Raw genomic sequence first — 57,671 nt, forward strand, 5'->3', positions numbered from 1 at the left:
TTGCTTTTTTAGCTTTCCCTTATCCAAAGTTCACTCGTCTTTGGACACTACTTTGCTTTTTTAGCTTTCCCCTGTTCAAAGTTCACTCGTCTTTGGACACTACTTTGCTTTTTTAGCTTTCCCCTGTTCAAAGTTAACTCGTCTTCGGACACCACCTGCCTTTATTAGCATGCCCTTGTCCGAAGTTCATCCGACTTTGGACACCACTTCAACTTGTACAATATTTATTGTCCATCATAATAATGATATTAATTGCTATGCCAAAGTTAATAGAATTTTATAAAGACCTAGATAAATAAAGAAAAAGACGCATGCAAATACATACGTCAATTCTTGAGTCTTTTAATGAGAAAGCACCCTAAAACGGATCACTTTATTATGTTTAGTGCAAACCTTTTTAGGATGGATGTTGTCGATGAAACAGCCCCATTACTTCAATGGTTTCGGTGATATTGACGAAAGCACATGGATCCACTTCAACAATTAAATTCTTCACTTCATTTAATTCATAACGAGTAATAACAGTTATTAATATGTTTCTTTTGTCATTCGAGTATGCACCAATTCCATCCATAATGGTAAGACCTCGATAAAGGTTGGTTAGTAAATGTTCCCTCAACTCTTGGCCCTTATCTGTAATAATCATCAAAGTTAGTTTGGCATGGTCTGTATAAATAGTATCGACTACTTTTCCGGTTAAATAAATTGATACTAATGTATTAAGTGCTGCGTCCCAATTAAATAGAAACCCACTTATCACAATGACAACAGCATTCATACCCGAAAGTAAGCCTCCTATTGGAAAATCTTTTTTTCGCGACACGATCATCCCAATTATGTCAAACCCGCCAGTGGAGCCCGAAGAACGAAAGACAATTCCTACTCCAAGCCCTGTTAAGATCCCTCCAAAAATGGATGAAAGAATGGAATCCTTCGCAATTGGAAGAACAGGAACTAGGTAAAGGCCTACAGAAATGATCACCACGGAAACGATCGTATTCATGATGAATTTTTTCCCAAGCATCTTATAACCAATAATGATGAGTGGTAAATTCAATAAAAAGTTTGCCAAACCGGTATTTAATGGGGTAATCATCCCTAATATCATGGATATTCCGCTTAATCCACTGCTTAAAACAGCGTGAGGAATTAAAAAAAGGTTAAATGCCACCACTACAATGAGGGAACCGGCAATTACTCCAATAATCTGCATGGCAAATCCTCCTGCTTCCCAATTTTTTCTTTTTTTTAAATGATACTGATTCTCTAAATCAAAGTAAACTTAATAGTTTTTTTCCAATAGAAAAAATAATCTGTTTATTTCGATATTATTGATTTTCAATTAACTTATTGACAGTTTAAAGATAATAATGATACTTTAGTAGTATATTAATTGAATAGTTTAAATCCTCATCAAAACCGGTGAGGTAGAGGTCGCGGTTTTTATTAGTAAAACGAATGAGATGTAGAGACATCCATGACTCCGTTTGAAAGGAAAAGCTGCCGAAGTGTGCTTTGTTCTCTAAAAAAGCATGCTGGGTCTGTTTTCGAATAGGAACAGAACTGTCACGTTTGAACCTACCAAGCAAACGTGTTGAGCTATCTTTCGGAAGGTATGATGCGGGGTATACACAATGCCATCGATTCTACTTCGATGGCATTTTTTATTCCAAAACTCCTTCTCGAACTAGTGATTGCAGGCTGACCTTTCAGGTACCTGCGTAACGTTAGCAGATCTATATAAAAAATGAAAAGGAGTTTTATTATGCAAGGACAAACAGCAAGACCATTAGAAGAAAATAATACTGGAAGACATACATCTAAAAATGATTCAAACGAATTAAAACGAAGTCTAAAATCTCGCCATTTGACGATGATTTCTCTTGGAGGAACAATTGGAACCGGCTTATTCCTTGCGAGCGGCGGTGCGATACACTCTGCCGGACCGGGCGGGGCTATTCTTTCCTATCTTGTCATCGGAGTTATGGTTTACTTCCTAATGCAAAGCTTAGCGGAAATGGGCGCCTACATGCCCGTTGCCGGTAGTTTTAGCACATACGCTACAAAATTTGTAGACCCATCACTAGGCTTTGCCCTTGGTTGGAATTATTGGTATAACTGGGCAATCACCATTGCAGCAGAATTAGCCGCTGTCACCATGATTATGAAATTTTGGTTTCCCCATACACCTTCATTTGTCTGGAGTGCCATTTTCTTAGTCATTATGTTCCTATTAAACTATCTTTCTGTAAAAGGATTTGGCGAAGCAGAGTATTGGTTCTCTCTTGTTAAAGTAGTTACGGTTATTATTTTTATCATCACCGGCACTTTGATGATTTTCGGTATCATGGGCGATCATGCAGTTGGCTTTAAGAACTTTTCAGTCGGAGATGCTCCATTCCACGGCGGTTTTATGGCTATGCTGGGGATCTTTATGGCAGCAGGTTTCTCTTTCCAAGGGACTGAGCTATTAGGTGTTGCTGCGGGTGAAACCGACGATCCTAGTAAATCAATACCACGTGCTGTTAAATCTGTATTTTGGCGGATCCTCTTATTTTATGTTTTAGCTATTTTGGTTATTGGTCTTCTCATTCCCTATACAAATGGAAACTTGGCTAGTGGTGAAGTATCTGTCAGCCCATTCACGCTTGTTTTCCAAAAAGCAGGTATTGCATTCGCTGCTTCTGTAATGAATGCGGTAATCTTAACAGCTGTTTTATCAGCAGGTAACTCAGGAATGTATGCATCAACACGGATGCTATGGGATTTAGCAAGACAAGGTAAAGCTCCTAAATTCTTAGGTAAACTTAATAAAAATGGCGTTCCAGTTAATGCTTTAATCGTGACAACGTTAGTAGGAACACTTGCATTTTTGGCCTCTTTCTTTGGAGATGGTACCGTTTATGTATGGCTATTAAACGCATCCGGTATGTCAGGGTTTATTGCTTGGCTTGGGATTGCCATCTGTCATTATCGTTTTCGCAGGGCATTTGTTGCTCAAGGAAAAGATCTAAACCTGTTGCCTTATAAATCAAGATTCTTTCCGTTCGGTCCTATTTTTGCCTTTGCCGTTTGTGCTTTTGTTGTTCTAGGACAAAACTACTCTGCTTTTATGGGCGACCATATTGATTGGAGCAGTGTATTAGTATCCTATATCGGCTTGCCATTATTCTTTATCTTATGGCTTGGTTACAAATTCACTAAAAAGACTAAGGTTATCCCTTTAGAAAAATGTGATTTAGAAGTATAATTAACCGAAAAAAAAACAGACTCTGCATAGAGTCTGTTTTTTTTGGTTGCTGCTTTTATAAATCAAAACGTTTTATTACTTTTCTGATTCCCAGACATACAAATCCTCAATTTGACAATTTAATTCTTTTGAAATGGTCATTGCCGAATTTAGAGTCATTACCTTTTTAGATATGTAGTTATCTAGCTGGCTCCTTGGAATGTTTGTATTACTTTCTAAATTATCTAGAGTCATACCACTTTTTGATAATAACTCCTTGAGGTTACTTCTTTTTGCTTTATAATTGGTCAAAAATGACACCTCGCTTTTATTAAGCATACCATAGTTAACTAATAATGGAAAGGAGAACGGCTCCGGTTATTCTTATTGTTATTTCCATATCCTATATGTAACCAGGCATAAGTGGCATTTTTGTGATATACTTAAGGTGAAGGGGTGTTGAAATGAAAAGTTCGAATAACCGTTTCAATGATGGTCAAACCGTAAATATCATAGAAACAGGTGAGGTTGTCACCATTTCTAAATGGCAATATGTGAAAAATATGAAAAGATACTCGTATATCGTTAAAGAACATCCCAGTACATTTTATTTTGAAGAAGAACTGCAAGAAGATTCATAAACTGAATATGAATAACAAAAAGAAGATCCATTTCGTGAAATGAATCTTCTTTTTTACTATCATTAAAATTCAGCATTACCAGTTGTTCGTGGGAATGGAATAACGTCCCTAATATTAGCCATACCCGTTAAGTACATGATTAATCTTTCAAAACCTAGGCCATAACCTGAGTGTTTTGTTCCGCCATATTTCCTTAATTCCAGATACCACCAATAGTCTTCCTCACTCATCCCAAGCTCTTTGATTTTTCCGGCTAGGATATCCTCACGTTCTTCACGCTGACTTCCACCGATTAATTCGCCGATTCCCGGTACTAGTAAATCTGTTGCAGCTACGGTTTTGTTATCTTCATTTAGACGCATATAGAATGCTTTGATCTCTTTTGGATAATCTGTAACAAACACTGGGCGTTTAAAGACTTTTTCACACAGATAGCGTTCATGTTCCGTTTGCAGATCAAGTCCCCATTCAACCGGATAAGCAAAGGTTTCACTTGAATTCTTCAATAACTCAATTGCTTCTGTATACGTTACCCGTCCAAAGTTTGCTGAATGAGCCAGATTCAAACGATCTAACAATCCTTTTTCTACAAAGCTGTTAAAAAAGTTCATTTCTTCTGGAGCTTGTTCCAATACATAACCAATGACATACTTCACCATTTCTTCCGCTAAATCCATGATATCCGGTAACTCGGCAAAAGCAAGCTCAGGTTCAATCATCCAAAACTCAGCCGCATGTCTTGCCGTATTTGAGTTTTCCGCTCTAAAGGTTGGACCAAATGTATACACATTTCTAAAGGCCAATGCAAACGCTTCGGCAGAAAGCTGACCACTCACGGTAAGATTGGTTTCTTTATTAAAGAAATCCTTTGTTACATCAGTTTTGCCATCTTCAGTTTTTGGAAGATTATCCATATCCATAGTAGTGACACGGAACATTTCGCCAGCACCCTCCGTATCACTGCCCGTGATAATTGGTGAATGAACATATACAAATCCTTTGTCCTGGAAAAATTTATGAATCGCATAAGATGCTAACGATCTTACACGGAAAACAGCATTGAACGTATTTGTTCTTGGACGTAAATGCGCGATGGTTCTTAAATATTCAAAGGAATGCCTTTTTTTCTGCAGCGGATAATCTACATTAGATGTCCCTTCAATAGAAATTTCCGTCGCCTTAATTTCAAAGGGCTGCTTTGCTTGAGGTGTATAAACAAAGTCACCCTCTACACGAATCGAAGAGCTAATGGGAAGCTTGGTAATTTCCTTAAAGTTATCTAATTGCTCGTCAAAAACAATTTGAACACCTTTAAAAAAGCTTCCATCATTTAATTCAATGAACCCAAAGGTTTTGGAATCCCGTATTGTCCGGATCCATCCAGATAATTGAACCTTCTGTTCAACAAAACTTTCCGTATTTCTGTACAAATCCTTAATTAAGACCTGTTTCATTCTTCTTCCTCCTAAATCCTATGTAAAGGTTATGCTAATAGCCAGACTCAATGTTTTTGCGGATATAATAATAAAAACCTTTCATCCTAGGGGAAGAAAGGTAGAATTCTGACTATCATCATTTTTCTTTATCCCTTCAATATTATACAAAATACCATGTCCCATAAGCAATATTCAACAAATTATTCGGGGTTAAGGAATAATTTGTCGTTTTTTTAGCTTTTCTCGCCCGTCCAATACCCTTTGGTAAATATATTTTTATTTTTCAGAAATATCTATCTTAGAATTAGCAGGAATCCGTTAGAATATAGTCGAATTAATAAAAAAAGAATACTTGATTGGAGGTCAGTTTGTGGACAAGGTTACCTGTATTGCCTATCTGCTTTACAAATCTTCTAAGAATCAAGACAATAGAGAAAAAGCTATCCAATTATTAAATGGCGATGTTTCAATGCATGATTTAAAAAGGATTCAATCCGTACAAACACTGATCGTTATGGCAGAATCGATGATTAGAAAAAACAAAGTCGATAAAAAAGAAGTACAACTATTTGTTGACGAATTTATGGTGGTCGAGGTGTAACTTTCTATTGGCAGAGTCAGTTTTATATTTGTTTTTGATAACATAATATTCCACTTCCATTTTCAGCTTTAGATGTTATATAATAAACAAATCCTAAAGATTTCCAAAAGCGCTGAGCTTTTGTGTTTTCTTGCAATATGCCAATTCTAATGTTGTCCACCCCCCGATTTCGCATCTCATTCTCGTAATTTTCATATGCCTGTTTACCGAAGCCAAATCCTTGATATTCTTTATGTATTATTAACAATCCAAGCCACGGAAAAGAATCTTTTAGATTTACCAGCATATAATCAATAACCCCAATATACGTATCATCAAGCTTAATAAATTCACTGGTTGTATTTGGGTTTAGAAATTCTTTTTCCATATCCGTAAGTGACCTAGTTGTTTTGCTATTCTCCATCTCATTATATTGTGGATTTGAATTTATTATTTCAAGAGCAATATATAAAGTTTCTTTTTTTATTTCTTCGAATTTTATAGACATCCCAAACACTCCCTAAGAATTTTTGACATAATACTTTTACTTTAATTCAATCCCACAGAATGAACCTATTGAACTAGGAAGCTTATCATAACCTCTCACACGAATTTAACAAAACTTATAAGGAAAAAGGTGATTTTAAATGGTCCAAGTTGAAGTAAAAATAACTTTTGAAGGAAAAAGCTACTTAACCAATGTTATTGCACAGCGTGAAACATCTGAAGATGAGATATTACGTCTTGCTACTGAACAAATTGTAAAGCAATGGAAAAAGTAATAGCTTAAAAAGCGGCAGGAGTATCCAATCGGACCCTTGCCGCTTTTTAATTTATTTAAATAACATCGTAAACATCCTTAGGGACTAAAGCCATGAGAGGACTATTTTCACCGGTAGCGAACATATGCAGGGCATGCATAGCACGTGTGCAGACCGTATAAAATAATTTCCGTTCACTTTCCTTTTGATAGCGGGAACAATCATAAAGAATGACAGCATCAAATTCTATTCCTTTAGCTAAGTAAGATGGAATCACATTAATTCCTCTTTCATAAGAGATGGTTCCCTTTTCAATTAAATGGAGCGGAATTGCTTCTTTAAGTTCCTCAAACAATGCTTTACTTTCTGCCTCCGTCCGACAGATTACAGCAATTGTTTGATATCCTGCTGACTTAAATTGTTTAATTTTCCCAAGAACTTTTCCATTTAACTGTGCCTCGTCCACATGGCTCACTGTTGGTTTTTTCCCTCTACGATTAAATGGCTCGATTTTTTCCCCATCTGAAATAAGTGCACTGGAAAACTCCACAATTTCTCTGGTTGAACGATAGGTTTTGGTAAGGACAAAAGTTTCAACCTCTTTTTCACTTTTATCCAAATCAGTCAAAACTGTTTGCGAACCTGTTGCCCCTGAGAAGATGGCCTGGTTAAAGTCGCCGAGCAAAGTCATTTTGCTGTAAGGAAACAGGCGCTGGATAAAGGCAAACTGGAACGGTGTATAATCCTGTGCCTCATCAATAAAAATGTGGCGAATAGCGGTGTTTGATTTCCGGCCCTCAAGTAAATCCTGCAGGTAAACAAGAGGCGTAGCGTCTTCATAGGGAACCGCTCTATGCTGTATGTGACCAATTGTTTGTTGACACATCTCTGCCCAATATTTTGGAAAGCCCTTTTTGAATTGTTCCATTTCCTTAAACAATTGCAGGTATATTTGTGTTAGATCAATAAATTTTAAGTTTTTTACTCTTGCAAATAATGGTTTGAATTTTTCTTTTACAACCATTTCGGCAAGCAACCGTTGTTCCCGCTCAAAATCATCAAAGGTATTCTCCGAAAAGCGGTTCTTCTCTTGAAGCTTCTTAAATGCTTCCATATAATCCTCTTTTTCAAGGAATTGAACCTCTTCCTCTACCCAGCTCTGAGAACGTTCTCGTTTAACAGCGCGCTTTAATTCCTTTAACAACCATTCCTTTACCAGCTGCATTCGGTTTGGAATGGAATAACTGCTCTCCAATCCATAAAAATAATCGCTAATTTCTTTTTTAGAAATAATCTTATCACCTCTAAAGGATAAGTCCTTAAAGATTAAGCCTTGGTTTGATAACTTAGATACGTACTGGTCAATTAACGTTTTAAATTCAAGACTGGCCTTATAACGAATAGCTTCCACTCTTGTCTGATAATCCTTTTCCAAATTTCCGCTAAGAAGAAACTCCATTTGTGAAAATGAATCCTCAACATCATAGGTTTTCCCCAATCTCTGCGTTAAATATTCTTGAAAAGTAGATTGCTGCATATTTTCTTCGCCAAGTTCAGGCAATACTGTAGAAACATAGCTGTTAAAAAGAGGGTTAGGGGAAAAAAGCATAATGTTTTCGGCGTTCAAGGTACCCCGATAACGATAGAGTAAATAGGCAACGCGCTGTAATGCTGCTGAGGTTTTTCCGCTCCCTGCTGCACCCTGAACGATTAAAATTTTGCTTCGCTCATTTCGGATGATTTCATTTTGTTCCCGCTGGATGGTGGCAACAATACTCTTCATTTGCGTATTTGCATTATTCCCAAGCACTTCCTGAAGCATTTCGTCACCAATCGTAACACCTGTATCAAACATTGCTTTTATATCTGATTCCCGGATGATAAATTGCCGTTTTAGCGACATTTCTCCTTCTATGGTACCTTCAGGTATTTTATATTGCGCATAGCCTGGAGAGTAATCATAATATAAACTCGAAATCGGTGCCCGCCAATCATAAATTAAAAAATTCTCGTCGTTTTCATCCATTAAGGAGGCAATACCTAAATAGACTTGATCAACATGCCTCTCGCCTTCTTCCAGGAAATCAATCCGGCCAAAATAAGGTGAGTATTTTAATCGGGCCAGTGTTTTAAGATTTTTATCCAAGTGACTATGCGTACGTTCGCGCTCTGAGAGAAGTTCAGCCTGTTGTTTAATACTTGCTGCCGTTTCTATAATGTCATCTGGTTCATCTGTGTTAACCGTAACATCTTCCCAAAAGTTCTTGCGAATCTCGATAACTTCAGAGCGTACAGTTCCGGTATTATTTTGCAGACTCTTTATCTTTTGATCGATGACCTTTACAACCGTACCTACTCTCTCCTGCTCCAGTCGTAAGTCGGTGCTTTCTTTATCGCTCATCTAACCACTTCCCCTTAAAATAGATTTCAATTCCTTGACAATGTACACATTATATGATAATGTTATAATAGATATTTAAACTCTGTTAACAATATACATATTATACCACCAGTCATTGTATCATGCCCTCTTTTAATAATCAAGAATAGAATTCATAAAACCCAAACGCCAAATAGGCGTTTTTTTCCTTTGTATGAGATTCATTTCGATCCGCCAAAAATCCACTTTCTATATGTTCCATAAACAAATACCATAACACTTTTTATTAAAATATAATTTATTAATTTAATCTTTGTTTTAAATAACTTGGTTCTAAGAAAAATTTGATACAAACAGGCATCAAACAAAATCACCTTCAATTTTTCCCAATAACCATTATATTTTTTTAAGGTAAAGCAGCTAAAAAGCGAAAATGTAATGGAATATAAAGGTGTGATTAAAAAATGTTCCGTCCATGCATGATATCTGCCCCAACCAAATCGAATTTTACGAAGGAAGGCTAAAAGTAAAAATAAGTTTGTTTCCGTTACCATTATCATCAAAAAGAAGGAGATTTTACGGGTGAGCTCATTTTTTTTGGCAAGCATATAATACCAGTAATCGCTTATTACAAAGTAAATAGGGATTAGAATCAAGGTATAAACTGTTCTCCACCAATTATGCTTATATACCCCCAGGCGCAAAAATAATAACTCAATTAAGGAAAAATAAATGCCCCCAAGCATTTTCTTCGTTATACCTGATTTAGTCAAAGTGAGGTAAACTGCAGTAAAAGGAACAAAAATGGACTGTGATAAAAAAGCTCCTAGAATATTGTCTAACGATTTATTTTTTAAAACATTTGGCATATATTTGTATCCCTTGAACAAGTTTAATACAAAGAACTCTAATAAATAGGAAAATCCCATAATGGAACCCAGAAAAATTATTATTTCCTTTTTATTTTTACTTTTATAAAAGGCTAATCCTATGAGGAATGTATGGATTATAAACAAAATTAAGAAAGGTATACTATTTTTATTTTTCAACCTCATGTAAACAACCGTCCTTAGACTTTCTTATTTGATTAGTATTAGAAAAAAGTCAGGAATTAATTACAAAATAAATTGACAAAATGTTTTTTAAATACGCACTTAAAACAGGCCCTCTCCTCGTTGGCAACACAGTTAATCTTAACAATCGAGTTCAAGCAGCGAAGGCAGGTCATTTTCTTAAAGATTTAGCTCTCCTTAAAAAAGGAGAGCTTTTTAAGTGTGTTTACGGAATATTCTATTTTTTTCAGATCACTATGGGCAAAACATTCGAAAGTCTTAATAAACCTTCCACTAAAACTATATTAAAACTATAATAATAGTCATTTGAATAACTTTTTTGCAAACGCTATCAACCAACGGATATTAAGGATTCTGTCATTAACCATGTAAAAAAATATTCCCCCAATTATTATTCTAGTAATTTTGCTAAATTCCCTGTAAAAAAATAATAAAGCTGTCGAAAACTGTTGCCAAATAACTGATTTTTCAGGAAATAAGAAGAAATATGAGGAAATAATCCTATTGCTCAACATTATTTTCAGAATATTATTAAATTTGCAACTACATTTTTTTAGGGGGGTCTATCTTTGAAGAAACTATTTAAAACTGGTCTAACAACTGCAGTCATGGCTGGTACATTTTCTCAGGATTTCCTGGCAACTATGTAAACAGCAGCAGTCTTACAAGCGGAGAATTGCTACATAAGAGTTCTAGCGCTGTCTCTCAGTCGTATAGTTCACTAGATCTGTCAGTTGTAAATGAGGAGAAATTACTAGATTCATTGATTAAGCGAGGGGTAATCTCCAAAAGCGCTTCTTCAACAGAAAAACAAAAAGCACTGCAAAAGTAAAAGCCGGGGATGCTGAAAAGCAGCGAAAATTTAAAGATTTTACTAACGGTTTATTAAAAGGAAAAGGAAATAAATATGGACAATTAAAAGGTAATCCGGATCCTGTACAAGAAGGAACATCACCAGGTATCCAGAAAAAAGGGAAATTACTCACATTAACTGTTGAGTTTTCCGATCTGCCACACAATTCAATTGGACCGACAGAAACAGATAACTATTATAAAGATTATAATCTTGAGCATTATGAGGATATGATCTTTGGAGAAAAGAATCAATATAAAGGGCCAGATGGAGAGAATCAGGTTTCACAAAAACAATATTATGAAGAACAATCAGGTGGTACTTATACGATTGAAGGACAAGCATATGGTTGGCTAAAGGTGCCTGGTACGGCGGCGTATTATGGAGCGGATAAAGCATCAGGGGGACATGACAACGTTACTCCAGGCGGTTCTAAACAATTAGTTGTTGACACATACGCAGCAGCAAAAGCAGCAGGAATTCCATTACAAGACTATGACTTAGAAGATCCACATGATCTTGATGGAGACGGAAATTTCTGGGAACCAGATGGATTAGTAGACCATCTTCAAATTATTCATTCTGGTATGGGCCAAGAAGCTGGCGGAGGGGCACAAGGAGATAATGCAATTTGGTCACACCGTTCTGCAAAATTGGTTGACCCAGACGGTCTAGGTAAAGGGTTACCTGGATTTTATGATTACACGATGATGCCTGAAGATGGTGCTACTGGTGTATTCGCGCATGAATACGGCCATGATTTAGGTCTTCCCGATGAATACGATACAATTTACTCTGGTGCAGGGGAGGCAAATGAATATTGGTCGATTATGTCAAGCGGCTCATGGGCTGGAAAGATTCCTGGTGCAGAACCAACAGGCTTCTCTCCTTGGGCTAAACAATACTTCCAATCTACGCTAGGCGGTAAATGGACAGCTCCTACGGTTGTGGAGTGGAATGATGTTTCAACAAAAGGGATACAATTCTTACTTGACCAAGCTAATACACCACTTGGTCAAAACAATCAGGCCATTCGTGTTAATCTGCCTGATAAGAAAACTCCAGTAAACACTCCAGCTTCAGGGAGCTTTGAATACTGGGGCGGCCAGGCAGATGAGATGGATTCAAATATGGTTACGGACGTTGATTTAACAGGAAAAACTTCCGCGACTTTAACATTTGATGCTTGGTATGATATTGAAGAACAATGGGATTTTGCTTTTGCACAAGTTTCAGTCGATAACGGTAAAACTTGGACATCCCTTGGAAACACCAATACTAGGTCTGATGTCGTTGCAGAAGGTTATCCAACTATTATTGACTCTATGCCTGGTTTTACAGGAAAATCTAATGGGTGGGAAGCCCAGTCATTTGACCTTTCTACTTATGCGGGTAAAAAGATCAAACTTCGTCTCCGTTATGCAACAGATTGGGGTACATCACTTACTGGATTTTTTGCTGACAAAATTAAAGTGGTAGCAGATGGAAAAACACTTTTAGATGACGGTGGAGAAACTACTGCATCCCCATTTACTTTAAATAAATTCACAAAAATGGATGGTAATAAACTTACAAACCATTATTATTTATTAGAATGGCGGAACCATAAAGGCGTTGATGAAGGTCTTGCCCATATTAAACGAGGAAAATCCTTAATGAGCTATGATGGTGGTTTAGTTGTTTGGTATGTGGATGATAGCTATACAGATAACTGGACAGGAATACATCCAGGAGATGGTTTCTTAGGCGTCGTTGATGCTCACCTTGGAACAGATATTAAATTAAGCACAGGTGATGAAGCAATTTCCCGTTTCCAAGTCGCAGATGCTGCATTCGGTTTAAATCCTACTTCAGGTTTAGATATTACTTACCCGACCTATACGATAAACTTTCCAAGCCAACCAGCTGTTTCACTATTTGATGACAGTAAAAATTTCTTAAACACCTTCTTGCCTGATGCAGGCCGCAACATCCCTAATTATGGTTTGAAGGTTCGTGTAAACGGACAAGCAAAGGATAAATCGGTTGGGTCAATAGTTATATACAAATAATCGAGTAATCCCACTCCCTTTTTTAGGGAGTGGGATTTTTATGGACGTATACTAACCCTAGTTCCATTTGGAACCATTCCCGCAAGTTGCAGCACATCCCGATTATACATTCTTACACAACCATGAGAGACGGACTTTCCGATCGAACTCGGATCATTTGTCCCGTGAATCCCATAGCCTTGTTTCGATAAAGAAAGCCATAAAACCCCGAATGGCCCCCCGGGATTATACTGGCGATTGACGATGATAAAATCTCCCACTGGGGTTTGGGTAAGCATCTTGCCGACCGCGATTGGAAAAATTATTACAAACCGGCCATTGTTGTATAGTGTAAGTCTCTTCTTGCCAACAGAAATCTGAATTGAATAGGGTATGGTATTAGGTTCGGGCAGACCTGGAATTTGTATTTTTTGTCCCACATGCAAATGCCCAATTCCTGGATTTGCAGCGTAAAGGCGCCTTAGGCTCACTCGATAGTTTGCTGAAATCGCCCCCAGTGTTTCGCCTGGCTGAACTGTATGGATCATGCTATCCCACCTTTCTTCTGATAGCATATGCCTATACAAGTATGTGGTTGACTATTATACGGTTAATCAAATAAAGCGGCGGCCCATCTCCCCGAATTACTATTTATGATTATAAAGAATCACTTAAATCTAAAAAATGGCGACATATCCTCACGCAAGTGATGGATATAGAAATAATCATTACTAAGAGGATCATAGACGTAATCACTTTTCCAAGTCTCTATGTTTTCGGTAATTTCTTTGATGGCTTGAACAAAGATAAGTATTTCTTCATTTGTCATGATGGGATGAACCGAGAACCGTACCCATCCTGGTTTTGTAGACATATCTCCATGATTAATTTTATCCGTAATCTGTTTCGAAGTTGCTTGGTCAATTTCTAAGAGATAATGGCCATACGTCCCTGCACATGAACATCCCCCTCTTACCTGAATCCCATACCTGTCATTTAGGAGACGAACCACCAAGTTATAATGAATGTTTTCAATATAAAACGAAACAATACCAATTCTATCTTTGATATTGCCAGCTAATATTTTGACCTCCGGTATGTTTTCCAAAAGGGAAAATAACAGACTGAGCTGTTCTTTCTCTCTTCTCAATATTTTGTTGATCCCCATCTTCGTTTTCAAATTCAAGCATAGTGCAGTCCGAATCGATTGCAGAATCCCCGGGGTCCCCCCATCTTCCCGCATTTCAATTTCACCAATATACTGGTGCTCTCCCCAAGGATTTGTCCATAAGACTGTTCCGCCGCCGGGATGGTCTGGAACCTTATTGGTATAAATCCTTGAATCGAAGACCAATACCCCGCTTGTTCCAGGCCCGCCTAAAAATTTATGCGGTGAAAAAAATATCGCATCAAGCTTTTCAAGCGGATCTTCCGGATGCATATTGATCTCGATATAGGGTGCAGAGGCTGCAAAATCAACAAAACAGAGTCCCTGATGTTGGTGCATGAGCTTTGCAAGCTGATGATATGGCGTTTGAATCCCTGTAACATTGGAGCATGCTGTAAAGGAACCAATTTTAATTCTGCGATCCTTATAAACATTAAGGAGGTGTTCTAAATGATTTACATCCACTCTCCCCTCCTCATCAGGGTTAATCACGATGACCTCACCAAGTGTTTCTAACCAAGAGGTCTGATTCGAATGATGTTCCATATGAGTAAGGAAAATGATAGGTCTTTCCTTATTAGAAAGCAGGACTCGGTCTCTCCATACTTCCGGAACTCGCAGCCCTAAGATGCGCTGTAGTTTATTTACGACTGAAGTCATCCCAAATCCATCCAGGATGACCACATCATGTTGATCTGCATTGACATGTTCTTTAATAATTTTTTTTGACTGCTTATATAAGCCGGTCATCATTAAACTAGTGATATTTGATTCCGTATGCGTATTGGCCATAAAAGGTCCAAATACTTCAGAAATTTTTTGTTCAATCGGTTGATATAGTCTTCCGCTGCCCGTCCAGTCGGCATAAATGATTTTCTTTTGACCAAAGGGGGAATCAAATTCTTGGTTCATCCCAATTACATCTGAGCGAAATGGTTGAAAATATTCTTCAAGGTTGTCTGGGATTCGAAACGTTTTACTTCCAATATTGGCCGTGATCATTTGTTCCACACCTCACACTTTTTGTTCTTATTCAATATATGCAAGGCTCTTTTACACCGTTTCATTTGTTTTCAAACATGAGAAAGGGCATCCAAACGGTTCTTTTCTGCCTAAGTAAAAAATACCCAATCGGATCACCGATTAGGTATTTCAATTTCTACGATTAATAAGTTGTAATCTTAGCAGATTCCTTTTTGGTTACCTCCTCAATTTTTTGAATAAACATTTGAAAAACTCTTCGTTTCTCCTCTAAATCTTTTATGTACTCTTTTAATTGGTTATAGCTTTCTTCAAAAGGTTTATGATACATCTCACGGATTTTTTCAATAATCTCTTCATTTACTGTTGATTGAATGACTTGTTTCGTAATTCCATACTTATACGAATACACCTTTAATTCCTGTGCCACTTCATCATATTCTTTGGCGATTTCAGCTAGAACCAAGGAGATATCTTCCTTCCACTCGTCTAGTGATTTTTGTAGATATGATTTTGTCATTGTTTCTTCCATCAATACCCCACCCTACTTGATTCAAGTATATTTACCCTATTATAGCGAGGTTTGATTACATCCAAGTTTCCCACAGTTTACAAAGTGGTGTCATTACGTTTTTTCTGAATGCTTACAAAAAAACTATGCAATAGGCCTCCTGCATCTTGCATAGTTTTTTTGAACTATTCAAATGATGGTTTCCGTAATGAACATTGCATACTTTCGGTCTGAAGTTCTGGAGCAAATTCCGCTAACTTTTTGACAAAATAACAGGTTTCAGGAAAATGATGTTCGAGGAATCGAAGGGTCGTTTTATTTAATATCCTATTACCCTTATATTTTTCAACCACGGATCGAATATATTGATTAATTTCGATAACCGTCTTGCCGACATCTAAAGCCAATTCTGTTTGACGCGGGAACCCCTGCTCCGTGAAGCGCAAAAACCCTTTTACATGATGATTCTGCAGGATGAACATCTGAAACCTTTGTGCATAAAGATCTGATTGACGCTCAACAGACAGCTCGATCGGATCAATTAAATTCCTTAATAGAATGATGTGACCCAATTGATCCTCCAGCCATAAATCTAGCAGTTGATCCAATCTCTGCCGAACTGGCTGCTGTCCATTGACAAGGTAGGATAAGAGCCGTAAATATTCTTGATTTTCATTTAAAGTGCCATTTAAATAAGTAGGTGACAGATTTAAGTTTATTTCATTTTTAATTCTTAAGTTCTGCATCTGTCCTTCAAACCGGTAATATTCGTAGGAAACAGCATAAGCTTGTTTAGCAAACGCTGTCATATCACTCGATGTATAGCTTAAGGTTGGGTTCATTTGTTTTAGATTATTAAGAAGGCCTTGGAAGGATTGATTAAACCCTTCTGCAATAGAAATCTCCTTTCTTTCTATCACCGATAAATGATCACGAACAAAGATCGCATGATCCTGTAAAATTTCAAGCCAGAATAAATGCTCCTCCCACAAACTGATAGTACCAGACATCCATATCCCCCCTCTAATAAGAAGATATTCATGCCTGATTAAATTAGAAATTTTCTGTAAAATCTTTCGTAAAAAACATGAAGTTTTTGTTTATTGCACCTCGATTATTTTGGCGAATTCCTTAAGGCTAGTAGAATATGTAACATAGGTCCGTGGCAGCAAGTATCGTTCCTTTTTTGTACTTGAAGAAGTATATGGGCCAGGGGTGGTTGTCAGTCCAAACCTGTAATACTTTTCCGTTTCACTTACCACTCGCTTATTGGTGTTTCCGTATGGGTACGCGAGTGCAATTACCTTTTTTCCAGTGATTTTCTCAATCTTCTCTCGCGAATCTTTTAATTCATACGTGAGCTTCTCAGATTTCGTTAGATCAGGATGGGTAGCTGTATGGGACTGAATTGAGATTAAACCTGAATCTGTTATGCGCTTTATCTCTTGGTCTGATAGACGATTAGGCATGCCAATAAAATCAGAAATGACAAAAATGGTCCCTCTCGGCTTAAACTCCCTTGTTTGAAGCTTTTGAAAAATGGTCAACACATTTAAATTATTTTTATAGCCATCATCAAAGGTGAGAAAAATCGGTTTTTTTACATTCACTGCATCAAGCCATTGTTCAAATGTTAATAACGTAAAACCATGATCTCGCAGGTAAATCATTTGTGCTTCAAAGTTTTCTGGCGTGACATAAAGTTCCTTGGACCCAGTACCTGAATATTCAGCAATAGAGTGATATATGAGAATCGGTATTTTTTGAGCAGCAGTTCCCTTGCCTGGTAAAGCCAAAACGGCAATGATTAATAATAGGATAAAAGGTATTTTCATTTAATGACCCTCCCTTCATTTCAGTTAAAAGATTCTAGATTACTGTTTCCTATTGTCTAATTTGTCATTCGGTCATTAAGAGATGATATCTCTCCACAAATAGTGGTAAACTATTCCTAACTTTTAAAAAAGGAGCACCATAATGACAAAGTATAAGGTCCTATTCCTAGATATTGATGGTACACTCGTAACACCTGATAATAGAATTGAAGAATCAACAAAGGAAGCCGTTGCCCAGGTTCAGGCTAAAGGGATAGAAGTATTTCTTGCCACTGGAAGGCCACTCCACGAAATCGATGATTTAGCCTCACAATTGAACATTCGCTCTTTTATTGGCTATAACGGGGCCAACGCAGTATATAAAGGGGAAGACATCTTTCAGGAACCGTTAGAACCAGCATTGATCAAGCGTTACCTAACAATTGCAGAGGAACACAACCATGATGCGGTTCTCTATACAAATAAAGAAAATCTCTTCACTGATCTTCAAGAACCCTTTATCCAAAAATTTATTGAGGTGTTTCACTTCCATAAAAATGAACGCTATACCCCAGACCTCAAACCTGATATTTTGGGTATAACCTTGATAAATTTGAAAACAGAGGATGTTTCCCTTTATGAAAACGAGTCAGGCATTCATTTATCACAAGTGAATGTTGAAGGACTTAGGCATTGCTATGATGTGATTAGAGATAAGATTAATAAAGGATTTGGAATTCAAACGTTATTAAACTACCTCAACATCCCAAAAGAAAGTTCGATTGCTTTTGGGGATGGGATGAACGATAAGGAAATGCTGCAAGCCGTTGGCGAAAGCTTTGCGATGGGTAACGGTCACCCAGATATTTTTCAATATGCCAAACATAGAACAACAGATGTTACGGACTCAGGGATCTATAATGGTTTGAAGAAGCTTGGAATTGTTGAATAAAAAAAGAAATGCAGGTATTTCAATAGTGGAATACCTGCATTTCTTTTTTCTCTGCGCTTTTTATGGAAAAAATTGTTGTTATTTCGTGATTTCAGTCTTGTTTTGATAGCTTTTGTCAACCAGCAGGAAAAATGTATACCTGATGGTGAATAACTAGTTAATGGACAAAAAATTTCCTATATAAATAGAGAGAGGAATGGATTTTATGAAGACCTATACCTTAAAAGAGGTTTCCAAAAAAATAAATGTATCTCCTGGGACATTACGAAAATGGGAACAAGACTTTGAAGATTTACTTGATATCCCACGAACAAAACAAGGAGCCAGAATATATACGGATATAGAGATTGAATTGTTAGTAGAAATTAAACAGATGGCTGATAAAAAAGTGAGTAAAGACGCCATCCGTCAGGAAATGCAAAAAATCGAAGAGCCGGAGAAAGTCGAGAGTTCATCTATGCACCTAGATACTTTAGAAGTGTTTCCGGAAGATAAGATTATCCCGGATCCAGAGGTCTTATCAGAAATGAATCTCGAAAAGACGAATACTTCCGAACCGCAAGTATCTTTAGAAATTGTCCCAGAAGAGGCCATTACTCCGGTGCCAATTGAGGAGAGTGCCATGAAAAATACCGAGCTGTTTTTTGACGCAATGGAGACGTATAAAAAAACGTTCTTAAGTGAAGTAAAGGACGAAATTCGCACTGTCGTTCGCAAAGAAGTTCTAGAAGAAGTAAAAAAGGAAATTTCAAAAGGTACTTTTGTAACTGTAAAAACAATCTCTGATTCCATTTATAAATCCTCCGAAAATACAAAGGCTGAAATTCAAGTATTATCGGAGTCTATTGAAAAAGTATCAGATGAAACGACAGACTCCTTGAAACTCCTTGCAAATAAAGTCGCCAATGTTTCCATAGAAACCTCAGAAGAGATCTTTTCACTTTCAAAGCAGCTATCGGAAACTTCTGAAGAACTTTCCCATTATGTGGATGTCACAAATAACGAAATCTCCAGTCTAGCTGAGGCTATTACAAAAGACCGTGAATTCCTTATCGAGGAGCGGAATCAATACCGACAAGAAGTTACCCAGAGAGAATTGGCCTTCCAACAAATGCTAACTAACTTCCGTGATGTTGCAGCCGCAAAAGAAAAGAAATGGTGGAAGTTTTGGTCTTAAGTATCTTGCAACTTTTGTTTAGGCCCATTCCTTTATTCTTATAGGATTTACTTTGTCCCGTCACTCTTGTCTGCAGTTTATTCTATCATTAGGAGGATTCGGCATGAATACTAGTGAAGTAGCAAAGTTATTAGGGGTATCTTCAAGTACGATCCAGCGTTGGGTAAAGCAGCTCGAGCTGCCAATGGAAAAAAATGAACGAGGCCATTATCATTTTAGCAGCAAAGATATTGAACAATTAAAAGAAATTCACGAAAAACTTCAAGCCGGAACACTTCTTCATGAGATTAGCCCAGTGGGGGAGAAAAAAAGCATCCGAAAAGGGACTGTGAAGGCAAGTGAAAATGATCAAGCAATGGAAAAACTATTTGCGAAGGTCACGGAATTAGAGCTAAGTTTACACGCCAAAGCAGATTCCGTTGCTTCCTATCAATTACTTCAGCATCGAAGAGAAATTGAGGAGTTGCAAGATCAGGTTAAAAATTTAACCCAACAAATGGAACATCTCCAAAGTAAGCTGAACGAATTAACCTCACCGTTACTTCCCGAAAAACCTTTGGTCTTTGACCAAACTAAAGCAAAACGAAAAAAGAAGAATTTTATGAGCAGTCTTTTAGGTTTTCTGTAAAGCAAAAGTCGAACGTACTTTACGTTCGACTTTTTATGTTCTCTTATCCAGTTTTAACTTTAAACTCGACCAATGGTCTTGTATATTTCTTTATAAAGTAACTGCCAAGGAGTTGACAGATGAAAAACGACAAGAAGAAAAGGAGAATGTAATGTCCAGATAGAAACTCTAAAGTTTCATCCGGTAAAATGGCTTGGATTGATTTTATAATAAAGCCATGAAATAAATAGACATATAACGTTCTTTCACCAATTTTTGTAAGTTTGTATTGTGTTGAGGGAATTAATGCAAAAAAACCAAAGACAACCAATAATGTCAGTGCATATTGAACCAATCGTACAAGACCATCCGACCATTTCATTCCCCCCATGTTTGCATAAGAGGTATCCCCTAACAGCCAAGGTACTGCATCTTTTGGAAAGCCCATCCGGAAGAAAATCATTGTAGCAATAATGATCAGAATCCCAATTGGAAGTGAATACTTAGCCCGTACAACCCGTTTTAACTGATTAGCATTCAGTAAAAAGCCTAAAAGGAAATACGGGAAGAAGACAAAGGTTCTTGAAAGGCTTAAGAAACTTCCGGCATCCTCTACATAACCAATTGCAATTCCTAAAATAATTGCCACTCCCAAACCGAACCACTTTAATTTGGCAAATCCATATAATAACAAATTCCAGAAGAAAAGGCTTAATAAAAACCATAATGACCAATGAGGATGGAGAAAATCAAAGGCCAATTTCTCTTCTTGGCCAATTAGATAATAATAAATGGAGTAAATCATCTGAAAGATTAAGTATGGAATTAAGATTTTCTTTACAGATTTTTTAAGATAGCCCTTCTTTCTATAGCCTTTTGCAAAATATCCAGAGATTAAGATAAAGGCAGGCATATGGAATAAAAATATCCCTGTATACAAAGTAAACAGTATTCCATCCTGTTCCTTAAGTGGACTAATGATATGTCCGAAAACAACAAGAAAGATCAAAATAAATTTGGCATTGTCGAAGAATTTACTCCTTTTTGAAGTTGCAGCCATCTAATCACCTCAGTCGAGTTATCGTTCAAAAAGGTATAGTAATATGTTTATTTGTATTAATTGTAATCACAAGGGAAAACCCTTTTAGACAGTATGAAAATTGATGCTAGTTATCCTTATACCCAGAATATCATAAAAATATTACAGCCGTATGTATTTGATTTTACCAACTATTGCATAAGAATTACAATTTTAAAATAACGATACTATGTACCTACGATTAATTTACCAGGAAGTCCTTAAGAAAAGCTTAAATACAAAAGCGCTGGATGTGGACATTACAAAAAAAAGAACTTAGGAGTCCTAAGCTCTTACACATCCATAATATCGACAAAGTTATTACTAATAATTTCATGAAAATCTTCCTTCAAGTCATCTATAGATAGATGAAGAAATGCAGACAACTGTTTTAAATATTCTTGGTCAAAGCGCAGCCATGAAGCATGATTTCTTTTTAGAGAGCGCTCCGCTTCAGGGAAACTGGAATACGTCGGTGCTTCCCTTTCTCCTTTATGGACAATATAAAAATTCCCGTCGCCCGTTGGAACAATATAAGAAATTTCTCCATTATGATTTTGGTAACTTGTCCCTATAGCAGATTCCTTTACATTAAATTCATTCCGGTCAGTGTCTGGCTTCAATGGGTTTAGGCCAAATACCTCGACTACAAACGTCTCAAAGGCCTCTTTTGACAAATCTGATCCAGATGCTTTTGGATGTCCCCCGCCACCAAATTTTTGGGCAAACTGTGCAACATTTACTTCATCATGAATGGTCCGAAATCCCATTTTCTTACCCGAGACATTTAAAAGGACAATCATATCTAAATGTGGATAAATATTATTTAACGCGTTTCCAAGCTCAGACAAATACTGCTCTGCATGGACGATTCCAATACAATACTCATTTACAAAGGTCTGGATGGTCTGCCTGCTTTTGGAGTGGATATATCGAGTAATCTTTTGTTCCTCAAGATCAAGAATCATATTTTCTGTTTCGGTTAACGAAAAGGATTCTTTATTTTCAGTCAGCCGCTTTAGCATTTCTTCTTCAAATCGTTCTCTGTTCAATATGTAAAATAAATCATTTAACCGCTTGGCTGTGACATTGTTATTTTCATCCCACTCCCAAGTATCATATTGACGGACCAAATCAATAAATTCCTCTAACGCTTGATTTCTTTCCATTTTTTTATGCTCGATTAAGTAATCATAAAATAAAGAGGTTGCACAAGTCTTTTTACCATTATCATATTCTGGAATCACTTTTCCCCATTTATATTCGTTAAAGTGCAAGGCGGTTACATGATGATCGATCATCTGAACAGGTTTCCCCTGCCGATACCGTTCTTCAAGCATTTTCTCGACTGACTCATTGACCGCTAAATCAGTAATATAAATTTCTTCCTGATGATTACCAGGATGTGTTATAACTGCTTCCACACGTTTATTTAAATTTCGATAAGAACAGTAATAAACATTTGCCTGATCACCGAAGGCGATTTTAGCAATCAGCCCGCAACCGAGACCGTCTAAGTCAATATCCGTAAAAAGTCTTACCATACAAGACACCATCCAATCTATTTTCCATAACGCTTAGTTTGTTTTCGATGAACGAATCCTATTCAGCATCCCTACATCCTCATACACGCTTTCTTTCTATCTGCTTAATATATCGCAAATGGTAAATAAAATCGATTATTTTTTTGAAATTAATCCTGTATGATCCTAATTCTTCATTATTAGGATCAAAAATTAAAATCCAGCCATCAAGAATCGTGGCTGGATTTTACATTACGGTAACCTTTTTATCTTATCAGCAATCGGTTTTCGTGGTTTTGGCTCTGGTATGATTTCCGGATAACCAATTCCTAGCACACCGATTACTTCATACCCATTAGGAACACCAAGTATTTCCTTATTTCGCTCTGTAGCACCAATGGATGACCAAAATGTCCCCACACCTTCCGCCCAAGCGGCTAAGTTAAAATTTTGAATATAGCATGCAGTCGCTAATGCATTTTCGATCATTTCTATTTGTGATGTACCATTCCTTGATAAAACAGCTATTACAGTAGGTGCATCGCCAAAGTTTGTTTTATGATTCAGTCTTTCTCTTGTTTCCTTCCCGATAAAAAAGATTTCCCACGGCTCTGTCATGCGATGATTCGGAGCCATAGCAGCGGCTTCAAGCCACGCTAAAAGAGATTCTTCTTTTACTACATCAGGTTTAAACTTTTTAATATTTCTCCGATTTTTAATTACATCGATCATTTTGTCCTCATCACTCCACTTCTAACTTTTTTTAAAATTCTACTAAGATATACTCTTACCTCTTAACTTAAATTCCTACCTTATAATAGCCTCTTTTAAAACCATAAAAACAAAACCATATTGCTTGCAGGAAGAAAAACAGCCCCCAAAATGATGCCGGAAGAAATCCGGTTATTCGGGCAAGATTTGCCGCGTCCCCTGCCGCTTTTGGCTGTATTAAGCTAATAAACAAAATTTCATATGCACTTTGAACAGAATCCACTAATATGATGGCTGCAATTAATAGTAATACATGGTTTCTAATACGTTGGCTCCCTTTTATAAGTAATAAAAGAAAGGCAGCTGCGAAGGAGCAAAGCCAAAAGATCCCGTATGGATTACGGACCCAAAATATGAGATTTAAAAAAATAAAGGCTAATAAAATATCAATTAACATGTTTTCCTTTTTTCTTCTTAACAGCCAAAAAGAAAGGAAAGCCATGAAAGATGCAAAGGTGTAGCCTGCAAGACTTGTGAAGAAACTGCCCATCCATGTTGATTGATTGCTAATCGTGGCCCCTTCAGAGTTCATAAACAATGAAATGGTTTCTACCCTTCCTCCAAATAGAGCTATGATGGCATGACCCGTTTCATGTATCAGCGTATTAATTATTTTCACATAATTTCCTATGATCGGTACATGAATCAATATAACAGCAATCACGATGACAAGGAAAAATTTTGCACTGAATTTGTCCCGGACAAAACTCAAGTTAATTCTCCTTTTTTATCATAATTTTTTTCTTATCTTTATTTTACAGTTTCCCTATATAATATTGCAAATATTCGCTCATATTACTTTGTTTCATTTATATTTTATCTGGGTATATCCTCATTAGTTCATTCGTTGGGTCGACAACCAACAACTTCTATGTTACTATTAAGTTGTTACTATATTAACCTAATAAATTTGAGGGGGAATGAAATTGATAGAATTCAAAAACATTGTAAAGAAGTATCGAACCAAAACCATTATTAATCCATTTTCATTAAAAATTGATGCAGGTCAATTAGTTGTCTTTATTGGTCCAAGTGGCTGCGGAAAGACTACATTGCTAAAAATGATTAATAAACTAATTCAGCCAACATCCGGACAGATTTTTGTAAATGGAACTGATATTACCACGATGAATCCCATTGAACTCCGCCGTAACATTGGCTACGTTATTCAAAACACCGGGCTATTTCCACATATGTCTATAAAAGAAAATCTAGAATTAATACCGAAGCTTAAGGGGGAAGAGCCCGCTTCCATTGAAAAGAAGACCCATGAATTACTGGAATTAGTTGGCCTTGAGCCAAAGGAATATTTACATCGCTATCCAAAAGAATTAAGCGGCGGGCAGCAGCAAAGAATCGGTGTTGCGAGAGCCTTCTCTACTAACTCGGATATCATTCTCATGGATGAACCATTTAGCGCACTGGACCCCGTTACAAGAAGCTCCCTTCAAGATGAATTGTTCCAAATGCAAAAAGAATTAAACAAAACGATTATCTTTGTTACCCATGATATGGATGAAGCAATCAAAATAGCTGACAAAATTTGTATTTTAAAAGAAGGGGATATACTTCAATATGATACACCGGAAAACATTCTAAAAAATCCTGCGAATCACTTTGTCGAAGACTTTATTGGCAAACGACGGGTGTGGAACAATCCAGAGTTATTATTGGCCGAAGATATCATGATTCAAAATCCTGTTAAAATCACGGCTATGCGAACTGTATTACAAGCTATTGAGATTATGAAAGATCATAAGGTAGATAGTTTAATGGTGACAGACAAACATAATGTCCTTAGAGGGCTCGTGACATTAAAAAGTATCCAATTACTGAATCGGAATTTATCGATTGAAACGGTCATGGAGCAGAAGGTTCTGTCGGTTGAACAGGACGCTAACTTAATCTCCGTGTTAGCCACGATGAACGAACATAAAATCGGATATCTGCCTGTGGTGAACAGTTCCAGCCAACTAACTGGCCTCATCACAAGAAGTAGTATTTTATCTGCGTTAAGCAGTCAATTAATTGATTTGGAGGTGGCATTTTAATGAGTGGATTTTGGAATTATCTTACAAACAACTACAGTCAAATCCTAAGCCTACTAGGAGAGCATTTATATTTAAGTATCGTATCCGTTCTAATTGCCATAATTATTGGAATCCCATTAGGCATATTAATTTCAAATGAACCAATACTCTCAAAACCAATCATAGGAATTACAAACGTAATCCAGGCTGTCCCAAGCTTAGCCTTACTCGGTTTTCTTATCCCGTTTATCGGAATTGGCAGTACACCTGCAATCGTAATGGTTGTACTTTATTCTTTACTCCCTATTGTTAAAAACACATATACTGGTTTAACGAATATTGACGGAGACATTCTGGAAGCCGCCAAAGGTATTGGTCTGACCAAGAGTCAAACAATGAAAAAGGTACAGTTACCACTGGCCTTCCCAATGATTATGGCGGGTATCAGAATTTCAGCAGTGACAGCAGTCGGCTTAATGACCATTGCTGCATTTGTTGGAGCAGGCGGACTTGGTTACCTTGTATTTTCAGGTGTGCAAACTGTCGATAATTACATGATTTTAGCAGGAGCCATTCCCGCTTGTATTCTCGCACTTCTGATTGATTTTGTCGTTGGTAAACTTGAATCATCTCTTTCTTATACGAGTAAACAAAAATCAACCTCGAAAAAAGGAAAAACTGCAAAAAGAGTGATGATTGCATTTGTCTCTATTCTTTTGGTAGCTGCCATAGGCTTTAAAGCCTATTCATCCGTTAAGGCAGAAGATAAAATTGTTATAGGTTCAAAAAACTTTAGTGAGCAATTAATTTTAGGCAATATGCTCGCTGATTTAATTGAAGATCAGACTGATATACAGGTAGAGCGAAAATTGAATCTAGGTGGTTCACAGGTAGCCTTTGGTGCATTAAATTCTGGAGATATTGACATGTATGTAGAATATACGGGGACAGGTTTGGTTAATATTTTAAATCAACCTCCGGAAAGTGATTCGGATAAAGTCTATAAGTATGTTGAGAAGGAATTTAAGCAAAAGTATGGGATTGATCTATTAAAACCGCTTGGATTTAATAACACCTATGCATTAGCTGTACGACAGGACACGGCTAATGAGTATCATCTAAATACCATCTCAGACTTAGCTAAGGTAAGTGGAAATTTAACTATGGGTCCTACTATTGAATTTCCAAATCGGGAAGATGGATTAATTGGCCTTACAAAGACCTATAATATGGCCTTTAAGGATGTAAAGCCAGTTGATGGCGGCTTACGCTACACTGCTCTTCAAAATCAGAAAAGTGATGTTATTGATGCCTTTTCAACCGATGGATTACTTGAAGCGTTTCATTTAAAGGTACTAAAGGATGATCAGCACTTTTTCCCTCCATATTATGCAGTACCAATTATTAAAGAGGAAACCTTAAAAGAGCACCCCGAATTGAGAAAAGTAATAAATAGCCTATCCGGAAAACTAACGGATGAAAAAATGCGGGAACTTAACTACAAGGTTGACAGTCTTAAGCAGTCTCCAGCTAAGGTTGCCAAAGACTTTTTAGTGAAAGAGGGATTATTGGATTAATAATGAAGCCGGTCGGAGTGACCGGCTTTTTTTATGTGCTCTGTTTGATATGTTTTGATACTAATCTTCTAAGAAATGAACAACCCTGTCATAAGTCTCATCATCCCCAATTACTAGTAAAACATCCCCTTCCAGAATTAAGGCGTATGGTCCTGGTGAGATAATTAAGTCGCCGTTTCGCTTCATCCCAATCACCGTACCACCCGTATTTTGCCAGAATTTCACTTCTGAAATGGTCTTTCCAATATAACTGCACCCTGGAAAAATTTCCACCTCGATAGGCGCCAATGGATTAGTATGCCGTAGTTTCCCCGAATAATCCATTATTTTTCTTAACGTATCAAAAAGGTCCTCATCCAGTCTATTTCTTTCTGATATGAGCGTATTCATTTGTTTTTCTAAGTCCTTTATACTCGCTAAATTTGAAAAACGATGGATATATTTATAAGCATTCTCTCTTGATGAGATGACAATTCCACTACCCTTAGTGGATTGGACAATCTCTACGTCTTCTAAGATTTTAATTGCTCTTCGAACCGTTTCAGGTGAGACCTTATACTCACTTGCAAGAGTGGATCTTCCATGGATCTTTTCCCCTACTTTAAACTTCCCATCGTATATTCTATTTGCTAAGTCAATCGCAATCCGTTCATATGTTGGAATTTGTGCCTTTTGCATTGGACCACCACCAAGTTTCATCTTATAAGAATTTTCATATATTATCACTATACCGTTTTTATAACCAGTTTGCGAGCCGGAACCGATACCTTTATATTTAATTATTTTAGGACATAATGGTAAGGAGGCATTTTTGCTTAGGAGATGAGCTGGTGAAAAAAAAGGTAATGATTACATTAAGCATACTATTTAGCTTGGGTATGGCTGGGGTATTTATTTTTTACTTAGTAAAGCATGACCATACTCGGTGGCAGGTTGCTCTAGGGGGAATTTTCGTCAGCCTGTTACCACTCGGCTTAGTAAAAATGAAAAATAATCCTTTTAATACTCCTATTATTGTCAGTTATTATCTGTTCTTATTTTGCTCTTTATATTTAGGCTCTATTTCAAGCTTTTATTTGCATTTCAAATGGTGGGATTCTACCCTCCACTTTTTTAAGGGAATGTTTGTAGGGTTTGTCGGTATAAGTCTTTTTAAACGGTGGATTCCACCACAGGTCCAAAGTGGGGTTTCGGCAGGGATTCTTTTTCTGTTCGTCCTTTCACTAGCTGTTTCCTCAAGTGTGCTTTGGGAGATTTATGAGTTTGTAGGCGATCTCACTTTAACGCATACCATGCAAAGAGGTGGAAATAAGGATACCATGCTTGATTTGCTATGTGGTTTTGCAGGAGGTCTTATCACTGCGTTTTACTCCCTTCTTAGGAAAAGAAGTATTTAAGATGAGGTGTTTGTATATTGAACCGAAAACTTGTTATCACTTTGAGTCTATTGTATGTCCTATTCATGGTCTTTTTGGCATTCTATTATCATAGTATCGGCCAGTCGTTTAAATCCACTGTGGCTCTGGGAGGGATCCTTTGTGGGGCAGTTCCGCTTTTATTAGCACTGTTTACAAAGCTGCAATTTAATTTACCAATCGTCTTTTCGTATCTTATTTTTTTGGTTGGTTCTCAATATCTTGGCTCTATATCAGGCTGGTATGGGCTAGGTTGGTGGGACACCTTTATGCATTTTGTCAGTGGAGCCATCTTGGCTTTTTCAGGAATTGCCTTATATGAAAGATTCATTCATCGAGCGGCAGGACATGAAATTTCGCCATGGTTTGTCTCCCTGTTCACCTTGTCATTTGCAGCATTGGGCGGCGTTTTATGGGAGGTCTATGAGTTTAGCTGCGACCAATTGTTTGGGATGACCCTGCAAGGCGGGGGAAATAAAGACACGATGACGGATTTAATTGCTGATACTTTAGGCGGACTTGTCATAGCGATATGGACCTTCGCCCGAACAAAGTTAAAGTTAAAAAAGGTACGTCATGGTTGACGTACCTTCCTGAAACACACGATCAAACTGTGACAGGAACAAAGAATTCCTCGTAAAGAGCCTGTACAGCCCGTTTTTCATCTACCTCTTTTACACCAAACATCATACTAACTTCAGAAGAACCTTGATTAATCATTTCTATATTAACCTTTGCCTTTGCTAGTGCCTTTGAGGCTTTTGCCATTGTTCCAACATTTTGCCGCATGCCTTCTCCCACTACCATAATAAGAGCCAGACTGTGGGCAACTTTCACCTCATCGGCATGTAATTCATTTTTTATCCGACCAATCACTTCATCCATAATTTTCTCATCAAACTGACTCTCCCTTAATATGACAGACACATCATCAATGCCAGATGGCGTATGTTCATAGGAAAGACCATAATCCTCTAAAACCCCTAAAAGCTTTCGCCCAAACCCGATTTCTCTATTCATTAAGTATTTGCTAACATAAATACTGCAAAACCCTTTATCGCTGGCAATACCAATGACAGGACCGTTAGTGTTGTCGCGGTTGTTCACAATAAGGGTTCCGGGGGCAGACGGATTATTTGTATTCTTAATATTAACAGGTATTCCCGCTCTAAAAGCCGGAACAAGTGCTTCATCATGCAATACCGTAAATCCAGCATACGATAATTCCCGCATTTCCCGATATGTTAATTCTTTGATCTCTTTTGGCTTTTTCACGATCGAAGGATTTACTGAATAAACGGCATCCACATCTGTAAAGTTCTCGTATAAATCGGCCTTTAAGGCATTGGCGAGAATGGATCCGGTAATATCTGAGCCGCTCCTTGAAAAGGTGAATACTTCTCCATTGACACTATAACCAAAGAATCCTGGAAAAATTAAAATGCCAGACCGGTCATTTAAGGCGTTTAATCGTTCATAGGATTCCGGTAATGCTTGTGCATTTCCCGGCTCATCGCTCACAAGAAGTCCAGCCTCCCTAGGATCTACATAATGAGCCTCTACCCCCTGTGATTGAAAATAGGCGGCTACCAATTTGGCATTATTATCCTCACCACTAGCTTTTAACAAATCAAGAAACCGGTCAGGTTTGTCTTGGTCGCTAGCCATTCTTGTTAATAAGTCATCATGGATTTCCTCGATTACTCCGTCAGGTAGATTTAATTCCTCTGCTATGACTGCATATCTTTCCAGAACAGCAGCTAATTTTTCTTTGGGATCCTGATTTTGTAAACAAGATTCCGCACATTCAATCAATAAATCGGTTACCTTTGTATCTTCTGCATACCTCTTACCCGGAGCTGATACAACAACAACTTTACGTTCCCGATCAGCAGTAACAATTTGAAATACTTTCTCCAACTGTCTTCCAGATGCTAAAGAGGATCCGCCAAACTTTACGACTTTCATGGATACATCCCCTACTCTATAAAAATATAATTTTAATTTTATTACAATTTAGAAAATAATCAAGAGTTTTTTCCATGTATAATGAACAATCGTCCTTGCTCAAAATACAATTAGAAATTACAGAAAAACAGTGAGCTTTAACTCCAGTGAAATCACTGTTTTAAACATATTTCTTTATTAAATTAAAGTTATTGAAATTATTGAATTAGCTCGATAAAATGGGCTAAGATTCTTGCTGTTAATCCCCAAATCGTTTTATCGCCATAGCGATAAAAATATTCGTCCATCACTCTAGCCCGCCAATTATATTTTTCTCCCCCGGGAATTAAATCAAACGGAAAATTCTCCGAAGGCTCCGCTTTTAGTGCGACCCGATAGATTTCCGGCTCATTATGGATAAAGAACGATAAAGGAACCGTAAATATTTCCCCAACCTCTGCTGGACTTGGCTTAATTTTTTCAGGGTTATTTATATAACCTACATAAGGATAGAGAATCATTCCAAAAGGGGAAATCATATAATCTAACGGAAAAACATTCGTTATATCTTGTTTATTAATCCCTAATTCCTCTACTGTCTCACGGATAGCCGCACCTTGTTCATCTATATCTTGTACATCAATTCTCCCGCCCGGAAAACAAATTTCTCCCGGCTGGCGCCTTAACTCAAGAGACCGTACTTCAAATAGCACATGCAGTCCGTCCTCCTTCATCAATAACGGAAGCAAGACCGCATATTTAGAAAATCTTTCACTACCTAAAATCTTAGGGGTATGCTCATTTAATTTGATTAATATAGAACCTAAATCCATAATTTCACCTCACTCTATATGTATTATAAAAATTATCTATTACTACAATACCACTTTTTTCTATTAGAAAAAACATACCTTCACTAGGTATGTTTTCAACAATTGGAATAATAGGAAATTATATTGTTTGATAACGTTAGTCTCAAAAAGGTCAAAATTTCTTTCAAGTTATGCTAGGATGGCTCGGTCGCTCGCCATTTGTGTACCGCGAATTCGTTTAAATTCAGTTAACAATCCTTCAATCGTCAGCTTTTGCTTTTCCTCCTCATTTACCTCTAGGATAATTTGACCTTTATCCATCATGATCAAGCGATTTCCGAGATCAATGGCCTGCTGCATGTTATGGGTAACCATTAAGGTCGTCAGCTTATACTTAGCGACTATCTCCTTTGTTAAATTTGTAATAAGCTCAGCACGTGAGGGGTCAAGTGCGGCAGTATGTTCATCGAGCAGAAGAATGGAAGGCTCAGTAAACGTCGCCATTAACAGGGAGAGTGCTTGCCGTTCCCCCCCTGAAAGTAACCCTACCTTCGCACTAAGACGATTCTCAAGACCAAGATGCAGGGATTCAAGTACCTCCCGGAAATAATCCCGTCTCTTTTTTGTAACCCCTTTTCGAAGTGTCCTCACTTTATTTCGTGAATAGGCCATTGCAAGATTCTCTTCAATTGTCATACTTGGAGCAGTCCCCGCCATCGGATCCTGAAACACGCGTCCGATCATTTTTGAACGGTTATATTCTGACATGTTCGTAACATTTTTTTCACCAATTTGGACTTCACCAACATCGGGGATTAAAACGCCTGAAATAATATTCATTAACGTCGATTTCCCAGCACCATTGCTCCCAATAACCGTTACAAAATCCCCTGGGTTCAGAAAGAGGTTGACATGATCAATTGCTACTTTCTCATCCGGGGTTCCTTCATTAAAAATTTTATGAATCTGATTTAAGTGCAGCATGATTGTCCCCCTTTGCTTGTGCAGAAGTCTTGATTAGGTTCATTCTCTCCGCTTTCCTTCGAGCTTTCCGCTTTCTTTCTTTCGAAGCATCAATTATTTTTGGTGCTGTCAGAGCAATAATAACAATAATCGCTGTAATTAACTTCATATCACCAGGGCTCATAAATTCTGCTCTCAGTGCTAGAGTAACAACGATTCGATAAATGATAGAGCCCCCGATCACAGCAAGAGTCGTTCGGGCTATTGTTTTGGTTCCAAAAAGTGCCTCACCGATAATTACCGATGCTAAACCAATGACAATCATGCCAATTCCCATACCGACATCTGCAAATCCGCCTTGTTGAGCAATAAGTGCCCCTGAGAATGCTACTAAGGCATTTGAAAGGCCAAGTCCTAGAACCACAAGAATATTTGTATTGGCAGAAAAGCTGCGGATCATTCGCTTATTGTCACCTGTAGCCCTTAATGCAAGCCCAATTTCAGTTTGTAAGAATAAATCCGTAAGGAACTTGATTACCAATGTCACGATGATCATTAAAATCAAAATTCCCCATGTTTCAGGAAGGCTGTCACCGAGTCCCACCATTGTTAGAATCTGATTAAAAAATGCATCGATTCCCCATTTTTCAAATACGTCCCCGATTTTTGTAAAGGCTGTATCAGTATTTAATAGAGGGATGTTAGAACGTCCCATAATCCGTAAATTAATAGAATATAAGGCGATCATCATTAAAATACCTGAAAGTAAGTTATTAATTTTTCCAAATGTATGAAGAAGCCCTGTCATACACCCAGCAGCAAATCCAGCAAATAATGCTGCAATTGTAGCAACAAAAGGGTTAACTCCATTTGCAATTAGTACAGCTGACATAGCGGCCCCTGTTACAAAACTTCCATCCACCGTTAAATCTGGAAAATCCAGAATACGAAAGGAAAGATAGACGCCCAGTGCCATAATCGCATAGATTATGCCTGCCTCAAACGAACCAAATACGGCTGTAAACATTGAGATCATCCTTTCTTTTAGTCTTAAAGCCCATCATTTAAGTATCAATTGAAATTTATACTTATGTATGAATCAAGGAGGTAACCTGTCAGACAAGGTTTCCTCCTTGATAATGTACTGCTATACATTATTTTCCTTCGTAGAATTCGCCGAGTTTACTCCATTCCTCTTTCACTGTTAAGCCTTGGGCCTCAGCTGCTTTCTTATTAATCACTAGTTTTAAGCTCTTTGGAAGCTCCACTGGGATTTCCGAAGGCTTTTTCTTACCCGTTAGAATGTCTGCTGCCATTAACCCGGATTGATAACCTAAGTCATAATAACTGAATCCACTTGCGGCAACTGCCCCTTTTTTCATAGAGTCAAGTTCTCCAACGAAAAGAGGAATTTTCTTACTATTAGCTAGTGCAATAACTGAATCGAGAGCGGTAACAACGGTATTGTCAGTAGGAATGTAAATTGCATCAACACGCCCAACAAGGGACTCAGCAGCTTGTTTAACTTCCGATGTATTTGATACGGAAGCTTCGACCAGTTTTGCCCCTTTTTCTTCTACCAATTTTTTCACTTCTTTTACTTGAACCTCTGAATTTTGTTCACCTGAATTAAATATCACGCCAACATTCTTAGCTTTAACTTCGTCTGTAATAAAGTTGATGGTTTTCTTTGTGGCATCAGGATGATTATCAGTAGTACCTGTAATGTTTTTACCAGGTTTATCAAACGATTTAACAAAGCCCGCTCCGACTGGGTCCGTTACCGATGTAAAAACAATTGGAATATCCTTAGTAGCATTTAAAGCAGCGGTTGCACTCGGTGTAGCATTGGCAAAAATCAAATCCACTTTATCTCCGACAAAATTATTCGCAATGGTTTGTGTATTATTCATATCTGCCTGTGCATTTTGCTCATCAAACTTAACCTTTAACCCTTTATCCTTTAATGCCTGCTTAAATCCTTTCGTTGCTGCATCTAATGATGGATGCGGCGCAAACTGAGTAATACCTACATTAAATTCTTTTCCTGAGCCGGTCTTTTCCGAACTTCCTGAAGATTCCTTGCTGCCGCATCCAGCTAACAGCAGCATACCTGCTAACGCGATCGAAACTGCCTTTACCTTTCTTTTCATAAACATGCTCCCCCAATTTCCTTGCAATTTTCAAATAATTTTTTATATATTAAAAATTATTATTATTCTAGTATCTTTTTTAGATAAAAGCAATAGAAAAGCCAAAAATAATTTTTCGCTTTAAAGGATCGAAACAGCAGGCTCAGAGTTATTCTGGTAAAAACGGGATTACTTTGGGGGTTTTTTAAAGGAAAAAGCCCTCTAACTAGTAGAGGGCATTCGCAGATTTACTATTTAAATGTTATTGCCAGTCTGGCTTACCAATTACGTGTATTTTCAAGAAGTTGATCAATCTCCACTTTTTTCACTTTATTATTGTTTTTCTCAGATGTTAGATCTGAAGTAGCTTCTAGTAGTTGGTCGATATCGATTAATTTGATTCCCATCACTAACCTCCATAGAACTTTTGTCAGTTACTCTCTACTAAACTATTCGAAGTTACTAGAGAGAATATGGGGGTTGTTTTCTACTATTTTCTTATTAAGCTGTTACTTTTATATCTTTTTGGCTCTGGCTTTTTTTAAAAAAGTATTTCATCATTGGTGGAGTAACGATTGTTGTAACAAGTACTACAATAACTAAAATAGCAAAAAGCTGTTGGCTTATTAAATCACTCTCAAGACCGATTGCAGCTATAATTAAGGCCACCTCCCCCCTTGATACCATAGCCGCGCCAATTCCAAACGAGCTGTTCCAAGAGAATTTCGCCAATTTTGCACCTGCAGCAGCTCCAATCAACTTTGTTAAGATTGCTAGAATACTAAGCCCAATGATTGTCATAAGATGTGGGGAAATTCCGTCAAAACTAACTTTTACTCCGATGGAAATAAAAAATACGGGTACAAAAAGTGAATAACTAATGGTTTCTACTTTTTTAAATACCTCATCTTTTAATTTGGTTAAGCTTGTGGCCAAGCCAGCAATATAGGCGCCAATTATTGCTGCAACACCTGTTAACTCTGCCATATAGGCAAACAAAAAGCAGATGATCAGTGCACCGGAAATAACTGATTCTGTTACCTGTAAACGAGAAAATCTAGTTAAAACCCAAGGTACTAGCTTCCAAGCTGCCAATATCGCTCCACCGAAAAAGAGAGCCTTTTTCAATAAGATCATACTGAAATTTACCTCACCACCTGCCATGCTCATTAAAAAGGCCAGCGCGACAATGACTACGACATCATCGATAACAGCTGCACCTAAAATAGCTGTCCCCTCTTTTGACTGCATTTTGTTTAATTCTTTAAGAGCCTGAACGGATATACTCACACTTGTCGCTGAGAGCAATAACCCTAAAAATGACGCTTCAAACGTAGACATATTCATGATGATTCCAGCTAAAAAACCTATAAAGAACGGAACGATTATTCCACTTATCCCTACGAAGGTTGAGGCCCTCCAAGAGCGTTTAAATTCATCTGCGTCAGTCTCCAAGCCTGCTATAAACATTAACAAAATAACACCAATCTGGCTGAATTCTTCCAGTATTTTCGTTTCGGAAACTAACCCAAATACAGCCGGACCTAAAAGGATTCCAACAAGAAGTTTACCTAGAACTGAAGGCTGGCCTAATTTAACAGTAATAGCCCCAGCCACCTTAGAAGCAAATAATATAATAACTAACTCGAGAATGAAGTCCATCTTTTCACCTTTCCTTTCAAAATAATTAAAAAAGAATCTGTGTTTTAAACAACAGACTCTTTTTTTGTAAAAATAAACAGCAAAAAAGCCCATCAACCAAAGGACATAATAATCCCTTGGTGACAGGCTCCTCCAAAAACATACTATTTTATTAAGATTATTATAACAAACTTTATCTTTAAAATCAACTCACAGGAATAATTGGGTCTAATTCCACTTTCGCATCCTTTCAATGATGGTAACTTTCAGGAAGGTTATAAAAGTGGATTCTCCCTTTTGAACTTTTTGCTTATGCCATTCATTAAAGCTGGCTATCGTTATAAGGATTAGCCCGGAAACCAGCAAATATGCCCACCAAGGCATGTTCCCCCAATAGGGTCTTGTTTGCAGGAAAACATTTAACAGGAGCACGCCTGCCCCCACGAAAAAATACGATTTTATTTGGATAAACATACCGGCCACCAGTGATAACAAGGAAAGTGACCCTAAAATAATCGCATCATAGATGGTGCTGCTTGCCATTGCATCTTGGATTAAAATCAGTGATACGATTACCAAAACCAACCATTGAATTGCCTTGACCACCTCCACATATTTCTCCTTTAGACAACAACGGATGAAAATAACCATCAGGATAAAAGGAAGTACCTGTACCTCTCGCAGCCACAGTGACGGTATGTATATTGCGCTAATAATGGCATAATAGGGCTGTAACAAATAAGCGCCAGCTGCGATGGTTATAAAATCAGCCAATCCAGCAGGAACTCTTTTTCGTTGCAGCCAAAAAGAGAGGGCAAACAACATTCCCGGCAATGCATGACTCCAAAGGTGCTGATTTTCTAAGAAATACATATACGCAAAGAACAAAAAAGCAATGACTGTATATCCGTCTATTTTCACTTCCAAAATTTTTGTACCTGGTTCATATACTTTTTTGTAAAGGAACTGACCTATAATTGTGAAGATCGTTCCAATTATGGCAAAGACAAGCATTTTTTCAGAAGCAGGCAAATCACCTGCGTACATGTACTCGATTGTGGCCAAGAAAGTAAAACCTAGTGGCACGAGTGCGATAATATCCCATTTTACTTTATACAAATAAATCAGTAACACCAAAACATATAGCCAAGTTATAAGATATGGCATGATTCCATATGGATAGACTATTAGCATCGAACCGATCCCCATTACGGAAAATGGAACAAAATAAAATGTGGTTCTCCTTTTATATTCCTGATCAGCAAATTGGACCATTGCGAGCATTAGTCCACTGGTGATCGGGAACGCAAATTTCTCATCAATAGAAAGATGCAAACTTTCCATCCCTGTAGAAATCACAAAAAATAATAACGTAAAACTTCCATATAGAAAAATCTTTATTTTCCATTCCTTAAAAGCTAATTTTGTGCTAACTGTATAACCTGCCAATGATAGTATAAAACAAAAGATGACATCGGTATGATACACAAACCAAGTAAATACAAGTGCAAGTGGCAAGATTAGGTGTCCGACCCACGCAAAAGCAGCCTCGAAGTCCGAATTCGATCGTCGATATAAAACAGCGATGACAAGGAGTAGGATAGCACCTACAGTCGGGGCTAATGCCTTTACCAGGTGATAAACAGCATAATTTTCTGTAATCGCATGGATAACTGAAAAATAACATAATATGGTCGTTATACTGATAAAATAAGCGATCCACTTTGCTCCAATCCTATTATAAAAATAGGAATACATCCCTATTCCTGCGGCCATGACCAGAGGCTGAACCCAAGTGTAATTGATTGGACTAATAAAGGCTTGGAATATCGCGATTGTATAAAGAGATTGGGATACATACAGTGAATTCCTAGCAAAAACTTGTTTGGAAAGCTTTGCCCAGACCGCGCTTGAAAATAACACCATGATTGCTCCGGCAGCGAAACTAATTGTAACTCCATATTCAGAATGATACGTAAGCGAGTTAACATTAAACTCCTCACCAAAAGCTGCAAAGGAAAGTCCAAGTGCACTAGGCAGAACCCAGGATGCCGCTTCCTTTAATAAATTTCTTTCTTGATATTGATGAAGTAAAAAGGCTGCCATTGCTAACAGTATAAGCATCACTCCCAATTCCCACCAATAAAGAAGGAGAACCGCCATCATCATGGAAATAGCCATGATGGATAATCCAACCTCAACAGCTGCATGTCGGATCATCTGCACATACTTTATTAACTGCAGGATCCCAAAGACACTAAGCAGAATAAACCCTGTTAAAAATACTCTCAGAGCCAAATTGATTTCTTCAAATGAAATCATCATTAATGATATTCCTTCATAAATGCCTGTTGATAAAAAGAGTGAACTTAAATAAGGAAAAAGGGATCGAGAGCGATTATTGGTAAGGTAAATGAAATTCACAGCCATAATAAAGTAGGCAATCATCAGTACAAAAGATGGCTGTTCAGAACGGAGCAGGAACCCTTCAAGACTAACATAAATAAAAGCCAAACCAGAGATGATGGCACTTGTGTATTGGAAGGCTTTGTCTAATGAAAATCTCTTTTCTAAAGTTCTCGGGACAAATACAATCCCAAATGCCACTAATGCGTAAACAATGCCGCCTGCATATTCAAGAACACTATTCTCAACGAGCTGATAGACCCCATAAACCAACATGACCGTAAAAATAAAATGATACTCCTTCTTGCCCGTTACGTAGATCATTGATAAATAAATGACAGCAGTTAATAGGAGGTTAAAGCTATACATCACTTCATTATCAAACAGAAATAGCATAAAGAGGGTAGAAAGAATTAAATTCACTTGGATAAATGGTATAAATTCTTTACTAAATAATTGAAGAAAGCTGATGGCTTTCACCCGATGGAAAACAACGACAAGTATTGCATTAAATAGAATCATTCCTAAATAGAATAGATCCACTGTTAAATGGAGGGCTGCTAATAAAAAGGCAGCTCCCAGAGAAAGGGAAACAAAAGTGAACCAGACAAATAATCGGGAATCCAAATTTTTAGCAAAGAGTATATATACGAAAAGAGAAAGAATGCTTCCAAGCATTCCAAGTAAATATCGTCCTCCACCAGCAATCGATAAATACGAACCTAAGAGTCCAAACCAGCCTAAGGAGAGAATAAAAATAGGTAAGAATAAACTCCCTAACACGGTGAAAGCAAAAGCCGTTTTATCAATATGCAGCACTTTTTTGGAAATGAAAGCCATTATGTAAAATAACAATGAAACAATGGCAATTGAGCCGCTTTTCATAAAATTTGTCATGGATTCCCAATTACTTGTTGCTACAAATAAACCACCGATTAATAGAAAAATAACCCCTATATTTAATGACCAGGTTATGTTTCTTTCCCGTACCTCTTCTGGCGAACGTGTCTTTTTAAGTTTGGCCGGTTTGGGAGATGAAGCGGGTAAGAGGCTGGATTGGAGTGAATCCGGCTTAGTTTTAAGGTTTAATTCATCTTCTTCATGTAGTAAATCGATTTGGTATTGATGATGTGCCTTTGCCACTGTATCCACGATTTCATTTGTAAGATACCCTTCTTCTCTCAACTTATATAATTCATTCCTAAATATTCTTCTTCGCTCTTCTCTTCTATTGAGTTCCATTTAAACTCCCCTCATTCCTTCAATTCAGGTGGTTTATGTAAATTATGGGATATTTTATAAGATTACCACTTTAGTGTAATTTTACACGATTTTATCTAAATTTCAATCCTTTTTCTTTTTCAACTATATTCGAGTTTACGTTTGGGGAAAATATCTGTATGATAAGAGAATATTTGTTTTAAAAGAAGGAGTATTTTATGCTGACATTTGATGAAAAACTAACAATTATTGAATCTTACCCGCAATTAGAACGAAAAGATGTTTCTCTAAAACGTATTAATTTTCAACTTCCAAACAGTATTTCCGATAAAAAGAATATTGTCTATCACTTACATCCAAATGGAAATGGCTTTGTTTATGCCGGCCACCTCGACCACTATGATACGGATGATAAAGGAATGGTCAATATCCGTGATTTTTCAGCTGAGCAGCTTCGGAGTATCTTAACTGAATCTATTGCTGGATTGTCGCACCAAGAAAAATCAATCAATGAAGAAGCCATTATTGGAGATTTAAAAGAAGAGCGCTGGGTTAATGAAGAGGGTAATGTTTTAGTTTTGCTTTATGAAAGTGAGGTTTGGAATATCTATTTTGGCTTAAACCTCGACGAAAGCTTTGATACCTACGAAGAAGCGATAGAATTCATGCGGGAAGAAGGATTTAAACCTGAACAGAAATAGAACCAAAAAGGCTGTGCTAAATGTTAGCACAGCCTTTTTATTGTTTGTTGTATTCTTCATCAATCCATTGATCTAAACGCTTAATACTATCTTTTGCACGATCGTATTCAATCGTACGATAATGATGCATGCCGCCTTCTTCTTCATCTTTCTCATCAGCCCATTTTACCACTTGCTGCAGAGGTGTTCTTATAATGTCATTTGAAGGTAAAAATGAGTCGGTATGAAAAAGAATCGCGAGCGCAATTGTTTTGGCCTTAATCGGGTTTTCCCCGAGGCGGATCAAAAGCTTATGTGCCCGTTCCGCCCCTTTTATTGGATGAATATCATTTTGTTTATATAGGTCATAATCCCATTTCCCGTTTTTATACCAAGTATAGTGCCCCATATCATGAAGAAGCCCTGCTTTAGCCGCGATATCAACATCAAGCTGCTGTTCTTTACTCAAATGAAAAGCATGGTATGCTACCGCTATCGCATGGGCAAGTCCCGAGCGGTTTAAATACTTTTGGGCAATGCGGTGTTCAAATATATCCAATAAAGTTACATCTCTCATGCGATCCACTCCTATCTGTTCCTAATTCTATTTCACTTATTATATGCTAACCTGTCCCAAATGGCTATTTGTTTATAACATTCAATTACATAAAAAAGAGAAGGACCTAGTTTGGTCCCTCTCTCAAGTTAATTTGCTTCAGTTGTTTTTGTTGTTTTTCCCTTTGGTCCTAAATATTCATAGTCATTAGGATTTATTGGTGTATATCCTTCAGGCTTGTAGAATCTTAATAGGTCCTTATAAACAATTTCATCAGACATTTGTAATTCTGTTTTTACCTTTTCATCCACGCTCTTACATGGTGTATTATCATCTAAAAGTAATGTTGTTTGATAAGAATAACATTTATCGTTTAGCTGAATACCATCTTGTGAAACAAAGTCACCATTTCTGAATAGCGCCCAATTGCGATGATCTTTAGATAGCAGGTCAGAACCAAATTCCATATAATCCTTCGTATCAATACCTAATAAATGAAGTATAGTTGGACGAACATCCACTTCGCCGCCAATTTGATGCTGAATTCCACCTTTTACACCTGGAACGTGGATAAATAAAGGTACTTGCTGGAGCTTCGCATTTATTGCCGGTGTAATCTCATCGACTCCCAATACCTTTGCCATTGCTTCATTATGGTTTTCAGATATACCATAATGGTCACCGTACATAACAATGATAGTCTTATCATACAAACCATCTGCTTTTAAATCATTAAAGAACTGCTCAAAGGCCTGGTCCATATAATGGGCAGATTGGAAATACTGGTTAACGACTGAATCTCCGTAATCACCAGCAGGAAAATCAGTATCTTCCGGATCCATTTCAAACGGGAAATGGTTAGACAATGAAATAAACTTTGTATAGAACGGCTGTTTTAAACTTTCAAGCATTGGAATGGATTCTTTAAAAAATGGTTTATCTTTCATACCATAGTTTTTAGTATTTTCATCCGTCATATTGTAGTACTCTGCATCAAAGAACTGATCATAACCAAAAGCTTTATAAATAACATTTCTGTTCCAGAATGTCTTATAGTTGCCGTGGAATACAGCGGAACTATAACCCTGTCCTTTCAGAATCGAAGGCATAGCTTGATAGGTGTTTTGTGCCTTATTTACAAAAACAGCCCCTTGTGCCATAGGATATAAGGAATTCTCCATTAGAAATTCAGCATCTGATGTTTTCCCTTGACCTGTTTGATGGTAAAAATTATCAAAATAGAAAGTACTTCCATCGTGTGCCAATGAATTAAGAAATGGTGTAACCTCTTGACCGTTTGGCATCTTATAATCAATCATAAAGTTTTGGAATGACTCCATCGAGATATAAAGCACGTTCATACCTTTTGCCTTACCAAAGTAAACAGGGTTTGGGGCGGCATAGTTAGCTTTCCGATAGTTCTCTACATCGGTTATATCACTGCTGTCAGCCAGTGCCCGCTGACTGGAGGACTTAATATTTTGAATCACATCATAAATCGTAAAGTTGTATGCACCCAAATATTTGACTAAATAGTTGCGGTCAAATGAACGCGTTAATAATTGCGGACGATCCTTTTCTGCTAATCCCAAGTTAAAAAGAAACGTTGTGATGGCAAACAAAAGTACAATTTTATAAGACTTTCTATTCGTGACCGTCACCTTTTTAAAAACAGTTACTGCCAAAACAATTAAGATGATCGTATCAAGAAAATAAAAAATATCTAAAGGTGACATTAATGATAACGCACTATCACCCAATTGCCCCGCATTTGTTTTAGTCTGCATTAAGACCGGTACCGTAATAAAGTCATTAAAAAAGCGATAATACGCTATATTAGCGTATAACAAGAATGATAAAACGAAATTGATGATTACCATGACGAGTTTTGTATGTTTCTTAAAGAGCAAAGCTAAACCTAGAAAGAATAGCGCTGAACTTAATGGATTAATCAACAATAAAAACTTCTGCAAATTATTATCAATTCCTAAGTTAAATTCAATTTGATAGGCCGCATATGTTTTGATCCAGAATAATAAAACGGCTATTACAAAGAATGAAATATGGCTGTTTTTTAATGTTTTAGGTAATTTAATTTTATTCATAACATAATTCTCCTCTCACTTACCAATAAGCTCTGGTAAACGAACCTCAATTACTATAACACACTTTCAAAAAAATTTAAAACATAAAATATGCCATTTTATGTATGAATCAAACTCTTTGCATATGTCATTTTTATGTGTTTTTCAACATTATAGGACAACACCTATACCTGTCCATTTGGATAAATTCTCCTTTATACTATGACAGTTTTTTGGAGGACATGACTGTTCATTTCTCAAATATATATGACGATCAGCGTGGTGGTTTTGTTTCACTATCATGAAAATGTTTTTCCTTGTCCCAGATATTTAATTATTCATTGCTGTTAACGATATGTCACCTATCATAAACCTGAACTAAACTGATATGCAATAAGAATATAGACTTATCTTTTACTGATAGGTTACCGAATAAATATATAATTATTGGTAAGCATAAGTACGATGGAAGTTATAAAATATACTTTCACAAATAAATCATGAACTGATCGGCAAAACAAATGAATGAGCAAGGAAGTGAGCTTATGCCTAGAAAGAGGCCGGAGTTTACAAAAAGTCCGTATTTTGTTGAAGAACCAGGAAATTGGCATTTAAAACCTGGGGCTCCGAAGGAGATGCAACTGGAACTTGAAAACTATCTTAGCAGCCTAGAGGAATTACACGAAGATGGAACAATAAACGGTAACCAAATTGATATTTATTCTACTCATTAATATATAATAGAACAAAACGGTTACAATACAGTAGTAAACCCTTTAAATTACTCTAAAGACTAGGAGTGAAAAAAAATGAATGTGAATCGAGTAAAACAAATTTTGTCCTCTTCTGCTGATATTGAAGTTAAATATAACGGAACTTCCGTTTGGATTGATCAGTTAAATGAAGATGGAAGAACAGCCACTGTTCATTTACGAGGACCGCTTGAAGAGCGATCAATTGTAGAGATTCATGAGTTAATGGAAGATTAAATCTATTGCCATCTTTTCGCTGAAAAGATGGTTTTTTTATGAATAAAAAAGAGCAGGACAATTCCTGCTCATTAGACCATGTCTTCATTTTCTTTTTCAATTTCACTAGGCTGGGGCTGTTCATTTTGTACTATGCTCCCAAGGACTTCCCGATTGTATTTACCAGCATCTTTACCTGCTCCGGGTGCAATATTTGCCATTGGGAGCTGCTCTAATTCTTTACCTCTTGGCATTCTTCCTCACTCCTTTCTCTTAAGATACCCATAGATTTCAATATCTAAGCATCAATATAAGGGTTTGTCGAATGCCGTTGAGTTATAAATTATTTTGATGGATAAAAATGCTTTCCTTAGCCAAAAGCTCGATGGTCATATCATCCATTGGAGGATTATGCAAGCCTGCACGTACATCACGATAATATCGTTGAAGTGGATTTTGGAGGGATAAACTTTTTGCTCCCACTATCCTCATCGCTAAATCTACAATGGAAATGGCCGCATTCGTGACCGTTAACTTAACAGCCCCTAGTCTCGGAAGCATTCTTTCTCTCTCATTTTCAGCCGCGGAATCCCAATGTTTTGCAATGGAGTATAAAAAAGACTCCGCCTGTATGATTTTTAGTTCCATTTCACCAATTTTTTGCCTTACGTTTGGTAAATCAACAATCGTACCGATGATACTGTTTGGAGAATATTCACTTGCAAATTGAAGCGCATACCTTTGGGCGGCTTTAGCAATTCCAAGATAACAAGCAGGAATATGAAGCAGCCATCCGTTAGCCTTTCTTCCTTTTGCATTTGGTATTTCAACTAGATATTCTTCAGGAATGATTACCTCTTCAAGGATTAAATCATGACTTCCCGTTCCTCGTAAAGCGATACTATCCCAGGTTTCTTCAATTTTCACTCCCTTGGTTTCTCTTGGGATCAAAAAGTTAGCCATTTCATTGGTTTCCTTTATTGTTGCATTGACAATAAAATAATCCAATACTGGCGCCATGGTCGTAAAGGTTTTTCGGCCTGTAATCACCCAGCCCTGATCTGTTTTTACTGCGTTGGTTTCTGGTCTTCCTCCCCGCGTTGGACTGCCGGTTTTAGGCTCAGTTTGTGCGCTATTAATCAATGCCCCATTGTTTACTTTTTCACACAAAAACTTAAATAATGACTCACTCCATGATTGTTTCTCATGTAGATTCATAATAATTCCCATATGCCAGCCAATCGAAAGCGCAGTAGCCCCATCACCTTGTGCAATCATTTCCTGCAGGCGAATTAGTTCATATAAGGAAATCTCCTTGCCCCCATATCTTGAGGGAACTGTCAAAGTGGTATAACCTGTATTTTTCAAATCCTCAATATTGTCAAAAGGAAAGGACCCCTCTATGTCTACTTGATGTGCTCTTGTTAAAAACCTCTTTGAGAGAGATTTCATCAGTTCTAATCGACCTTCAAGGGTTTCAGTCTGTGGAAAGTTCATTCTATTCACTCCAATCAGTATCAGTATCTCTAATGATTAGATTTTATCATACCCATAGCAAAAAAGACTCCTGTATGGTTTAACAGGAATCTTACGCAATCATTAACCAATCATAATTTTACCTTTGGGATAACGGAACGGATCAGGGTTTCTCCGCATTGTCACGGCAAATGCAATCGTTAAAGGACCTACCCTTCCGGCAAACATGGTCAACATAATCAATATCTTGCCAATATCCGATAATTCAGGTGTTAATCCCATTGAAAGCCCCACAGTCGCAAACGCAGACGTCACCTCAAAAAGAATCGCTAAAAAATCATGACCTTTTTCAGTTATAGTTAATACAAGTGTCATGAACATTACAAGGAACAGTCCACTAAATGTTACCGTTAAAGCTTTGTATATGGTTTCATATTCAATCCGCTGACGGTAAAATATAACATCCTCTTTCCCGCGGATTTGCGACCAAACTGCTCCCATTAACGTGGTAAAGGTAGTCGTTTTTATCCCTCCTCCGGTTGAACCTGGCGAAGCTCCTATAAACATCAGCAAAATAATTAATAAGAGGCTGGATTGAGTTAAATCCCCAATACTTAACGTATTGGCTCCTGCCGTCCTAGCGGTGACCGATTGAAATAATGAGCCCAGTATTTTCCCTGTGAGGGTTAATGGCTTTAATGTTAGGTGATTGGAATACTCTAACAAAAAGATGCCAACAGTTCCAACAATCACTAAGAAAGCACTGGTTATAAGGACAATTTTTGTATGTAAAGAAACTCGCTTAATTGCTCGGTATTCATACAGTTCATTCATGACAATGAAGCCAATTCCGCCCAGAATAATTAATAAACAAACCGTTAAAGTGACAGTTGGATCATCAACATAGCCTGTTAAACTATGAAATTCCCCCATTAAATCAAATCCTGCGTTATTGAAATTAGAAATAGAATGAAAAATACCGAAATAAATCGCTTTCTTAAGGGGCATATCGAAAGAGAACCGAATTGCTAATATAAGCGCCCCTGTTAACTCAATTACACTTGTAAAAACGATAATCCTTTTTGCTAACCTAACAATTCCTTCAATTGAAAGATTATTTAAGGATTCCTGAAGGAGGATTCTTTCTTTTAATGATATTTTTTTTCCTAATAGAAAGGCAAAAAAAGTTGCAAATGTCATGAATCCAAGTCCTCCCACTTGAATCAGCGACAAAATGACAATCTGGCCAAATATTGTAAATGTCGTACCCGTGTCTACTACCACTAGACCAGTTACACAAGTTGCTGATGTAGCTGTGAAGAAAGCATTCACTAAGGACAGGCCATGTCCATTTGTAGTCGCAGCAGGGAGCATTAATAAAATAGCCCCTATTATAATAATAGAAGCAAATCCAAAAACAAGGATTTTAGGAGGATCAAGAAAAAATTTTTTTTGAGGCATTTGGTATCCTTCCTAACGGATTATTATTTTATAAAAAATTTTATACTATTTTTAAAATATGGTAATAGTAAAATACGTATTACAGGAAAAATATACTACTGCATTTAAAAAATGTAAATATATTTTGCTATCAGTGTCGAACCTCACTGTATTCTAATCCATTGTAGATTATAATACTTAAGAAAATCCAAGGAAAAAAGACTATGAAATGTAATGCATACGAACAAAATATATCCTGCAACGGTTATAAGGGGGATGAAAATGAAAAAAGGTACCGGACAATTATTTATTCAAACAGGCAGTTTGATTGCAGGGTTTATGGTTTGGGTAATTATTTCTTCGCTTATGCCATTTATAAAGGAAGATATTCATTTAACCTCAACAGAAATTGCATGGGCCACTGCTGTCCCTGTTATCCTTGGATCCCTGCTAAGGGTGCCAATTGGTTATTGGACAAACAAATATGGAGCCCGAATCTTATTTAGCTTATGCTTTATCGTTCTCCTTATTCCAATTGTCATTATCAGTTATTCTAGTAGTTTAGAGATGTTAATCATGGGCGGCTTACTACTTGGAATAGGGGGGGCTGTTTTTTCAGTTGGGGTTACATCATTACCAAAATATTATGATAAGACAAAACATGGGTTCATAAACGGAATTTATGGAGCTGGAAATATTGGAACGGCAATAACCTCCTTTTTGGCTCCTGTCCTAGCCAATCTGTATGGCTGGAGAAGTACTGTTAAATTTTATCTTATCTTAGTACTGCTATTTGCTATATTGCATTTCATATTTGGAGACAAGAAAGAACGAAAAATTACTCATTCCCTCTCTGATCAATTAAAAGAGGTATATAAAAATCCTAAACTCTGGGTATTGAGCTTATTTTATTTTGTTACATTTGGTTCATTTGTTGCTTTTACAATTTATTTGCCATCTTTTTTAGTTAACCAATTTGAATTAGATAAAGTAGATGCGGGAATAAGAACTGCTGGTTTTATTACGCTTGCTACGATGTTTAGGCCAGTTGGCGGCTGGCTTGGTGATAAAATTAACCCATTCTTAATTCTCATGGCCGTATTCTTCAGCTTAACTTTTGCTGGGTTTTTACTTGCCTTTTCACCATCACTACCGATTTACTCACTTGGATGTTTGTTAGTAGCCTTTTTTGCAGGGCTTGGTAACGGGGCAATCTTTAAATTAGTTCCCTTGTACTTTTCTAAGCAAGCAGGAATTGTCAATGGATTTGTTTCAGCCATGGGAGGTCTTGGCGGCTTTTTTCCACCGCTTATTTTAACACTTTTCTTTAATTGGACTGGACACTATGCAATTGGCTTTATGTCTCTTTCTGAATTTTCATTAGCAAGTCTTGTCATTGTCATTTGGCTATTCTACCAAGGTAAACTAGACCTATCTCGTCAAATTGTGAACCATGCGATTGATGGTATTTGTATCACCGATACGAATGGAATCATCCAGAATGTTAATCCTGCCTTCTCGAGAATTACTGGCTATGATTTTAGAGAGGTAATTGGAAAAACACCAAGCGTTCTTCAATCAGGCGAGCATGACAATCATTTTTATCAAAATATGTGGAAAAATTTACTTACAAATGGGTATTGGGAAGGATTCATCTGGAATAAGCGCAAAAACAATGAAATATTTAAAGAATGGCTTACCATCACTGCGATAAGAGATGATGCGGGAGAAATACAGAACTATGTAGGCATGTTTTATGAAGTGAAGGAACTGTCTGATGATAGCCAACTTTATACAAGAAATCCTCAGTTATGAGGGTTTCTTTTTTTTTTGCATTACTTCTAGTTTCTATTTATTACAACTTTTTGTCTAAAAACTTGTGTTCACATTTCCTTCACCATTTTTGTGACGTACGTCACAAAAAAGAGGTTTGTATGTAGTTTATAGTAATTACACAAGCAACACATACAGCAATTAAAAAATCAATTACTATTTAGGGGGAAAATCACATGGCCCGAATTAATTACTGGAATCCAGAAGATGAAAAGTTCTGGAAAGCCGAAGGAAAAAAACACGCTAACCGAAATTTATGGATCTCCGTACCATCTCTTATGCTTGCCTTTATTGTTTGGCAAATTTGGTCAGTTGTAGCCGTAAGACTGAACGACGTTGGCTTCCATTTTACAGAAGAACAATTATTATCACTTGCTGCAATCCCTGGACTTGTGGGTGCAACACTTCGTTTTGTTTATACTTTTGCAGCAGGATTTTTTGGTGGGAAAAACTGGACTGTTATCTCCACTGCCATTCTTGCCATCCCAGCTATAGGCATTGGATTTGCAGTACAAAATCCTGAAACACCGTATTCTGTCATGTTGCTACTAGCAGCACTTTGTGGTCTAGGTGGAGGAAACTTTTCATCTTCATCTGCCAATATTAGTTTCTTCTTTCCAAAGAAAGAAAAAGGTACCGCACTTGGAATTAACGGCGGCTTAGGTAATATGGGCGTATCAGTGGTCCAATTTGTTACTCCATTAATCATTACCTCAGGTACTTTTGCTTTCGTTGGCGGTAAGCAAGTTTTAGCCACTGGTCAAACAATGTGGTTACAGAACGCTGCTTTTATCTGGGTAATCCCAATTGCTATCATGGCTATTTTGGCTATTTTTAAAATGGATAATGTACCGGGTGCTAAACAATCATTTGCTGATCAATTTGTTATTGTAAAACGAAAGCACACTTGGATTATGACTGCTTTATATGTAGCTACTTTCGGTTCATTTATTGGTTACTCTGCGGCATTCCCGCTTCTTTTAAAATCACAATTCCCTGAGCATCTTTCACTTGCTTTCCTTGGTGCTTTAGTTGCAGCAGCAGCTAGACCTGTAGGCGGCTGGATGGCCGATAAGCTTGGTGGTGCAAAAGTGACTGCGTTTGTATTAGTCATAATGGGTATGGGTGCAGCAGGTGTCATTTATTTCTTAAGTGGAAAGCAATTTAATGGATTCTTGTTCTCATTCTTAATCCTTTTCCTTGCATCAGGGATTGGTTCTGGCTCAACATTCCAAATGATTCCAAATATTTTCATTCCTAAAGAAGCAGCACCTGTAATTGGGTTCTCAGCAGCGTTCGCAGCATATGGATCTTTCTTTATTCCTAAGCTTTTTGGCTGGTCTATTAATGCAACAGGAACTTACACTACTGCTTTCTACTTCTTTATTGGTTTCTATGTAATCTCATTTATTCTAAACTGGTTCTACTATCAGAGAAAAGCTACTGTTGCAAGTCCAGTAGTAAAACAAGCTAGTTAACACACAAAAAAACTGCCTAAAATTTAGGCAGTTTTTTTTAATCGATTATTTTTATTGTAATGTGTTTATTACCCCATTTTAGCGCTTCATGCTCTGTGGAAATAAATACATCGATTCTGTTTCCTTTAATAGCGCCGCCTGTATCTGCAGCAGTTGCCACTCCGTAACCTTCAACGTAAACTTTACTTCCAAGTGGTATAACTTTTGGATCCACGGCGATTACCTTCGCATCAGGGTTGGCTTTTAGATCTACACCCGTTGCAGTGGTTCCTGAACATCCTTCACATGAAGCTGTATAGGCTGTCGCCTTTACCGTAATTTCTTTACCATCAGTTTCTTCACTGCTTGCTGCTTTAGCTGGATGTGCACTCGGAGCCTGCTGAGTAGTTTGCGCAGCCGAAACTGTTTTAGCTGGTTCTACAACCTGAACTGTGGTTGCAGGCTGGGGAGCCGAAGCTGTTGCCGGAATCGTTGTCTTTTTAGGCTCAGTTGATGTTACAATTGAATTTGCAACCGGCTTTTCTAAATTACTTGTTACCGTATTTTCTTCTTTGCTACCTGGTGCCTCCGCATTTTTGACACTATCCGTAACTTCATCATATATAATGAGCTTTAAGCCTGGATGAATAAGGTCTGTATTCAGTTTATTCCAATCTTTAATTTGATTTACTTGTACTTGATAGGTTAAAGCAATATCCCCTAATGTATCATCTTGCTGAACTGTATATTGTTTTTCAGTTGCAATGGTTAATACATCTCCTGGATGAATCAGGTTAGTAGAAAGGTGATTCCAGTTTTGAATATCTTCTACAGATGTATTATGTACTTGTGATAGATCCCAAAGGGTATCCCCTTCTTTAACCGTGATTTCTTCCGCATGAACATTAGCGCCTACAGTCCCTGAGAGTGCAGCAACTGCTAGGAATGCTTTTATTTTTTTTATCATTTCTATATTCCTCCCATGTTCTTTCGCTTGCTAACTGTTCTCATCATAACATGTTTTTTTCCGAGAAAAAGAACAGGGGGATGTTAATTGGTTTACAAGAATGGCAATTATATTACAATAGTATTTCTACGTAACTGTATATTTTGACAATAGTATAGTAAAAAAAACAGTGCAGCATACCGACTGCACTGTTTTTCGCTGATCCTAAGACAACTTCGTTATAGCAACAGCACAAGCTTTGTATTCTGCAGTGCCTGAAATTGGATCATATTCATTTAAGGTTAAAACATTTGTTGGTGTTTCGCTCCAATGGAAGCTCATAAATACAAGGCCGGGAACAACTTGTTCAGTAATTTTTGTCTTAACAAGAAGATCCCCTCGGCGGGAACGAACCTGTACCACCTCACCATCCGCAATCCCAAGGGAGCAGGCATCATCTGGATGGATATCAACAGTTTCTTCTGTTTGTTTTACTTTAACACCTGGTGCATAGTAACGGGTCTGTGAATGGGTATTATAGGACTCATAGCGCCTGCCTGTTGTCAACGTAAACGGATATTCCTCGTCGGGCAATTCTAACGGTTCTGTATAATCAACAGGAACAAATGGTGACTTTTTAACATCTGAAGCTTGTTTATGGAACCGTTCATGCAGGATAAAGGTACCTGGATGATTCTCATTTGGACATGGATAATGGATACTATATTTTTCATCCAAACGTTTATATGAAATCCCTCCATACAGCTCCCAGGCAAGTTTTCTAACCTCATTCCAAATTTCCTCGCTATTTTGATAATGCATTGGGTAACCCATTAAAGTAGCAAGGTCACAAAGAATTTCCCAATCTTCCTTCGTATTAGGGTGTGGTTCTACGGCTTTACGAACACGCTGGATTCGACGATCTGTATTGGTATATGTTCCATCCACTTCTCCCCAAGAACGAGCCGGTAAAACAACGTCGGCCATTTTGGCTGTTTCAGTTAAGAAAATATCTTGGACAACTAATAAATCAAGTTTTTCAAATAACGTTTTAGTATGATTCATATGAACATCCGCTAAAAGAGGATTTTCACCAATTACATAAAGAGCCTTTAACTCTCCCATCTCTATACGGTCAAAGGTACGTGTTTGCGTGTCTCCTGCGTGTGGATTTAGTTCCACCCCCCACTCTTTCTCATATCGGGCACGGAACTCATCATTGGCTAAACTCATTGCTCCGGCAAGCTGATTAGGCAGACAGCCCATATCACCTGCCCCTTGGACATTATTTTGACCTCTCAACGGCATAATCCCGGTTCCTGGTTTTCCAATGTTTCCTGTTAATAATGCTAAATTCGCAATATCAAAAACGTTATTTACACCACAATGATGCTCTGTAATCCCTAATGTATAGGCAATCATTGAACCACTTGAAGTTGCATATTCTCTAGCGGTCGTTACAATATCCTCGGCGGAAAGGCCGGTAATCATGGCCGCATATTCAGGTGTATAAGGTTCAACCTGATTTTCTAGACGGTCAAAATCTATTGTAAAATTCTTAATAAACTCGGGATTGTAAAGACCTTCTTTTAAAATAACCCGTATGAAAGCATTGATAAGAGCTATATCGGTTCCTACATTAATCTGTAAATGCCGGTGAGCTACTTTAACCATATCAATTTTCCGAGGATCGATGACAATGATTTTTAATCCTGCCTTAACAGCCTTTTTCATGCGGTTAGCAATGATAGGATGGGCGTCCGATGTATTAGATCCCATCAGTAATAATACTTCTGCCTTATCAAAATCCTCTAAGGTATTAGTTGGGGAACCGCTTCCAAAAATAGTTGCCAGACCGGCAACACTCGGTGCGTGTCAAGTTCGGTTACAGCCATCAATGTTATTGCTTTGAATAACCGTCCGCATAAATTTTTGCGTTACATAATTTGATTCATTTGTACTTCTTGCACAAGCAAACATACTGATGGCATTAGACCCCCATGTAGTTTTAATTTCGGATAATTTATTGGCAATGTATTGATAAGCCTCTTCCCAGGTTGCTTTCATTAATTGTCCCGATACCCGAATTAACGGTGAAGTCAATCGACTTTTGGCATGTACATATTCATAAGCAAATGCCCCTTTTACGCAAGTCTGCCCCTTACTAACCGGAGCTTCTTTATCTCCACGGATTTTCACTATTTTATTATCCGCCACTTCTAAGACAAGTCCGCAGCCAGTTCCGCAGTACCCGCAAATGGTCTTAACCAATTTTGTATCTTCCACTTAATCCCCTCCCTAAAGAATCATATAACCCTATATATTCATCATAGTCGATTTCTATCAATAGTAGCTTCTAAATTGTTAATTATTATTGAAGGAAATTTAAGGAAAATTGCACAAAAAAAAAACGAGAGTTCCCTCTCGTTTAAGCAATTTTGGCCGGTAATAAAATATTAAAGGTTGTTCCTTTATTAGGTTCGCTTTCCACAAACACCTTTCCATTATGACTTTCAATGATTTTAAAACTTACCATTAATCCTAGACCGTTTCCATTTTTCTTCGTCGTAAAAAACGGTTCGCCTAATTTCTTTAATTTTTCTTTCGAGATTCCAACTCCTGAATCCTGAATCGAGATTTGCACATTGTTATCATGAATGACTGTTTTAACTTGCAAATCTCCACCATTTGGCATGGCCTCGATTCCGTTTTTTATAAAGTTTAGAAATACCTGTTTTAACCGGTTTTCGTCACATTCTATTTGGATAATCTCTTGATTGCAGTCAAATGACAAGCGGACATTTTTCTTTCTAGCTTCAAATTCGAGCAAAGAAACAACATTTCGAATAACAGGGACAACATTCTTCTCCTCTAATTCAACCGCTTTTGGTTTCGCTAATACCATAAAGTCTTCGACAATGGTATTTACTCTTTCAATCTCATCTAAAATAATATTTAAAAATTCCATCCGTTCTGGATCTTTTTCGTCTAACTGCAAAAATTCTGCATAACCTTTCATCGACGTTAGTGGATTACGGATTTCATGCGCAACCCCCGCAGCTAGTTGGCCAACAGCGGCAAGCTTATCCTGACGATGAAGAACCTCTTCCGTCTTCTTTCGTTCGGTTATGTCGTTACGGATGGCTAGATACTGATAAGGTTTCCCCTGTTCATTTAAAAAAGGAACAATCGTCGTGTCCACCCAATAATAAGAACCATTCTTTGCTTTATTTCTTAATTCGCCCTTCCATACTTGACCAGCCCCAATTGTTTTCCATAAGTTCTTGAAAAACTCTTTTGTGTGATAGCCAGAATTTAGAATTCGATGGTCCTCCCCTAGTATCTCTTCCCGGCTATATTTAGAGATTTCACAGAATTTATCATTTACACTGATGATTTTTCCTTTAGCATCTGTGAAAGCCACAATGGAAGATTGGTCTAAGGCAAATTTGATATCCTCATTTTCTTTCATCATTTCTTTAAGATGCTCTTCTGCCTTTTTTCGCATAGAAATATCAGAACGAATCGCAATATATTGAACAGGTTTACCTTTTTTATCTAGAAATGGAACGATGGTTGTTCCAACCCAGTAAAAGGAACCATCTTTCGCTTTGTTCCGAATTTCCCCCCGCCAAATCTTCCCCGACTGAATAGTTTGCCATAAATCTCGAAAAAATTCTTTTGAATGATAGCCTGAATTAAGGATTCGATGGTTTTTGCCAATAATTTCTTCCTTTTTATATTTAGAAATTTCTTCGAATTTATCATTTACATATGTGATAACCCCTTTTGGGTCGGTAATCGCAACAATCGTCGAGGCGTCTAAGGCATCTTTGATATCCTTTAAGTTTGTATCAGTTGTAACCAATTGCTTGCTTATCAACATACTAGAGATGATCAAACCGCCAATAATTAACACGGAAACAAACAAAACCAAATAAATAAAGAAGGGGCTGTCTGTTTGACTATCTGATACAATCCCACTTGTTGTAACGGCAGCTCTCTTTAATAAAAAGTGCCCTTCAGCAATGGCTATGGTAATGATTAACGCACTTACAGGCTTCAACCACACTTGATTCCCGTGGGAATAGCTCGAAGAAAAAAGAATCCATAACGAAAATAAAAAGGAACAAAAAATTAATAATCCAGAAAAAATCATTAGCCCAATATTGTAGTCGATATTTACATTCATGGCATATAAACCAATAACTTGAATGGCCATTACAGCTAGGGTTAAAAATAAACTGCCAATTAACAAGTGGTATATATTAATGGTTTTACCAAAAAACCAAAGAAAAGCAATCCCAGTAAATGCTATTCCAATAAAAATAGAAAGAATAGTTAGCGGAATATGATAGCTGGCAAAGCGGTTTGTGTCTGCCGAAATTAATGCCATAAAGTTCATTACCCATATTCCAATCCCCATGGATAATGTACCGCCAAGAAATAATAATCGTTTATTATGATTTGAAGACCTTATTAAGGTAAACATATCTAGAGCTGTATATGATGCCATAATCGTTAACCCAATGGCGATAATTATAAAATATGGATGAAATATCCCCAACATTTCCCCCATTAACTTGGATCCCCCCAATGTCTACAAGGTATTTATACTATGAAATTGTAATGTAAATTATATTGTAATGGAAGTAAGACTTTGAAATATACGTTAACCCTTATTCATTATAGTGAAACTAATACAATGCATAAATAGCTTTTTGGAATAAAAATCTTATTTTTTTCAAAGTTAAACTTTTTTAAAAAAAAAGTCTACACAAAACGAAGTTTTTTGTTTATACTGTACTATAACAAGTGAAAATAAAATAAACTGTATTAATAAAGGAGATGGTATCAATGTTAATAAGTCCAGTTGAATTTTTTCGCAGCTTACCAAAAAAGGAATGCCCAGAATGTGGTCAACACATAGAAGAACAAGCTGAAAGCTACTTAATGGAATGTGATCGTTGTTTAGCCAAAAGAGAAGAATAGTCCTATTAATCACTACAACACGGTATAAAAGTTAACAAAAGATAATTTTTTTACTTTTTCTGTACTACAACAAAAGCAATGACAGTAAACTGTATTATCAAAGGGGGAATTATAAATGTTAATAAGTCCAGTTGAATTTTTCCGAAGCCTGCCAAAGAAGGAATGCCCAGAGTGTGGTCAACACATGGAGGAACAAGCTGAAAGCTACTTAATGGAATGCGATCACTGTTTATCAAAAAAAGAAGAATAAAACAAGAGAACTCTCCTCGCCTAATGGAGAGTTTTTTTATTGAAATTTATACCTTAAAGGAAAGAATAAGGAAGGCATAAACTGATTTTTTAAGTGAAACCTTACTATAAGGAGATGATTCTTATGGCAAAGGCAAAGAAGAAGGATTACTTGACAACTGCGGATGAACGGCCTCAAATGACCCTCGAAAACGGCTCGGTATTCCCCAATAAGAAAAATATACCGGGGGATTCAGTCAACGGGCATAAGGAACTGGAAGAAGCTAATATGATCATTACCGGGGACGAGATTCGCCAACAAAACGAAAATTTGTAAAGGAAGGTTAATTCTTTATGAGTATTATTGATTTAGACAATGCCCAGCCTGGTGACGAAGTTTATGTTATTTATCGGAACCCGCATGTCCCCTCTGTTGCAAATGTACAAGCAGCAGAGATCGTTCAACATCCTAAAGATCCAAATGCTCTAGCACTTTTTTTAAATGAAACCTTTCATGTTATTGAAGATGACGATGCCTTGTTTACTTCTTCAGAATCGGCACAAAGAGCATATGATGAACATTTCTTTGATTTTGGTGAAGAATAAAAGACTGTCGCTAACGTGACAGTCTTTTAATTAATAAAATCATTATTTAGATTTTTGGGAGCTCCCTAATTTCCTGTAACATTTGGGTGCCACACATTGGACATAGCAAGTCATCCGCAACAAAATCCTTTCTCATCCAGCCGATGCATGCATCATCTGAACAAGAGTAAACTTCGGTGTCAACAAGGATTGTTTCAATCTCTTCTTCCTTAGCCCTTTTACCGTAAAAAATGGGAACCGCCTCCTTTTTTTACTAGTATGTACAAAAAATTGGTTTTTCATTTCCTTAAAAAATACTTCTCACTTAGGAGTGTCAGTTGCTATGTCTTCTAAACAGAAACGTTATACGAATGTTGGGACAGATATTGAGGAAGTAAAACGGTTAAATAGTCAATCCGGCTTAAGTTATAATGAAGTTAAACTACTTCTCGCCCAACAATATTTAAAACAAAAAAAGTAGGTTGTATTACAGAAAAACAGGATGTCTCTAATGGCTGTTTAGCCGATATGGAAGACATCCTGCTATCTTTTATTCAAAATAATCAATGGTTATATTTTCTTGATGGCTTTTGGATAGGAGCTTACTTTTTTTCCGGCTTTCTTTTGATTGAAATATAATATCATAATCATAATCCTCAGGATATAGCTCAGAAGCTGCAATATACAAAGTTAACCGCTTATGGCTTACAGATATTT

General features: G+C 37.2%; 56 protein-coding genes and 1 riboswitch (1 of these 57 cut by a window edge). Of the genes, 22 read left to right on the forward strand and 34 right to left on the reverse strand.

The features are described 5' to 3' along the window. Positions 1–397: 397 nt before the first annotated feature. Positions 398–1,213 (reverse strand): YitT family protein, encoded by an 816-nt coding sequence (locus J7E81_RS13145; RefSeq protein ID WP_215042709.1) that lies wholly within the window; start codon positions 1,211–1,213, stop codon positions 398–400. A 207-nt stretch (positions 1,214–1,420) separates the two neighbouring features. Further along, positions 1,421–1,610: riboswitch (Lysine riboswitch) on the forward strand. Positions 1,611–1,765: 155 nt separating this feature from the next. Between J7E81_RS13145 and J7E81_RS13150 the strand changes: the two genes are divergently transcribed. Continuing rightward, entirely contained in the window at positions 1,766–3,250 is a 1,485-nt protein-coding gene (locus J7E81_RS13150) for an amino acid permease (RefSeq protein WP_215042711.1), read from the forward strand. Positions 3,251–3,325: 75 nt separating this feature from the next. Here the strand turns inward: J7E81_RS13150 and J7E81_RS13155 are convergent, their stop codons facing one another. Beyond that, positions 3,326–3,541, reverse strand: coding sequence for a helix-turn-helix domain-containing protein (locus J7E81_RS13155; protein WP_215042713.1), 216 nt, complete (start codon positions 3,539–3,541; stop codon positions 3,326–3,328). Between the two features lie 152 nt (positions 3,542–3,693). Between J7E81_RS13155 and J7E81_RS13160 the strand changes: the two genes are divergently transcribed. Beyond that, positions 3,694–3,870 carry a hypothetical protein gene (locus J7E81_RS13160; protein WP_215042715.1) on the forward strand — a complete coding sequence of 59 codons (177 nt, stop codon included), beginning with the start codon at positions 3,694–3,696 and terminating at the stop codon, positions 3,868–3,870. Between the two features lie 62 nt (positions 3,871–3,932). Here J7E81_RS13160 and asnS read toward each other — a convergent pair whose 3' ends face one another. Then, the gene (gene asnS, locus J7E81_RS13165; protein ID WP_215042717.1) at positions 3,933–5,324 is read right to left on the reverse strand and encodes an asparagine--tRNA ligase; all 1,392 of its coding nucleotides are present in this window, start codon (positions 5,322–5,324) and stop codon (positions 3,933–3,935) included. A gap of 352 nt (positions 5,325–5,676) precedes the next feature. Between asnS and J7E81_RS13170 the strand changes: the two genes are divergently transcribed. Further along, positions 5,677–5,907 carry a hypothetical protein gene (locus J7E81_RS13170; protein ID WP_215042719.1) on the forward strand — a complete coding sequence of 77 codons (231 nt, stop codon included), beginning with the start codon at positions 5,677–5,679 and terminating at the stop codon, positions 5,905–5,907. A 22-nt stretch (positions 5,908–5,929) separates the two neighbouring features. On the opposite strand, the gene J7E81_RS13175 is transcribed toward J7E81_RS13170, so the two are convergent. Further along, the gene (locus J7E81_RS13175; protein ID WP_215042728.1) at positions 5,930–6,394 is read right to left on the reverse strand and encodes a GNAT family N-acetyltransferase; all 465 of its coding nucleotides are present in this window, start codon (positions 6,392–6,394) and stop codon (positions 5,930–5,932) included. 139 nt (positions 6,395–6,533) lie between these two features. Here J7E81_RS13175 and J7E81_RS13180 point away from each other — a divergent pair, with 139 nt between their 5' ends. After that, positions 6,534–6,668, forward strand: coding sequence for a BA3454 family stress response protein (locus J7E81_RS13180; protein ID WP_215042730.1), 135 nt, complete (start codon positions 6,534–6,536; stop codon positions 6,666–6,668). A gap of 55 nt (positions 6,669–6,723) precedes the next feature. Here J7E81_RS13180 and helD read toward each other — a convergent pair whose 3' ends face one another. Both helD and J7E81_RS13190 read right to left on the reverse strand, forming a co-directional pair. Continuing rightward, a complete protein-coding gene (gene helD / locus J7E81_RS13185; protein ID WP_215042732.1) occupies positions 6,724–9,048 on the reverse strand; it encodes an RNA polymerase recycling motor HelD in 2,325 nt (774 codons plus the stop codon). Between the two features lie 200 nt (positions 9,049–9,248). Further along, positions 9,249–10,082 carry a hypothetical protein gene (locus J7E81_RS13190; RefSeq protein WP_215042734.1) on the reverse strand — a complete coding sequence of 278 codons (834 nt, stop codon included), beginning with the start codon at positions 10,080–10,082 and terminating at the stop codon, positions 9,249–9,251. Between the two features lie 1,026 nt (positions 10,083–11,108). Between J7E81_RS13190 and J7E81_RS13195 the strand changes: the two genes are divergently transcribed. Beyond that, complete coding sequence (locus J7E81_RS13195) at positions 11,109–13,004, forward strand: immune inhibitor A domain-containing protein (protein WP_251028679.1); 1,896 nt, start codon at positions 11,109–11,111, stop codon at positions 13,002–13,004. A 38-nt stretch (positions 13,005–13,042) separates the two neighbouring features. Here the strand turns inward: J7E81_RS13195 and J7E81_RS13200 are convergent, their stop codons facing one another. The 5 genes from J7E81_RS13200 to J7E81_RS13220 all read right to left on the reverse strand — a co-directional run bounded on the left by J7E81_RS13200 (position 13,043) and on the right by J7E81_RS13220 (position 17,478). Then, complete coding sequence (locus tag J7E81_RS13200) at positions 13,043–13,531, reverse strand: L,D-transpeptidase family protein (RefSeq protein WP_215042736.1); 489 nt, start codon at positions 13,529–13,531, stop codon at positions 13,043–13,045. Between the two features lie 119 nt (positions 13,532–13,650). Next, positions 13,651–15,153, reverse strand: a complete 1,503-nt coding sequence (locus J7E81_RS13205) for an aminotransferase class V-fold PLP-dependent enzyme (RefSeq protein ID WP_215042738.1) — start codon at positions 15,151–15,153, stop codon at positions 13,651–13,653. 163 nt (positions 15,154–15,316) lie between these two features. Next, positions 15,317–15,664 (reverse strand): hypothetical protein, encoded by a 348-nt coding sequence (locus J7E81_RS13210; RefSeq protein WP_215042740.1) that lies wholly within the window; start codon positions 15,662–15,664, stop codon positions 15,317–15,319. A 164-nt stretch (positions 15,665–15,828) separates the two neighbouring features. Beyond that, positions 15,829–16,653 (reverse strand): DUF2935 domain-containing protein, encoded by an 825-nt coding sequence (locus tag J7E81_RS13215; RefSeq protein ID WP_215042742.1) that lies wholly within the window; start codon positions 16,651–16,653, stop codon positions 15,829–15,831. Positions 16,654–16,743: 90 nt separating this feature from the next. After that, positions 16,744–17,478 (reverse strand): polysaccharide deacetylase family protein, encoded by a 735-nt coding sequence (locus J7E81_RS13220; RefSeq protein ID WP_215042744.1) that lies wholly within the window; start codon positions 17,476–17,478, stop codon positions 16,744–16,746. Between the two features lie 142 nt (positions 17,479–17,620). Here J7E81_RS13220 and J7E81_RS13225 point away from each other — a divergent pair, with 142 nt between their 5' ends. From J7E81_RS13225 to J7E81_RS13235, 3 genes are all read left to right on the forward strand, one after another. After that, on the forward strand, positions 17,621–18,409 hold the full coding sequence (locus tag J7E81_RS13225; protein ID WP_215042746.1) for a Cof-type HAD-IIB family hydrolase: 789 nt from the start codon (positions 17,621–17,623) through the stop codon (positions 18,407–18,409). 205 nt (positions 18,410–18,614) lie between these two features. Next, entirely contained in the window at positions 18,615–19,586 is a 972-nt protein-coding gene (locus J7E81_RS13230; RefSeq protein ID WP_251028631.1) for a MerR family transcriptional regulator, read from the forward strand. Positions 19,587–19,689: 103 nt separating this feature from the next. Next, positions 19,690–20,214 carry a MerR family transcriptional regulator gene (locus J7E81_RS13235; RefSeq protein WP_215042751.1) on the forward strand — a complete coding sequence of 175 codons (525 nt, stop codon included), beginning with the start codon at positions 19,690–19,692 and terminating at the stop codon, positions 20,212–20,214. A 43-nt stretch (positions 20,215–20,257) separates the two neighbouring features. On the opposite strand, the gene J7E81_RS13240 is transcribed toward J7E81_RS13235, so the two are convergent. The 4 genes from J7E81_RS13240 to J7E81_RS13255 form a co-directional block, all read right to left on the reverse strand. After that, positions 20,258–21,253 carry an acyltransferase family protein gene (locus tag J7E81_RS13240; protein ID WP_215042753.1) on the reverse strand — a complete coding sequence of 332 codons (996 nt, stop codon included), beginning with the start codon at positions 21,251–21,253 and terminating at the stop codon, positions 20,258–20,260. Positions 21,254–21,564: 311 nt separating this feature from the next. After that, positions 21,565–22,815, reverse strand: coding sequence for a DHH family phosphoesterase (locus J7E81_RS13245; RefSeq protein WP_215042755.1), 1,251 nt, complete (start codon positions 22,813–22,815; stop codon positions 21,565–21,567). A 231-nt stretch (positions 22,816–23,046) separates the two neighbouring features. After that, positions 23,047–23,526, reverse strand: a complete 480-nt coding sequence (locus J7E81_RS13250) for a nitroreductase family protein (protein ID WP_215042757.1) — start codon at positions 23,524–23,526, stop codon at positions 23,047–23,049. Positions 23,527–23,593: 67 nt separating this feature from the next. Beyond that, positions 23,594–24,277, reverse strand: coding sequence for a M50 family metallopeptidase (locus J7E81_RS13255; RefSeq protein WP_215042759.1), 684 nt, complete (start codon positions 24,275–24,277; stop codon positions 23,594–23,596). Between the two features lie 208 nt (positions 24,278–24,485). On the opposite strand from J7E81_RS13255, the gene J7E81_RS13260 reads away from it, so the two are divergent. Together J7E81_RS13260 and J7E81_RS13265 are read left to right on the forward strand one after the other, a co-directional pair. Next, positions 24,486–25,616, forward strand: coding sequence for an ABC transporter ATP-binding protein (locus J7E81_RS13260; protein ID WP_251028632.1), 1,131 nt, complete (start codon positions 24,486–24,488; stop codon positions 25,614–25,616). Next, positions 25,616–27,172, forward strand: a complete 1,557-nt coding sequence (locus tag J7E81_RS13265) for an ABC transporter permease/substrate-binding protein (RefSeq protein WP_215042762.1) — start codon at positions 25,616–25,618, stop codon at positions 27,170–27,172. The genes J7E81_RS13260 and J7E81_RS13265 overlap by 1 nt, the downstream gene beginning before the upstream one ends. 60 nt (positions 27,173–27,232) lie before the next feature. Here the strand turns inward: J7E81_RS13265 and J7E81_RS13270 are convergent, their stop codons facing one another. Further along, positions 27,233–27,850, reverse strand: coding sequence for a GntR family transcriptional regulator (locus J7E81_RS13270; RefSeq protein WP_215042764.1), 618 nt, complete (start codon positions 27,848–27,850; stop codon positions 27,233–27,235). A 152-nt stretch (positions 27,851–28,002) separates the two neighbouring features. On the opposite strand from J7E81_RS13270, the gene J7E81_RS13275 reads away from it, so the two are divergent. Both J7E81_RS13275 and J7E81_RS13280 read left to right on the forward strand, forming a co-directional pair. Then, positions 28,003–28,569, forward strand: coding sequence for a DUF2238 domain-containing protein (locus J7E81_RS13275; protein ID WP_215042766.1), 567 nt, complete (start codon positions 28,003–28,005; stop codon positions 28,567–28,569). A 17-nt stretch (positions 28,570–28,586) separates the two neighbouring features. Next, positions 28,587–29,171 carry a DUF2238 domain-containing protein gene (locus J7E81_RS13280; RefSeq protein WP_215042769.1) on the forward strand — a complete coding sequence of 195 codons (585 nt, stop codon included), beginning with the start codon at positions 28,587–28,589 and terminating at the stop codon, positions 29,169–29,171. A gap of 22 nt (positions 29,172–29,193) precedes the next feature. Here the strand turns inward: J7E81_RS13280 and J7E81_RS13285 are convergent, their stop codons facing one another. The 8 genes from J7E81_RS13285 to J7E81_RS13315 all read right to left on the reverse strand — a co-directional run bounded on the left by J7E81_RS13285 (position 29,194) and on the right by J7E81_RS13315 (position 39,730). Beyond that, positions 29,194–30,555 carry an aspartate kinase gene (locus J7E81_RS13285; RefSeq protein ID WP_215042771.1) on the reverse strand — a complete coding sequence of 454 codons (1,362 nt, stop codon included), beginning with the start codon at positions 30,553–30,555 and terminating at the stop codon, positions 29,194–29,196. Positions 30,556–30,752: 197 nt separating this feature from the next. Then, positions 30,753–31,367 carry an NUDIX hydrolase gene (locus tag J7E81_RS13290; RefSeq protein ID WP_215042773.1) on the reverse strand — a complete coding sequence of 205 codons (615 nt, stop codon included), beginning with the start codon at positions 31,365–31,367 and terminating at the stop codon, positions 30,753–30,755. Between the two features lie 168 nt (positions 31,368–31,535). Beyond that, the gene (locus J7E81_RS13295) at positions 31,536–32,330 is read right to left on the reverse strand and encodes an ABC transporter ATP-binding protein (protein WP_215042775.1); all 795 of its coding nucleotides are present in this window, start codon (positions 32,328–32,330) and stop codon (positions 31,536–31,538) included. Beyond that, the gene (locus J7E81_RS13300; RefSeq protein ID WP_215042777.1) at positions 32,305–33,336 is read right to left on the reverse strand and encodes an ABC transporter permease; all 1,032 of its coding nucleotides are present in this window, start codon (positions 33,334–33,336) and stop codon (positions 32,305–32,307) included. Before J7E81_RS13300 ends, J7E81_RS13295 begins: the two co-directional genes overlap by 26 nt. Before the next feature lie 127 nt (positions 33,337–33,463). Further along, the gene (locus J7E81_RS13305) at positions 33,464–34,462 is read right to left on the reverse strand and encodes an ABC transporter substrate-binding protein (RefSeq protein ID WP_215042779.1); all 999 of its coding nucleotides are present in this window, start codon (positions 34,460–34,462) and stop codon (positions 33,464–33,466) included. 257 nt (positions 34,463–34,719) lie between these two features. After that, the gene (locus J7E81_RS30925) at positions 34,720–34,848 is read right to left on the reverse strand and encodes a hypothetical protein (protein ID WP_275677086.1); all 129 of its coding nucleotides are present in this window, start codon (positions 34,846–34,848) and stop codon (positions 34,720–34,722) included. Positions 34,849–34,942: 94 nt separating this feature from the next. After that, positions 34,943–36,103 carry a cation:proton antiporter gene (locus J7E81_RS13310; protein ID WP_215042781.1) on the reverse strand — a complete coding sequence of 387 codons (1,161 nt, stop codon included), beginning with the start codon at positions 36,101–36,103 and terminating at the stop codon, positions 34,943–34,945. 207 nt (positions 36,104–36,310) lie between these two features. Next, complete coding sequence (locus J7E81_RS13315; protein WP_215042783.1) at positions 36,311–39,730, reverse strand: hypothetical protein; 3,420 nt, start codon at positions 39,728–39,730, stop codon at positions 36,311–36,313. Positions 39,731–39,927: 197 nt separating this feature from the next. On the opposite strand from J7E81_RS13315, the gene J7E81_RS13320 reads away from it, so the two are divergent. Further along, positions 39,928–40,410: a hypothetical protein gene (locus J7E81_RS13320; RefSeq protein WP_215042785.1), complete on the forward strand. Its 483-nt coding sequence runs from the start codon at positions 39,928–39,930 to the stop codon at positions 40,408–40,410. 37 nt (positions 40,411–40,447) lie between these two features. Here J7E81_RS13320 and J7E81_RS13325 read toward each other — a convergent pair whose 3' ends face one another. Together J7E81_RS13325 and ltaS are read right to left on the reverse strand one after the other, a co-directional pair. Further along, positions 40,448–40,966, reverse strand: coding sequence for an HD domain-containing protein (locus tag J7E81_RS13325; RefSeq protein ID WP_215042787.1), 519 nt, complete (start codon positions 40,964–40,966; stop codon positions 40,448–40,450). A 128-nt stretch (positions 40,967–41,094) separates the two neighbouring features. Continuing rightward, positions 41,095–43,050 carry a lipoteichoic acid synthase gene (gene ltaS / locus J7E81_RS13330; protein ID WP_215042789.1) on the reverse strand — a complete coding sequence of 652 codons (1,956 nt, stop codon included), beginning with the start codon at positions 43,048–43,050 and terminating at the stop codon, positions 41,095–41,097. Positions 43,051–43,574: 524 nt separating this feature from the next. Here ltaS and J7E81_RS13335 point away from each other — a divergent pair. Both J7E81_RS13335 and J7E81_RS13340 read left to right on the forward strand, forming a co-directional pair. Further along, entirely contained in the window at positions 43,575–43,763 is a 189-nt protein-coding gene (locus J7E81_RS13335; RefSeq protein WP_215042791.1) for a hypothetical protein, read from the forward strand. 75 nt (positions 43,764–43,838) lie between these two features. Continuing rightward, complete coding sequence (locus J7E81_RS13340; protein WP_098529276.1) at positions 43,839–44,018, forward strand: H-type small acid-soluble spore protein; 180 nt, start codon at positions 43,839–43,841, stop codon at positions 44,016–44,018. Positions 44,019–44,089: 71 nt separating this feature from the next. Here the strand turns inward: J7E81_RS13340 and J7E81_RS13345 are convergent, their stop codons facing one another. The 3 genes from J7E81_RS13345 to J7E81_RS13355 all read right to left on the reverse strand — a co-directional run bounded on the left by J7E81_RS13345 (position 44,090) and on the right by J7E81_RS13355 (position 46,934). After that, positions 44,090–44,251, reverse strand: coding sequence for a hypothetical protein (locus tag J7E81_RS13345; RefSeq protein WP_176541147.1), 162 nt, complete (start codon positions 44,249–44,251; stop codon positions 44,090–44,092). An 82-nt stretch (positions 44,252–44,333) separates the two neighbouring features. Next, entirely contained in the window at positions 44,334–45,494 is a 1,161-nt protein-coding gene (locus J7E81_RS13350) for an acyl-CoA dehydrogenase family protein (protein WP_215042792.1), read from the reverse strand. Positions 45,495–45,596: 102 nt separating this feature from the next. Further along, complete coding sequence (locus tag J7E81_RS13355; RefSeq protein WP_215042794.1) at positions 45,597–46,934, reverse strand: TrkH family potassium uptake protein; 1,338 nt, start codon at positions 46,932–46,934, stop codon at positions 45,597–45,599. Positions 46,935–47,195: 261 nt separating this feature from the next. Between J7E81_RS13355 and J7E81_RS13360 the strand changes: the two genes are divergently transcribed. Further along, positions 47,196–48,728 (forward strand): nitrate/nitrite transporter, encoded by a 1,533-nt coding sequence (locus tag J7E81_RS13360; RefSeq protein ID WP_215042795.1) that lies wholly within the window; start codon positions 47,196–47,198, stop codon positions 48,726–48,728. Between the two features lie 194 nt (positions 48,729–48,922). Next, entirely contained in the window at positions 48,923–50,224 is a 1,302-nt protein-coding gene (locus tag J7E81_RS13365; protein WP_215042797.1) for an MFS transporter, read from the forward strand. Positions 50,225–50,261: 37 nt separating this feature from the next. On the opposite strand, the gene J7E81_RS13370 is transcribed toward J7E81_RS13365, so the two are convergent. From J7E81_RS13370 to J7E81_RS13385, 3 genes are all read right to left on the reverse strand, one after another. Further along, the gene (locus J7E81_RS13370; RefSeq protein WP_215042799.1) at positions 50,262–51,170 is read right to left on the reverse strand and encodes a 3D domain-containing protein; all 909 of its coding nucleotides are present in this window, start codon (positions 51,168–51,170) and stop codon (positions 50,262–50,264) included. Between the two features lie 204 nt (positions 51,171–51,374). Continuing rightward, positions 51,375–53,435, reverse strand: a complete 2,061-nt coding sequence (gene fdhF / locus J7E81_RS13375; protein WP_308162213.1) for a formate dehydrogenase subunit alpha — start codon at positions 53,433–53,435, stop codon at positions 51,375–51,377. A 142-nt stretch (positions 53,436–53,577) separates the two neighbouring features. Continuing rightward, positions 53,578–55,728, reverse strand: coding sequence for a PAS domain S-box protein (locus tag J7E81_RS13385; RefSeq protein WP_215042806.1), 2,151 nt, complete (start codon positions 55,726–55,728; stop codon positions 53,578–53,580). Positions 55,729–56,006: 278 nt separating this feature from the next. Between J7E81_RS13385 and yhfH (J7E81_RS13390) the strand changes: the two genes are divergently transcribed. From yhfH (J7E81_RS13390) to J7E81_RS13405, 4 genes are all read left to right on the forward strand, one after another. Further along, on the forward strand, positions 56,007–56,141 hold the full coding sequence (gene yhfH, locus J7E81_RS13390) for a protein YhfH (protein ID WP_215042808.1): 135 nt from the start codon (positions 56,007–56,009) through the stop codon (positions 56,139–56,141). A gap of 115 nt (positions 56,142–56,256) precedes the next feature. Continuing rightward, positions 56,257–56,391, forward strand: coding sequence for a protein YhfH (gene yhfH / locus J7E81_RS13395; protein ID WP_160721061.1), 135 nt, complete (start codon positions 56,257–56,259; stop codon positions 56,389–56,391). A gap of 123 nt (positions 56,392–56,514) precedes the next feature. Beyond that, positions 56,515–56,706 (forward strand): hypothetical protein, encoded by a 192-nt coding sequence (locus J7E81_RS13400; protein WP_215044425.1) that lies wholly within the window; start codon positions 56,515–56,517, stop codon positions 56,704–56,706. Between the two features lie 17 nt (positions 56,707–56,723). Continuing rightward, positions 56,724–56,975: a transcriptional regulator SplA domain-containing protein gene (locus J7E81_RS13405; RefSeq protein ID WP_215042810.1), complete on the forward strand. Its 252-nt coding sequence runs from the start codon at positions 56,724–56,726 to the stop codon at positions 56,973–56,975. A gap of 46 nt (positions 56,976–57,021) precedes the next feature. On the opposite strand, the gene J7E81_RS30565 is transcribed toward J7E81_RS13405, so the two are convergent. Beyond that, complete coding sequence (locus J7E81_RS30565) at positions 57,022–57,207, reverse strand: cold-inducible protein YdjO-related protein (protein WP_215044327.1); 186 nt, start codon at positions 57,205–57,207, stop codon at positions 57,022–57,024. Between the two features lie 90 nt (positions 57,208–57,297). Here J7E81_RS30565 and J7E81_RS13415 point away from each other — a divergent pair, with 90 nt between their 5' ends. Beyond that, the gene (locus tag J7E81_RS13415) at positions 57,298–57,435 is read left to right on the forward strand and encodes a hypothetical protein (RefSeq protein ID WP_215042812.1); all 138 of its coding nucleotides are present in this window, start codon (positions 57,298–57,300) and stop codon (positions 57,433–57,435) included. A gap of 69 nt (positions 57,436–57,504) precedes the next feature. Here the strand turns inward: J7E81_RS13415 and J7E81_RS13420 are convergent, their stop codons facing one another. Next, positions 57,505–57,671 carry the end of an endonuclease MutS2 gene (locus tag J7E81_RS13420; RefSeq protein ID WP_215042814.1) on the reverse strand. It continues 1,753 nt past the right edge of the window, so only the last 167 of its 1,920 coding nucleotides appear in the window; its start codon lies beyond the right edge, outside the window — the gene reads right to left on this strand; the stop codon is at positions 57,505–57,507.

The organism is Bacillus sp. ISL-18, from assembly GCF_018613415.1.
GTDB lineage: Bacteria > Bacillota > Bacilli > Bacillales > Cytobacillaceae > Neobacillus.

Bases quoted from the DNA above. Each gene is read 5' to 3' on its own strand.
- J7E81_RS13210 (WP_215042740.1), bottom strand. From the start codon at position 15,664: ATGGAAGAAACAATGACAAAATCATATCTACAAAAATCACTAGACGAG.
- J7E81_RS13235 (WP_215042751.1), top strand. From the start codon at position 19,690: ATGAATACTAGTGAAGTAGCAAAGTTATTAGGGGTATCTTCAAGTACG.
- J7E81_RS13300 (WP_215042777.1), bottom strand. From the start codon at position 33,336: ATGTTTACAGCCGTATTTGGTTCGTTTGAGGCAGGCATAATCTATGCG.
- J7E81_RS13315 (WP_215042783.1), bottom strand. From the start codon at position 39,730: ATGGAACTCAATAGAAGAGAAGAGCGAAGAAGAATATTTAGGAATGAA.
- J7E81_RS13270 (WP_215042764.1), bottom strand. From the start codon at position 27,850: ATGCAAAAGGCACAAATTCCAACATATGAACGGATTGCGATTGACTTA.
- J7E81_RS13345 (WP_176541147.1), bottom strand. From the start codon at position 44,251: ATGCCAAGAGGTAAAGAATTAGAGCAGCTCCCAATGGCAAATATTGCA.
- J7E81_RS13205 (WP_215042738.1), bottom strand. From the start codon at position 15,153: ATGATCACGGCCAATATTGGAAGTAAAACGTTTCGAATCCCAGACAAC.
- J7E81_RS13295 (WP_215042775.1), bottom strand. From the start codon at position 32,330: ATGCTGCACTTAAATCAGATTCATAAAATTTTTAATGAAGGAACCCCG.
- J7E81_RS13365 (WP_215042797.1), top strand. From the start codon at position 48,923: ATGGCCCGAATTAATTACTGGAATCCAGAAGATGAAAAGTTCTGGAAA.
- J7E81_RS13250 (WP_215042757.1), bottom strand. From the start codon at position 23,526: ATGATCGATGTAATTAAAAATCGGAGAAATATTAAAAAGTTTAAACCT.
- J7E81_RS13175 (WP_215042728.1), bottom strand. From the start codon at position 6,394: ATGTCTATAAAATTCGAAGAAATAAAAAAAGAAACTTTATATATTGCT.
- J7E81_RS13225 (WP_215042746.1), top strand. From the start codon at position 17,621: ATGACAAAGTATAAGGTCCTATTCCTAGATATTGATGGTACACTCGTA.
- helD (WP_215042732.1), bottom strand. From the start codon at position 9,048: ATGAGCGATAAAGAAAGCACCGACTTACGACTGGAGCAGGAGAGAGTA.
- J7E81_RS13285 (WP_215042771.1), bottom strand. From the start codon at position 30,555: ATGAAAGTCGTAAAGTTTGGCGGATCCTCTTTAGCATCTGGAAGACAG.
- J7E81_RS13220 (WP_215042744.1), bottom strand. From the start codon at position 17,478: ATGAAAATACCTTTTATCCTATTATTAATCATTGCCGTTTTGGCTTTA.
- J7E81_RS13230 (WP_251028631.1), top strand. From the start codon at position 18,615: ATGAAGACCTATACCTTAAAAGAGGTTTCCAAAAAAATAAATGTATCT.
- J7E81_RS13405 (WP_215042810.1), top strand. From the start codon at position 56,724: ATGAGTATTATTGATTTAGACAATGCCCAGCCTGGTGACGAAGTTTAT.
- J7E81_RS13385 (WP_215042806.1), bottom strand. From the start codon at position 55,728: ATGGGGGAAATGTTGGGGATATTTCATCCATATTTTATAATTATCGCC.
- J7E81_RS13310 (WP_215042781.1), bottom strand. From the start codon at position 36,103: ATGGACTTCATTCTCGAGTTAGTTATTATATTATTTGCTTCTAAGGTG.
- J7E81_RS13240 (WP_215042753.1), bottom strand. From the start codon at position 21,253: ATGGCTGCAACTTCAAAAAGGAGTAAATTCTTCGACAATGCCAAATTT.
- J7E81_RS13340 (WP_098529276.1), top strand. From the start codon at position 43,839: ATGAATGTGAATCGAGTAAAACAAATTTTGTCCTCTTCTGCTGATATT.
- J7E81_RS13335 (WP_215042791.1), top strand. From the start codon at position 43,575: ATGCCTAGAAAGAGGCCGGAGTTTACAAAAAGTCCGTATTTTGTTGAA.
- J7E81_RS13190 (WP_215042734.1), bottom strand. From the start codon at position 10,082: ATGAGGTTGAAAAATAAAAATAGTATACCTTTCTTAATTTTGTTTATA.
- J7E81_RS13145 (WP_215042709.1), bottom strand. From the start codon at position 1,213: ATGCAGATTATTGGAGTAATTGCCGGTTCCCTCATTGTAGTGGTGGCA.
- J7E81_RS13215 (WP_215042742.1), bottom strand. From the start codon at position 16,653: ATGTCTGGTACTATCAGTTTGTGGGAGGAGCATTTATTCTGGCTTGAA.
- J7E81_RS13350 (WP_215042792.1), bottom strand. From the start codon at position 45,494: ATGAACTTTCCACAGACTGAAACCCTTGAAGGTCGATTAGAACTGATG.
- J7E81_RS13260 (WP_251028632.1), top strand. From the start codon at position 24,486: ATGAAATTGATAGAATTCAAAAACATTGTAAAGAAGTATCGAACCAAA.
- J7E81_RS13245 (WP_215042755.1), bottom strand. From the start codon at position 22,815: ATGGTAAGACTTTTTACGGATATTGACTTAGACGGTCTCGGTTGCGGG.
- J7E81_RS13265 (WP_215042762.1), top strand. From the start codon at position 25,616: ATGAGTGGATTTTGGAATTATCTTACAAACAACTACAGTCAAATCCTA.
- J7E81_RS13325 (WP_215042787.1), bottom strand. From the start codon at position 40,966: ATGAGAGATGTAACTTTATTGGATATATTTGAACACCGCATTGCCCAA.
- yhfH (WP_215042808.1), top strand. From the start codon at position 56,007: ATGTTAATAAGTCCAGTTGAATTTTTTCGCAGCTTACCAAAAAAGGAA.
- J7E81_RS13150 (WP_215042711.1), top strand. From the start codon at position 1,766: ATGCAAGGACAAACAGCAAGACCATTAGAAGAAAATAATACTGGAAGA.
- J7E81_RS13160 (WP_215042715.1), top strand. From the start codon at position 3,694: ATGAAAAGTTCGAATAACCGTTTCAATGATGGTCAAACCGTAAATATC.
- asnS (WP_215042717.1), bottom strand. From the start codon at position 5,324: ATGAAACAGGTCTTAATTAAGGATTTGTACAGAAATACGGAAAGTTTT.
- J7E81_RS13200 (WP_215042736.1), bottom strand. From the start codon at position 13,531: ATGATCCATACAGTTCAGCCAGGCGAAACACTGGGGGCGATTTCAGCA.
- J7E81_RS13320 (WP_215042785.1), top strand. From the start codon at position 39,928: ATGCTGACATTTGATGAAAAACTAACAATTATTGAATCTTACCCGCAA.
- J7E81_RS30925 (WP_275677086.1), bottom strand. From the start codon at position 34,848: ATGGGAATCAAATTAATCGATATCGACCAACTACTAGAAGCTACTTCA.
- J7E81_RS13360 (WP_215042795.1), top strand. From the start codon at position 47,196: ATGAAAAAAGGTACCGGACAATTATTTATTCAAACAGGCAGTTTGATT.
- J7E81_RS13180 (WP_215042730.1), top strand. From the start codon at position 6,534: ATGGTCCAAGTTGAAGTAAAAATAACTTTTGAAGGAAAAAGCTACTTA.
- J7E81_RS13370 (WP_215042799.1), bottom strand. From the start codon at position 51,170: ATGATAAAAAAAATAAAAGCATTCCTAGCAGTTGCTGCACTCTCAGGG.
- yhfH (WP_160721061.1), top strand. From the start codon at position 56,257: ATGTTAATAAGTCCAGTTGAATTTTTCCGAAGCCTGCCAAAGAAGGAA.
- J7E81_RS13305 (WP_215042779.1), bottom strand. From the start codon at position 34,462: ATGAAAAGAAAGGTAAAGGCAGTTTCGATCGCGTTAGCAGGTATGCTG.
- J7E81_RS13355 (WP_215042794.1), bottom strand. From the start codon at position 46,934: ATGCCTCAAAAAAAATTTTTTCTTGATCCTCCTAAAATCCTTGTTTTT.
- J7E81_RS13290 (WP_215042773.1), bottom strand. From the start codon at position 31,367: ATGGATTTAGGTTCTATATTAATCAAATTAAATGAGCATACCCCTAAG.
- J7E81_RS13415 (WP_215042812.1), top strand. From the start codon at position 57,298: ATGTCTTCTAAACAGAAACGTTATACGAATGTTGGGACAGATATTGAG.
- J7E81_RS13400 (WP_215044425.1), top strand. From the start codon at position 56,515: ATGGCAAAGGCAAAGAAGAAGGATTACTTGACAACTGCGGATGAACGG.
- ltaS (WP_215042789.1), bottom strand. From the start codon at position 43,050: ATGAATAAAATTAAATTACCTAAAACATTAAAAAACAGCCATATTTCA.